At 47.6% G+C, this 48182-nt stretch carries 47 protein-coding genes; 35 read left to right on the forward strand and 12 right to left on the reverse strand.

Translation table 11 applies throughout. The annotated features are described in order from the left end of the window. Positions 1-197: 197 nt before the first annotated feature. Positions 198-926, forward strand: coding sequence for a complement resistance protein TraT (locus ORJ00_RS09220; protein ID WP_027671103.1), 729 nt, complete (start codon positions 198-200; stop codon positions 924-926). Continuing rightward, entirely contained in the window at positions 927-1745 is an 819-nt protein-coding gene (gene traT, locus ORJ00_RS09225) for a complement resistance protein TraT (RefSeq protein WP_306139642.1), read from the forward strand. 12 nt (positions 1746-1757) lie between these two features. Here traT and ORJ00_RS09230 read toward each other — a convergent pair whose 3' ends face one another. Further along, complete coding sequence (locus ORJ00_RS09230; protein ID WP_240474869.1) at positions 1758-2504, reverse strand: ferredoxin--NADP reductase; 747 nt, start codon at positions 2502-2504, stop codon at positions 1758-1760. Positions 2505-2654: 150 nt separating this feature from the next. On the opposite strand from ORJ00_RS09230, the gene ORJ00_RS09235 reads away from it, so the two are divergent. Next, the gene (locus tag ORJ00_RS09235; protein WP_306139643.1) at positions 2655-5903 is read left to right on the forward strand and encodes an nSTAND1 domain-containing NTPase; all 3249 of its coding nucleotides are present in this window, start codon (positions 2655-2657) and stop codon (positions 5901-5903) included. A 24-nt stretch (positions 5904-5927) separates the two neighbouring features. Beyond that, entirely contained in the window at positions 5928-6299 is a 372-nt protein-coding gene (locus ORJ00_RS09240) for a DP-EP family protein (protein WP_305975331.1), read from the forward strand. A gap of 132 nt (positions 6300-6431) precedes the next feature. Here the strand turns inward: ORJ00_RS09240 and ORJ00_RS09245 are convergent, their stop codons facing one another. Beyond that, entirely contained in the window at positions 6432-7106 is a 675-nt protein-coding gene (locus ORJ00_RS09245) for a transposase (RefSeq protein WP_306139644.1), read from the reverse strand. A 549-nt stretch (positions 7107-7655) separates the two neighbouring features. Here ORJ00_RS09245 and ORJ00_RS09250 point away from each other — a divergent pair. The 4 genes from ORJ00_RS09250 to ORJ00_RS09265 all read left to right on the forward strand — a co-directional run bounded on the left by ORJ00_RS09250 (position 7656) and on the right by ORJ00_RS09265 (position 10196). Then, positions 7656-8069 carry a DUF8788 domain-containing protein gene (locus ORJ00_RS09250; RefSeq protein ID WP_027671096.1) on the forward strand — a complete coding sequence of 138 codons (414 nt, stop codon included), beginning with the start codon at positions 7656-7658 and terminating at the stop codon, positions 8067-8069. A gap of 46 nt (positions 8070-8115) precedes the next feature. Next, entirely contained in the window at positions 8116-8586 is a 471-nt protein-coding gene (locus ORJ00_RS09255) for a DUF8788 domain-containing protein (RefSeq protein WP_305975325.1), read from the forward strand. A gap of 108 nt (positions 8587-8694) precedes the next feature. Continuing rightward, positions 8695-9045, forward strand: a complete 351-nt coding sequence (locus tag ORJ00_RS09260; RefSeq protein WP_027671094.1) for a hypothetical protein — start codon at positions 8695-8697, stop codon at positions 9043-9045. A gap of 176 nt (positions 9046-9221) precedes the next feature. Beyond that, positions 9222-10196 (forward strand): sensor domain-containing diguanylate cyclase, encoded by a 975-nt coding sequence (locus ORJ00_RS09265; RefSeq protein WP_305975323.1) that lies wholly within the window; start codon positions 9222-9224, stop codon positions 10194-10196. 70 nt (positions 10197-10266) lie between these two features. Here the strand turns inward: ORJ00_RS09265 and ORJ00_RS09270 are convergent, their stop codons facing one another. Then, the gene (locus tag ORJ00_RS09270; RefSeq protein WP_027671092.1) at positions 10267-11061 is read right to left on the reverse strand and encodes an acyl-CoA thioesterase; all 795 of its coding nucleotides are present in this window, start codon (positions 11059-11061) and stop codon (positions 10267-10269) included. Positions 11062-11188: 127 nt separating this feature from the next. Here ORJ00_RS09270 and ORJ00_RS09275 point away from each other — a divergent pair, with 127 nt between their 5' ends. After that, complete coding sequence (locus ORJ00_RS09275) at positions 11189-11671, forward strand: SixA phosphatase family protein (protein WP_027671091.1); 483 nt, start codon at positions 11189-11191, stop codon at positions 11669-11671. Positions 11672-11723: 52 nt separating this feature from the next. Here ORJ00_RS09275 and ORJ00_RS09280 read toward each other — a convergent pair whose 3' ends face one another. Further along, complete coding sequence (locus ORJ00_RS09280; RefSeq protein ID WP_305975319.1) at positions 11724-12299, reverse strand: outer membrane protein; 576 nt, start codon at positions 12297-12299, stop codon at positions 11724-11726. Between the two features lie 100 nt (positions 12300-12399). Between ORJ00_RS09280 and ORJ00_RS09285 the strand changes: the two genes are divergently transcribed. Beyond that, positions 12400-12804: a gamma-glutamylcyclotransferase family protein gene (locus tag ORJ00_RS09285; RefSeq protein ID WP_027671089.1), complete on the forward strand. Its 405-nt coding sequence runs from the start codon at positions 12400-12402 to the stop codon at positions 12802-12804. Further along, complete coding sequence (locus tag ORJ00_RS09290) at positions 12801-13151, forward strand: hypothetical protein (protein ID WP_306139645.1); 351 nt, start codon at positions 12801-12803, stop codon at positions 13149-13151. The genes ORJ00_RS09285 and ORJ00_RS09290 overlap by 4 nt, the downstream gene beginning before the upstream one ends. 61 nt (positions 13152-13212) lie before the next feature. Here the strand turns inward: ORJ00_RS09290 and purH are convergent, their stop codons facing one another. The 7 genes from purH to ORJ00_RS09325 all read right to left on the reverse strand — a co-directional run bounded on the left by purH (position 13213) and on the right by ORJ00_RS09325 (position 21855). Continuing rightward, on the reverse strand, positions 13213-14799 hold the full coding sequence (gene purH, locus ORJ00_RS09295) for a bifunctional phosphoribosylaminoimidazolecarboxamide formyltransferase/IMP cyclohydrolase (RefSeq protein WP_027671087.1): 1587 nt from the start codon (positions 14797-14799) through the stop codon (positions 13213-13215). A 309-nt stretch (positions 14800-15108) separates the two neighbouring features. Beyond that, positions 15109-15399: a DNA-binding transcriptional regulator Fis gene (fis, locus tag ORJ00_RS09300; RefSeq protein WP_027671086.1), complete on the reverse strand. Its 291-nt coding sequence runs from the start codon at positions 15397-15399 to the stop codon at positions 15109-15111. Positions 15400-15416: 17 nt separating this feature from the next. Continuing rightward, positions 15417-16391 carry a tRNA dihydrouridine synthase DusB gene (dusB, locus tag ORJ00_RS09305; RefSeq protein WP_440480647.1) on the reverse strand — a complete coding sequence of 325 codons (975 nt, stop codon included), beginning with the start codon at positions 16389-16391 and terminating at the stop codon, positions 15417-15419. 376 nt (positions 16392-16767) lie between these two features. Next, the gene (locus ORJ00_RS09310) at positions 16768-17664 is read right to left on the reverse strand and encodes a phosphoribulokinase (protein ID WP_306139647.1); all 897 of its coding nucleotides are present in this window, start codon (positions 17662-17664) and stop codon (positions 16768-16770) included. A 130-nt stretch (positions 17665-17794) separates the two neighbouring features. Further along, a complete protein-coding gene (locus ORJ00_RS09315) occupies positions 17795-19561 on the reverse strand; it encodes an ExeM/NucH family extracellular endonuclease (protein ID WP_306139648.1) in 1767 nt (588 codons plus the stop codon). A gap of 152 nt (positions 19562-19713) precedes the next feature. Continuing rightward, the gene (gene purD / locus ORJ00_RS09320; protein WP_306139650.1) at positions 19714-21000 is read right to left on the reverse strand and encodes a phosphoribosylamine--glycine ligase; all 1287 of its coding nucleotides are present in this window, start codon (positions 20998-21000) and stop codon (positions 19714-19716) included. A gap of 30 nt (positions 21001-21030) precedes the next feature. Next, entirely contained in the window at positions 21031-21855 is an 825-nt protein-coding gene (locus ORJ00_RS09325; RefSeq protein WP_305975310.1) for a class I SAM-dependent methyltransferase, read from the reverse strand. A 170-nt stretch (positions 21856-22025) separates the two neighbouring features. Between ORJ00_RS09325 and trmJ the strand changes: the two genes are divergently transcribed. From trmJ to ORJ00_RS09435, 22 genes are all read left to right on the forward strand, one after another. Beyond that, positions 22026-22766: a tRNA (cytosine(32)/uridine(32)-2'-O)-methyltransferase TrmJ gene (gene trmJ, locus ORJ00_RS09330; protein WP_306137243.1), complete on the forward strand. Its 741-nt coding sequence runs from the start codon at positions 22026-22028 to the stop codon at positions 22764-22766. Positions 22767-22769: 3 nt separating this feature from the next. Then, on the forward strand, positions 22770-23579 hold the full coding sequence (gene cysE, locus ORJ00_RS09335) for a serine O-acetyltransferase (protein WP_027671079.1): 810 nt from the start codon (positions 22770-22772) through the stop codon (positions 23577-23579). Positions 23580-23695: 116 nt separating this feature from the next. After that, entirely contained in the window at positions 23696-24178 is a 483-nt protein-coding gene (gene iscR, locus ORJ00_RS09340) for a Fe-S cluster assembly transcriptional regulator IscR (RefSeq protein WP_027671078.1), read from the forward strand. A 17-nt stretch (positions 24179-24195) separates the two neighbouring features. After that, positions 24196-25410 (forward strand): IscS subfamily cysteine desulfurase, encoded by a 1215-nt coding sequence (locus tag ORJ00_RS09345; RefSeq protein ID WP_306125670.1) that lies wholly within the window; start codon positions 24196-24198, stop codon positions 25408-25410. A gap of 29 nt (positions 25411-25439) precedes the next feature. Then, positions 25440-25823: a Fe-S cluster assembly scaffold IscU gene (iscU, locus tag ORJ00_RS09350; protein WP_305975304.1), complete on the forward strand. Its 384-nt coding sequence runs from the start codon at positions 25440-25442 to the stop codon at positions 25821-25823. 5 nt (positions 25824-25828) lie between these two features. Continuing rightward, positions 25829-26152: an iron-sulfur cluster assembly protein IscA gene (gene iscA / locus ORJ00_RS09355; RefSeq protein WP_305975302.1), complete on the forward strand. Its 324-nt coding sequence runs from the start codon at positions 25829-25831 to the stop codon at positions 26150-26152. 28 nt (positions 26153-26180) lie between these two features. Then, positions 26181-26705, forward strand: coding sequence for a co-chaperone HscB (gene hscB / locus ORJ00_RS09360; RefSeq protein ID WP_305975300.1), 525 nt, complete (start codon positions 26181-26183; stop codon positions 26703-26705). Positions 26706-26713: 8 nt separating this feature from the next. Beyond that, positions 26714-28561, forward strand: coding sequence for a Fe-S protein assembly chaperone HscA (gene hscA, locus ORJ00_RS09365; protein ID WP_306139651.1), 1848 nt, complete (start codon positions 26714-26716; stop codon positions 28559-28561). Positions 28562-28564: 3 nt separating this feature from the next. Continuing rightward, positions 28565-28903 (forward strand): ISC system 2Fe-2S type ferredoxin, encoded by a 339-nt coding sequence (fdx, locus tag ORJ00_RS09370; protein WP_027671072.1) that lies wholly within the window; start codon positions 28565-28567, stop codon positions 28901-28903. A 140-nt stretch (positions 28904-29043) separates the two neighbouring features. After that, positions 29044-30198, forward strand: coding sequence for a porin (locus ORJ00_RS09375; protein ID WP_306137410.1), 1155 nt, complete (start codon positions 29044-29046; stop codon positions 30196-30198). Positions 30199-30207: 9 nt separating this feature from the next. Then, positions 30208-30621, forward strand: coding sequence for a type 2 periplasmic-binding domain-containing protein (locus tag ORJ00_RS09380; RefSeq protein WP_306139652.1), 414 nt, complete (start codon positions 30208-30210; stop codon positions 30619-30621). 160 nt (positions 30622-30781) lie between these two features. Continuing rightward, positions 30782-31213, forward strand: coding sequence for a nucleoside-diphosphate kinase (ndk, locus tag ORJ00_RS09385; protein ID WP_027671069.1), 432 nt, complete (start codon positions 30782-30784; stop codon positions 31211-31213). 106 nt (positions 31214-31319) lie between these two features. Continuing rightward, on the forward strand, positions 31320-32447 hold the full coding sequence (gene rlmN / locus ORJ00_RS09390) for a dual-specificity RNA methyltransferase RlmN (RefSeq protein ID WP_027671068.1): 1128 nt from the start codon (positions 31320-31322) through the stop codon (positions 32445-32447). Between the two features lie 15 nt (positions 32448-32462). Beyond that, complete coding sequence (gene pilW / locus ORJ00_RS09395) at positions 32463-34475, forward strand: type IV pilus biogenesis/stability protein PilW (protein WP_306139654.1); 2013 nt, start codon at positions 32463-32465, stop codon at positions 34473-34475. Then, positions 34472-35296 carry a RodZ domain-containing protein gene (locus ORJ00_RS09400; RefSeq protein ID WP_027671066.1) on the forward strand — a complete coding sequence of 275 codons (825 nt, stop codon included), beginning with the start codon at positions 34472-34474 and terminating at the stop codon, positions 35294-35296. Before pilW ends, ORJ00_RS09400 begins: the two co-directional genes overlap by 4 nt. A 2-nt stretch (positions 35297-35298) precedes the next feature. Next, on the forward strand, positions 35299-36402 hold the full coding sequence (gene ispG / locus ORJ00_RS09405) for a flavodoxin-dependent (E)-4-hydroxy-3-methylbut-2-enyl-diphosphate synthase (RefSeq protein WP_027671065.1): 1104 nt from the start codon (positions 35299-35301) through the stop codon (positions 36400-36402). 75 nt (positions 36403-36477) lie between these two features. After that, entirely contained in the window at positions 36478-37743 is a 1266-nt protein-coding gene (hisS, locus tag ORJ00_RS09410; RefSeq protein ID WP_306139655.1) for a histidine--tRNA ligase, read from the forward strand. 39 nt (positions 37744-37782) lie between these two features. Beyond that, positions 37783-38418 (forward strand): YfgM family protein, encoded by a 636-nt coding sequence (locus ORJ00_RS09415; protein WP_027671063.1) that lies wholly within the window; start codon positions 37783-37785, stop codon positions 38416-38418. Between the two features lie 10 nt (positions 38419-38428). After that, positions 38429-39610, forward strand: a complete 1182-nt coding sequence (bamB, locus tag ORJ00_RS09420) for an outer membrane protein assembly factor BamB (protein WP_306139656.1) — start codon at positions 38429-38431, stop codon at positions 39608-39610. 72 nt (positions 39611-39682) lie between these two features. Beyond that, positions 39683-41161: a ribosome biogenesis GTPase Der gene (gene der, locus ORJ00_RS09425; protein ID WP_027671061.1), complete on the forward strand. Its 1479-nt coding sequence runs from the start codon at positions 39683-39685 to the stop codon at positions 41159-41161. Positions 41162-41172: 11 nt separating this feature from the next. Continuing rightward, a complete protein-coding gene (locus tag ORJ00_RS09430; protein WP_027671060.1) occupies positions 41173-43428 on the forward strand; it encodes an arginine/lysine/ornithine decarboxylase in 2256 nt (751 codons plus the stop codon). A gap of 370 nt (positions 43429-43798) precedes the next feature. Continuing rightward, a complete protein-coding gene (locus tag ORJ00_RS09435) occupies positions 43799-45904 on the forward strand; it encodes a TonB-dependent receptor (RefSeq protein WP_306139658.1) in 2106 nt (701 codons plus the stop codon). A gap of 97 nt (positions 45905-46001) precedes the next feature. On the opposite strand, the gene ORJ00_RS09440 is transcribed toward ORJ00_RS09435, so the two are convergent. Continuing rightward, the gene (locus ORJ00_RS09440; RefSeq protein ID WP_306139659.1) at positions 46002-46601 is read right to left on the reverse strand and encodes a gamma-glutamylcyclotransferase; all 600 of its coding nucleotides are present in this window, start codon (positions 46599-46601) and stop codon (positions 46002-46004) included. A 382-nt stretch (positions 46602-46983) separates the two neighbouring features. Between ORJ00_RS09440 and ORJ00_RS09445 the strand changes: the two genes are divergently transcribed. Together ORJ00_RS09445 and ORJ00_RS09450 are read left to right on the forward strand one after the other, a co-directional pair. Further along, positions 46984-47439, forward strand: coding sequence for a trypco2 family protein (locus ORJ00_RS09445; protein WP_306139660.1), 456 nt, complete (start codon positions 46984-46986; stop codon positions 47437-47439). 100 nt (positions 47440-47539) lie between these two features. Continuing rightward, entirely contained in the window at positions 47540-48061 is a 522-nt protein-coding gene (locus ORJ00_RS09450) for a GNAT family N-acetyltransferase (RefSeq protein ID WP_306139661.1), read from the forward strand. Positions 48062-48182 lie beyond the last annotated feature (121 nt).

The raw sequence follows: 48182 nt of genomic DNA on the forward strand, positions 1-48182 counted from the left end.
CGATTTATTGTAAAAAGTAAAGATAAAACCAGCCGCAGCGGCATTTTTGCCGCTGTTTATTTTTGCTTACAAAAGCGTACAGATAACCGCTTCTTTTTATTCTAAAATAAGGCCAATTATTCAGATGAAATTCAGCCAGACACGGCAAAGTAACTACTTAGCACATTGCCAGCCAATATCTCTTTAAAGGAATACCAATGAAAACCCTATTAATGTCTGCGATTGTTATCGCTACGCTAAGTTTAACCGGATGTGGGGCGCTACACACTGCTGTTGCCAAGCGTAACCTAGACGTGCAAACCAAGATGAGCAGTTCAATTTTTCTTGATCCGGTAGAACCAGAGCAGCGCACAATTTTTGTTGATATCCGTAATACCTCAGACAAGCCTGAATTTGATCTTAAACCTCAGGTTATTCAAAGCCTGCAAGCGCGTGGTTACCAGGTTATTGATAGCCCGAAACGCGCGAATTACTGGCTGCAGGCTAATGTGCTGCAAGTAGGCCGCAGCAATGCGCGTGACACCAACAGTGCGCTGGCGGCAGGCCCTGGTATAGCGGCAGGCGCGGTAAGCGGTTATGCCTTGCACCGTGCTACGGGTGGCAGCTCTGGCGGTGCGCTGGGCGCTGCAGTGGGGGGGGCTATTGTGGGTACTGTAGTGGATGCCATGGTAGAAGATGTGTACTACAGCGTGATTACCGATATTCAAATCATGGAGCGATTCGATGGTACGGTAAGCGAGCGCTCAAAACATGAACTTATTCAGGGTGATAGTGGTTCAACAACTTCCAGCTATGCCCGAGAAAGTGATATGCGTAAGTACCAAACCCGGGTGGCCAGCTTTGCCAATCAGGCTAATTTAAAGTGGCCAGAAGCCGAGCCTGACCTTACCCAAGGCATGGTGCGGGCACTGGCGGGATTATTCTAAATGCGTCTGGTTGTTCTAATTGCCACGGTATGGGCGCTAAGTGGTTGTACTGCGCTGCATACCTCAGTGGCTAAACACAAACTGGATGCGCAAACCCGGATGAGCGAAACGGTATACCTTGACCCGGTTGAACCCGAGCTACGCACCATTTTTCTGGATATTCGCAACACAACGGCAGAATACCAACTGCCGTTGGCAGACGATGTGCGCCATTTTATGCTTGAGCGGGGCTACTTGCTGGTTGACTCGCCAATGCGCGCACAATATTGGCTGCAAGTTAATGTGCGTACCGTGTTAAAAGAACGCCCCGACATAGTTCTGGCGCAAGAATACGGCATGACAGCAGATGAAACCCATGCCTTGCTGCATCCGGGGATGGCGCCACCGCCAGAGTCTGAAACGCCAGAGCAGCGTAGAGAGCGATACGGTCGTAATACGGCGGTATTTGTTGATACCTCTATAGGCGCCAATCTGGACGGCAAAGATATCGCCCGCGCCTTGGTGGTATTGGCCGTGTTTGCCGGTGCTGAATATATTGGTAATCAGTTGGTGAAGGATAAATTTTACACCATGCTAACCGATGTACAGATTGCTGAGCGTATTTCACCGGATTCAGAACAAAAAGTACAAGAGTATGCCGAGCATCAATTGCTGCAAGGCGACAGCGGTGCCTTTGAGCAGTTATGGCAGCGCGACACCGACATGCGTAAATATCAGCTTAAAGTGGTGAGCTTTGCCAATAAAGCCAACCTTAAATGGAAAGAGGCAGAACAACCACTACACCAAGGTTTATTACGCTCACTAGCGGGAATTTTCTAGGCCCGCTGTTGGCTATTTCCAATATTGCTCAACCGTAATATTGCCGGGATTACGCCTTAAATTTTTGCTTAACCCCAAGCTTTCAAGCGTGGCCTTGGTGTCGGTTATCATTTGTGGGTTACCACACAACATAACCTGCGATTGGCTGTTTAACGGCTGCTTACACACGTGTTGCAATTCGTTAGTCTGTATCAATTCAGGCAGGCGTTTATCCAAAGCACCGGCATGCGCTTCGCGGGTAACAATGGGTTGGTAATGCAGTTGTCCGTGGTACTGATGCTGCCAGCTTTGTATTAGTTCACGGTAAGCTAAATCGGCTATGGTACGTACCGTATGCACTAAAATAATATGACGGAACCGCTGCCAAATGAGGTGGGTGCCCAGCATCGACAAAAACGGGCCAATGCCGGTGCCACTGGATATTAGCCACAAGTTTTCGCCATCTGGTATTTCATCCAGAATAAAAAAACCGGACGCCGGCTGACTTATTGCTACTTCATCACCCATTTTTAGCTGTTGCAGTAAAGGCGATAGGGTACCGTCTGCCACGGTACTAACCAAAAATTCTTGCTCGGCGGCGCCTGGGCTATTTACCAGCGAATAGGCCCGCTGCACTTTGCCATCCGGGGTGTTCAATGCTAAACGCACAAACTGGCCGGCAATAAAATCAAACGGCGCTGTTTTCACCTTAAGACTGAATAAATTGGCATGCCAGTGATGATTACTGGTTACGCTGCCGCTAAGCCATTGTGCCATCATATGTTTCCTTTTTGCTGCTCTGGCTTTAGCCTAGCAAAGTTAGCTTGATACTCAAGCCTTTATCTGACAAACATCAGATGTTACCAAGGGGCTAAACTATTCTGCCGCAGCATGTTATGTTGTGCAGCAAATAATTAGATACAAGCCATTATGCGCGAAACATTTTTCTTCGGTGACTGGCAGGTAGAGCCTGCAGCAAATACATTGCGTCGGGGTAAACAGCTATGCCAGCTTGAACCTAAAGCGATGGATGTGCTGGTACTGTTATGCTTGCATGCAGGCGAGGTAGTTAGCGCCGATGACATTGTTAGCCAGTGCTGGCCCGGTACCGACACCGGTGACAACCCGCTGCATAAAACCATTACCCAATTACGTAAAGCATTGGGCGATAGCGCCACTAACCCCAGTTACATAGAAACCATCCGTAAACGCGGTTACCGTACCGTGGCAGAGGTGCGCTTTCCGCTGGGGCAAGATCAAAGTGTGCAAGCGCATAGCTGGCTGCAGGGCTCGCCGTTCCCGGGCTTGCAAGCCTATGACGAACGTTATGCCAGTGTGTTCTTTGGTCGTGGTGCCCAAATTGATACCTTATTGCAGCGCATCGCCCAGCAAATACAGTATGGCAGGGCGTTCTGCTTGTTACTTGGCCCCAGTGGCAGTGGTAAGTCGTCACTGATTAACGCCGGTGTTATGCCCAATTTAATGCAAAGCGGCGGTTACAACGGGGTGCAGGTGATGTCATACAGCAGTATGGACCTGGCCGATGTGGCACCAAACCAGCTATTTACCGATTTAGCCAGTGCCATGCTGGATTGGGACATTAACGACACGCCGGTGTTTGCCGGCGACAGCGCTCAAAGCCTGGCCGGGTTGCTTATCTCAACCCCAGAGCAGGTGATACAGCGCTGCGTACAACAATTGCCCAAAGGCGCTGGCAGTAAGCCGCGTTTTGCCTTGTTTGTTGACCGCTTAGAGGTACTGCTGTCGTCACCGATATTTAGCACAGACGAACGTAAGCAATTTACCCAGCTGTTAGAGCAATTGGCTACCAGCGGCGCTGTGCTGGTGCTTAGCGCTTGTCGTAACGAGTTTTACCCGCTATTGGTCGATTACCCCAGCTTAATTGCCGGCAAGGCAAAAGGTGCGCATTTTGACTTAGCTGCCCCCAGCCGGGCCGATTTACTACAAATGATACGCTTACCCGCGCTGGCTGCAGGCCTGATTTTCGATACCGACCCCGCCACGGCTACGCCGCTGGATGAAATACTCTGCAGTGAAGCGGCCAGCAACCCCGACGCCTTACCCATGCTGCAATACACCTTGCAGGAGCTGTATTTACAGCGCAGCAACGACAACCAGTTGTTAGTGTCGGTATACCAGGCGTTGGGCGGCATTGAAGGCGCCATAGGTAAAAATGCCGAGCAGGCCATTAGTGCGCTGGGGGCGGCAGAAAAAGCCAGCTTGCCCCGTGTGCTGTCAATGCTGGTAACGCTTAGGGAAGATGAAAAAAGCATAACCAGCCGCAGTGGCCGGGTGCAGCAGCTGCAAACCGACGCTGAACGTGCCTTGGTCTATGCCATGGTAGAACATCGCTTGTTTGTCTCCCACCTGCAAAATGGTGAGCCGTGTTTTAGCATCGCGCACGAGGCTTTGCTTCGGCGTTGGCCACGGGCAACGGCCTGGATCAGCGAGCACCACCACAGCCTTAGCGTAAAAAGCCGCTTGCTGCATTTAACGCAGCGCTGGCAGGCAGAACAGCAAAACAGCGCTTATTTACTCGCCGACGGTAAGCCACTACAAGAAGCGCAAACCTTGTTAAACAACAGTTTGTTTTTGCTCGACGCCGACGAGCTGCGCTTTATTCAGGTGTCAGCCAATAAAGCCCGCTTAAAGCGCTGGACCTGGTGCAGCACCATAGTGTTGTTGTGTGTACTCACTGTAACCGCTGTTACCATGAGTGTGCGTAGCTTTAACGCTGAACAGCAAGCCCAGCAAAAGCGCCTGGCAGCAGAGAACCTGCTGGGGTTTATGGTAGGTGACTTTGCCGACAAACTGCGCAGTATCGGCCGCATGGATTTACTTGACGGTATTAGCAACAAAGCCCTGGAATACTTTACCGATTACTCGGTAGACAATTCGGCATTAAGTACCCAAGCCCGCTTGCAACACGGCCAAACGCTGGAAGCCATGGGTGAAGTGGCCTATTCACGTGGTAAAACCGACGAAGCCACAGCGGCATTGCAAGCGGCCCGCGTGCAGCTAGAAGTGGTATTGATAGAGCAACCAAGTAATTTAGAGCTATTAAAAACCCTTGGTGCCAATGCCTTCTGGCTGGGTCAAATACACTACGACGCCAGCAACTGGCAAGCCACCCAACCGGAGTTTGAGCGCTATTACCAGTACAGCCAGCGTATGTATGAACTGGCACCGGATAATATCGATGCCATTATGGAGCTATCCTACGCCACCAACTCACAGGGTTCGCTGGCGATGAACTTGCAAGAATTTGCTGCAGCTGAAAAACATTTTGAAGAATCGTTGCGATTGAAATTATTGGCGCAAAAGCAACAGCCTGATAGTGGTCAACTGCTCGCTGATATAGCAGATACCCGCTCCTGGTTGGCTACTGCTGCAATTTCTTCCGGGGAATTAGTGTCTGCAATATCCATCCACAGGCAGTTACAGGAAGAGCTTGAAAACAAGGCTGTTATTCAGGAGCCCTATTTACTGCGCAGATTAGCGGCAAGCTATCAAATTCTGGCTGATCTAATGAGCTATCAAGGAAGGGGGGCTGAGGCGCTTGTAGTTACTGAATCAGGTTATGCTGCGTTGTCAAAAGCAATAGCGCAAGATCCCAAGAACAGTACTTGGCAAAGAAGAAAATATTATTACTTTTTTCAGAAATTTAAATTCTCAACCGATATAACGGTAAGCCAAATAGCGTCTAACCTCGCTGCGCTTTCTGACGCGATCCGCAAAGATAAAGACGTATTGTCAGCGGCTAATCAGAAAGAAAATCTCGCTAGGCATTGGCTTGCAGCGGGAGAGCACTTACAAAGGTTATCGCTGTTTAGCCAGAGCCAAGAAAATGCCGATCTGGCCTACGGTGCCTATCAAGAGTTGGTAGTACAATATCCGCAGGATAATGGCTACTTAGCATCGTTATCTGGAAGTCAGCTATTGCAAGCCAAGGCGTTCGCTGAAGCTGAACAGCACGATATCGTTGTAACATTATGCTTACAGGTAAAAAACCGTTTAGCCGATATCGTCGCTAGCAACAGCGACCCGAAATACAGCATCCCATTCGTTAAAGCGTTAGATTGCCTGGGACAGCTTGAAACACAGCCGGACCTTATTGCAATGCTGCAGCGAAACAGCGTAGTAAATTTTCATTTTTAATAACAACCATAAGGAAATAAAAAAATGCCAAACACCCAAGCCACAGAATTAGTAAAAGTTGTTGTTAGCCTGGTAAATGGCGAACCGGCTTTTAACTATTTAAACAGTGAAGGACAGCAATACGACGGTGATGTTACGGTGACACAAGCCGAAACCATAACGTACCAGTTAATTGATGATACAGGCAGAGGGCTGAAATTTGCCGGCGCCGGTTTCTTAACCCCCTTCGATGGCGTCATCGACAGCATTGAAGTTTCACCCGACGGCATGCAATTGCAGATGATTGACACTGATCAAACGCCAGGCACGACCAAATTTCAGTTCATTTTGACCAACAGCAGCAACAACTTATTTCTTATCAGCCCAGATCCACAAGTAGTTAATGAGCCCAAATAATTCTGAGCTTTGTTTCTAATAGGCTATTCAGAACGTAACACAAGCCCCGCGAGGGGCTTTTTTAACTGCGCTATTTGTTACGCTTTTAAGCACATCCTGTAATATATAGGGTCAGAACAAAATTAAGCGCAGTCAGGCCGGTTTACCCTGTCCTTTTGGCCTGCCTCGTTTTTCAGGGTGCTGCCGCCGCCCTGTTAAGTCGGCCACTTCTTGCTTAAAACGTTCCTTACCCAGCGCCATGCCACTTTTCGCTGCACTGCGAATATCAGCCAGCAGTGCTTCATCCATCTGATTGAACAAACCGCGGTAGGCTTGCTGTCGCTCAGCGTCGTTTTTCGCCAGCGCCAGGTAGCAGGAATGCGGCTTACACAATGCCGAAGTTTTGCCCAATGCATTGATAGCGTAACTTGACCAGCTGTAGTCTGCCGGCACTGGGTTCATTTCAATGTAGCGATACACTGCCAATAGGTAGCGCTCTTCCTGCACTAAACAAGATTTAAAGCGCCCCTCCCACAAGGTACCGCTACGCTGGTAACGCTGATTAAAGTAACGGACATATTGCCGCCCCATGCTTTGCATCATAAGGCTGATGCCAGAGCTATTTGAAGCGCTGCATAACAAATGCACGTGATTAGTCATAAACACCCAGGCATGCATATGCACCTGAAATTTGTTGGCGTACTCCTTTAACCAGTGGGCGTATGCCGCAAAATCTTCGTCACATGCAAAACAAAGCTGGCGGTTATTTCCGCGTTGAATAATGTGTTCCGGCACACCGGCTAAATGCACTCTGGGCAGTCTGGCCATAGCATAATTTTTCGTTATAAGAAGTGTGTTTAAGCTTAGACTATTTTATTTTGTTCTGACCCTAATTTGATGCTGGCTTCCATTACACCTGCGATGCCTGTTAAAAGGCCTTAATTAAGCCGTTAATGCCAACCCTGTTTTTATCCTCAAGCTGTAAAGCACAGCATTAGACGATATTCGATTGATAAATTATTTACATTCACATAAAAACAACAACTTATAACTCAAGGTTATCGGAAGGTTATTTCTATTGTGGGGGCTAGAGTTTGTAGCAGTCTAACCCGCTGTGCGAGATAACCTGACGGTAGCTACATATCACGCTTACCTCATTGTTTCTCTCAGCCAGGTAGCTGTTTTAAAACCACTGTTTCAAATTATCGGCGTTGGCTGCGCAGTTTTGGCTCCTTTGCTTAGGTTTGAGAAGACGCAGGCCAGTGGTATGCAAACCGCTTTACCGTTGTAGTGGATCATACACCACTGAAAAAATGGGCGATCTCCGAAAAGCCAAATGAGTAGGAAAGTCGTTATCAAACTTAAGTGAGGAATAATATGTCTATTGCACCTAATCAATGCACGGTATTCGTTCAAGTATGGGTAGATGTGAATGCGTTAGCGCAGGGCTCTACTCGCGGATGTTACGCCGTTTCTAACCGCTCGCAACAATCTTCTGGTGAAGGTAGCGCAAATCTCCATACCAACGTCATTACATCAAGCAATGTGTGTTGGACTGTCTTGCCTATCGATCCTCAATACACCGGCGATTTTTCTATTACGAATGTTGGCGCAGAGTCTGGCTGGGAGCAGCCGCCTGCACCAGTAGCCGGCATGCCCAACGTGTTTACTGGCAAGCTTACCCAATCAACGGTGGGGGGCAGTGTTAACTCGAACATTCAGTTCAGTTTTGACGGTGATAACCAAATCACGGTGACGTTGCCGGTAACCATTACGCCGGTTACACAGTAATTTTCGTCTTTAACATTGAGTATTAAATAATTAAGGAATATTACACATGAACAAATTAATGCGTCAATTTAGCGCACCTGCGGTAGTTCCCAGCCGAGTGATCAATATCGCCGTAGATACAGTTTACTTGTATAGCCAAACCAATGGTGCTTACGCTGGAACCGGCGTTTATATGATGGACAATAATGTTGCAGGCGGCAGCTCGGGCGAAGGTGGGCTAGAGCTTAGCACCCAATTAACTGCTGGCTTTGGTGTGGCTTTTAATGCCGTAGCCATCGACGCGATGGGGGCCCAAGGTGACCATGTAGAAATCATCGGCTTTGAAGTTTCAAATGGTACTAACATATTTGGCAACTTTGGTTTTCCGACTAAACAACCCGACACTTCTCCATACCAGTGGTTAGGTACCGCTATGTTGCAGGGCAACTGCACATATCAAATTAAAATTGGTGTTTCCGTGGGAGGTGCCCCAACTAAATATTTTTGGTGGGACCCGTTCTTAACTTGCACAGCATAGCACCGTAAGTATTAGCTTTACGGCCCCTTTAAGAAGCGACCCGGTTTTATTTAGCTTAAAAAAACATTTACGACAATCTGTCGTTAAGTAAATAAAGGAAATTTTATTATGACTAAGCATCCGTCTTTTTCAGATCAAGCAGTACAACAAGCCATCGAAGCAGCGAGCAATCACTACAATGCTCAAAACCTGCCGCAAGCGAATACCATCTCAGAAGATGATGGCCATCTTGCACTATTGGCTGAGTGCATCACTGTCACCATTGCAAATGGTAAAGCCTGCATAAACCTGCCATTAGGTATTGGAAGTAAGTGCATTCCTGTACCTATTTCATTTGATGGTAAAGTGGCACAGGCATGTTTAACTATTTGCACCCACTGGGGTATTCCAATGGGTGTGAAAGTAAGCGTAAGCGTTGCCGGTATTGTTGTTGTGTCAAAATCTTTTGGTAAATGCTGAGCTTATATTTTTGTAAAAGGATAATTTCATCCTGAAATAAAACAACAAAAAGCCCCGAGGTGGGCTTTTTGTTGTTTAAAAATCAATAGCTTAAATGAGAAGGTTGTCGGAAGGTTCCTGCGCGTAGTAAAGACTAAAGTTTGCAGCAGTTGAGCTAACGATAGTGAGATAACCCGATGACAACACCGCAGAGTAAACGCCAAGTACTGCCTGAAGCCTTAAACGATGACGCGCTTTGGGGCGACACCATCGACATTGACTCACCAGCCGGGATGGATGTTGGTGGCTTTATTCAATACCTGGCAGAAGCGGTGTTAGTGGTTAGCCCGGATGGGGTGATTGAGTGCGCTAATGCAAAAGCGGCACTGTTACTCAACTGCGTTGCCAGGCCCTTAATTGGCCGTAAATGGCCGGAGTTTTTAGTCAGCCGCTGCCACCAGCAATATAACGGCCTGGTAAATATTGTGGCAAAACGTATTTTATCGTTGCAGGCCGGGCCTACTGAAATGGCATTGCGCTGCGCAGATGGTGAAGTAAAAGACATTGAGCTGTCGGTATCGTTTTTACCCGAGCCAGAACCGCGCTTAGTGTTAGTAATGCGGGATTTAACCCGCTATAAAGCGGAATGCAATAAACTGCGCGAGCTGGCGGCTACTGACGCGCTAACCGGCCTTGCTAACCGTCGTGCCTTCGATGAACAGCTGGAAAACCACTGGCAAAAATGTACAGAAGCCAGAAGGCCGCTCAGTGTAGTTATTATTGATATTGACTATTTTAAGCAGTTTAACGATAACTATGGCCATATTCAGGGCGATGCCTGCTTGCGCAAAGTGGCGGGCGCGATAATACAGGCGATGCCGTTAGACGCTAAACTAGCCGCGCGCTATGGTGGCGAAGAGTTTGCCCTTATTTTGCCAAACCATAACGAGATTAACGCGCTACAAGTTGCCCGCGATGTTCAGTTTGCGGTGCGTGAACTAAGCTTTGTTGATGCCGGTTTACCGGCAACACTAAGTGTGTCGGTTAGCCAGGGTATTGCCACCGAAATTAATGGCCAATACCGAACCAGTACGGCACTAATGTGTGCTGCCGATACGGCATTGTACCGGGCCAAGGCCGACGGCCGCGACTGCATTAATACCAGCTGCTAGACGCTATAGACATAGGCGCTAAGCGAGCCTGCATTAAACAAGCAGGCTCTAAGCTAACTGGCGCCAAGTACTACGCAAATACTGTAACCGTTTGCCGGCTTATGGCCGCTAATTTGCCATCCGGCTGCCATAATTTTGCAGAAATGTGGTGGTAACCCTCTGCACCAAATTCAATTTCAGCCAGATAACGCCACCAATCGGTGTTAGTAAACGGCAAATCATGCGCTATAAACTCGATAGTCCAGGTAAGCGAACTGGCCGGTGCAGGCTGATTTAGCAAAGTTAGGCTAACCGGTGGCCAGGCATCAACTAACGCTAACAGTTCCAGTATACCGGCTTGGCTGCTCTCACTGCCTGCCATACGAATATCGCCACCCAACTGGCGCAGTGGGCTGGCGCTAAATGGTAGTTGGCCATGGCTAATGCGGTAATCAAAATGGGTGGTAAATTCCGGTACCTGGCCTTGTTTGGGTAAGGTGTGTACTTTTTCTGTTTGCCACTGCGGTGCAGTATCTGCAACCAACTGATGTTGTGATTGTCGCGGCGCACCAAAGCTGGCTAAAAGTACCAGCGCAATTTGACCGTCTTGTTCAATTTCGGCCTGCGCCTGAATAACCGACTTACCCTGGCGCAGAATACGCCGGCGCACCGTTGCAGCCCCGGCATTTAATGGCGCGACAAAAGACACCGACACGGAACGAAGCGGCATACCCGCGGGAATAACGGGTAGCAGATGCGCCATAGCAAGTGCAGCTGCCATACCGCCAAATACCGCACGCCCCTGTCCCCAATGCGGCGGTACATCAATACCATGTTCGTCGCTGTTTTCTGCGTTGAACTGCTGTATAACCTGATAAAAATGCATTTAAATGTCCCTAAATATGGCCAAGTTGCGGCATGCTAACATATTTTTATGAATAACTTCTTGGCCAGTCAGTTGATGATTGTTGTGTCATAATTATGTCTTAATAGCATGCTATAACTGCGCCGCTATGGATAAATACTTATATTTTTTACGACACGCTACCGCAGAGGTTATTCGGCCAAACCAGCTGGATATAGACCGCTGCCTGATAGAAAAAGGTCGGTTGCAAGCACGCCGTGTCGCAGCTTTTATGCAGCGTAATGCTATTGTGCCAGAAGCGGTGTTTAGCAGCCCGTATCCGCGCGCGGCACAAACCGCCGCCATAGTGCGTAAAGAAGCGGGTTTGCCTGCTGTGCAGGAACTAGAATGGTTGGCACTTACAACAGACAGTCAGTTTGCATATCAACAGCTACAACAGTTGCTAGCAGAACTGCCCACACACGCCTTATTGGTAGGCCACGAACCAGACTTATCGTTGCTTATCGGTAGCTTACTCGGCAGCGAAAACATGGCATTTAAGATTAAAAAAGCGTCTTTAACCTGCTTGTGTTATCAGGCTGACCAAAACAGCTTTCAACTCGAATGGTCAATACCAGCCAAATTTATGTAGTGTAACCAGTGTGGATTGAACCAAGCTTAAACTAAGCCTGGTTCAAATGGGATTAGAAATAGTAATTTACGCCAAGCGATAGATTATTAGATTCTAATTTAAATGAGTATGAACCGTCGCGGAAAGTTTTATCTGGCAACATGACATACTCCAGGTTAACTGCGACGTTATTGGAAAATTTGAATTCCGCACCAATACCGAGCGCTAGGCCATTTAATGAGTCAGTTTCTGAAAAAGAGTAACCAGGCTCAGACTCTTCGTATTTGAAATCTGTTTTGCTGTAACCAGCAACTGCAAATACTGAAAATTCATTGGACAAGTTATAGCTTGCTTTGGCAACCAACATAGTTTGCATATCTACGCCAAAGCTTTCTTTATAGCCGTCTTCGTTTGATGACTTATCTTTTACTCCAGTACCAAAGCGAGCTTCTACAGCAAGGTAATCATTAAATTTGTAGCCTGCTAAAGCAGTAATGCTGCCAAAATCAACAGAACCAGAAAACCCACTTTCATTTTCTTCTAACGTAGTCTTATTGTATTGACCACCAACATAAAAGTTCTGAACCTCTGCTTGTGCAGCGAAACTACCAATTACTGCAGCAACTAACACCATTTTTTTAAACAACATAAAACATCCTATTTTATTTAACTGCAAAATGCGGCTGAAGTTATATATGAAACGAAAATGTTGGTAAAGTGTTTTATTCGATATTGATCAATGACTAAAAATGCAGAATTATTTGTTTGTCTACGGCACCTTACGCCGCTCTGCCAGACACCCTATGCATAAGTTGCTAGCAACCGGTAGCTGCTTTATTGGTAGGGCGCATTATCAGGGCCGGTTGTATCAGATTGCCCATTATCCGGGGGTTGTGGCATCGTTAAATCCGGCCGATTTGGTCGTAGGTGAGTTATACCAGTTGCTGCAGCCAGATCTTATGCTCGCTGAACTCGACCATTATGAGGCTTGCAGTGCGGCGTTTGCGAAACCGCAGGAATACCGGCGCGAACTGCAGCAGGTGAAGCTTGAGAACGGTGATAACATAACCTGCTGGGTGTATTTGTATAACCTTAACGTTGACGGCATGGCATGCATTCTGTCTGGCGATTTTCTGAATCAGGGTATTGAATGAGCATTTTCAGGCAGTTACTTCGCTGGCAAAAAGGCCGTCAGCTTTCCGGATATGACAAAATGTTGCTGGCTGGCGCATATTGGCCAATTAAGTTTGACTGTTATTTACTGCGTTTTCCGCAAGGCTGCGAAGTACCGCCGCATAAAGATATGCTAAGCAGTGGCAAACATTACCGGCTGAACATTGTGTTAAAGCAGGCTAAAAAAGGCGGTGACTTTATCTGCGCTACGCCAATTTATCAAAGCAGCCGCATTAAATTTTTCCGGCCCGATCTGTGCGAACTTGCCGTTAGCAAAGTAGAGCAGGGCAGCCGTTATTTGCTGAGTATTGGCTGGGTAAAGCAATAAATTAAAAAGGCCGCAAAGCGACCTTTTTATAACTAAAGCAAATGCTTAATAGCGCATGTTATTAATGGCGGAAATGACGTACGCCGGTAAATACCATTGCCATGCCGTGCTCATCTGCGGCGGCGATAACTTCAGCGTCGCGCATTGAGCCACCTGGCTGGATCACTGCGGTAATGCCTGCAGCGGCTGCAGCATCGATACCGTCACGGAACGGGAAAAAGGCGTCAGAAGCCATTACGGACCCTTTTACTTCTAAGTTCTCGTCGGCAGCCTTAATACCAGCAATTTTCGCGCTGTACACACGGCTCATTTGGCCGGCGCCAACACCAATGGTCATGCTGTCTTTTACGTAAACAATAGCGTTTGATTTAACAAACTTGGCCACTTTCCAGCAAAACAGTAAGTCTTTAAGCTCTTGCTCGGTTGGCTGGCGCTGGGTAACCACTTTTAAATCATCAGCGGTGATTTTGGCCTGGTCGCGGTCTTGCAACAACATGCCACCGTTTACTTGTTTAACATCTAGTGCCGGTGCAGCTGCGCTAAACTCGCCACACACTAATAAACGCACGTTTGGTTTGCTAGCCACTACCGCTACGGCAGCGTCTGTTGCAGAAGGCGCAATAATCACTTCAACAAACTGACGGCTGACAATTTCTTTGGCAGTGGTTTCATCCAGCTCACGGTTGAAGGCGATAATGCCGCCAAAGGCCGAAGTTGGATCAGTTTTATAGGCACGGTTGTAGGCATCAAGAATTGAATCGCCAATAGCCACGCCACAAGGGTTAGCGTGTTTAACAATAACGCAGGCCGGTTCATTGAATTCTTTTACGCATTCCAGTGCAGCGTCAGTGTCGGCGATGTTGTTGTAAGACAACGCCTTACCTTGCAACTGAGTGGCCGTAGACACAGAGGCTTCGCTAGCGCCCTCTTGCACATAAAACGCCGCACTTTGGTGGCTGTTTTCGCCGTAACGTAAATCTTGTTTTTTTACGAACTGGCTATTGAAGGTGCGCGGGAACTTGGTTGCAGGTTCCAATGGTGTATCGTAGGCCGGTAACATGGCGCCAAAGTAGTTGGCAATCATGCCATCATATTGCGCTGTGTGTTCAAACGCACTTATTGCCAGGCTAAAGCGGGTAGCGTGGGTAGTGGCACCGCCGTTGGCTTGCATTTCTGCTACAACGATATCGTAGTCTTTAGCGTTAACAATAATGGTAACGTCTTTGTGGTTTTTCGCTGCTGCTCGCACCATAGTGGGGCCGCCGATGTCGATATTTTCAATGGCATCTTCCAGCGTACAACCGGCTTTAGCAACAGTGCTGGCAAACGGATACAAGTTAACCACCACTAAATCGATTGGGCCAATGTTGTTGTCAGCCATGACGGCTTCATCCGTGCCGCGACGCGCTAAAATGCCGCCATGAATTTTCGGATGTAGGGTTTTAACCCGGCCGTCCATAATTTCCGGGTGACCGGTGTAATCCGATACTTCAATTACCTTGATGCCTTGTTCGGCCAGTAATTTTGCGGTACCACCGGTAGAGAGAATTTCAACCTGTTGCGCGGCCAGGGCGCGAGCAAATTCTACGATACCGGTTTTGTCGGACACACTTAATAGTGCGCGGCGGATAGGTCTTAATGTCGTCATGCTTAGACTCTCATTTAGCTTGCAGAAATCGGGTTACACTAATTACAGCGAGTTTAGTGCATCGCAGCTGCCGGCTTGCTCTAAGCCAACCGTTGAAGCCCCGGATGGGCGGAAACGAGCCCCCATGGATGGGTTTACGGCGTGTTGGCGTGAGCAAGGTGGCAGCTGCCACAATCTTAGTTCGATATCTATGTTGTCTGTGCCTGAGTACCGGGGTTAATGCGGAATCTAATGCGTAAAATTCCTCAGGCGCAGCCAATAAAAAAGCACCCGAAGGTGCTTAGTAGCGGGGCTAACCCCGCGTGGGCATTAGCTCATGCCGTATTGCTTTAACTTCTTACGGAGCGTACCGCGGTTGATGCCCATCAGGTTGGCTGCGCGGGTTTGATTACCGCGGGTATATTTCATCACTTCTTCCAGTAAAGGACGCTCTAATTCAGATAATACCAGTTCATATAAATCGTCAACGTCCTGTCCGTTTAATTGCTGCAGGTAGTTAGCGACTGCTTTTTGCGCGGCAGTGCTTAAAGCTTGTGGCTTTTCCTGCGTTTGTACGTGGGCGTTAGTAATAAATGGCGAAGTAACGTTCGAATTAAACATTGCTTTTCTCTTTTACGTTAGGTTGCTGCTAGTTGATGAAAATAGTCATTTAAGGCGTTGAGCTGAACATCTGCCTGCTCAATGCCATTGAATTCACTACGAAACACACCGAGCTTGTCATGCTCGGCTAAATACCAGCCCACATGTTTGCGGGCAATGCGAGAACCGGCGAGCTCACCATAAAGCTGGTGTAAACCCTGCACATGTTCCAGCATAATCTGGCGCACTTCCGAAATACACGGCGGCGCCAGTTTGTCGCCAGTGGCCAGGTAATGCACCACTTCGCGGAAAATCCATGGCCGACCTTGTGCCGCACGACCAATCATTATGGCGTCGGCTCCGGTGTAATCCAGCACATAGCGTGCTTTTTCCGGCCCGGTAATATCGCCATTGGCAATTACCGGTATCGTTACACTTTGTTTTATGGTGCGGATGGTGTCATATTCCGCTTCACCTTTATACATGCAGGCTTTCGTTCTGCCATGTACTGCCAGTGCCTGTATGCCATTATCTTGGGCAATACGGGCAATCTGAATGCCGTTTCTGTTGTCAGGGTCCCAGCCGGTGCGAATTTTCAAGGTAACCGGTACCTTTACCGCATCGACCACTGCGCGAACAATTTGCTCCACTAAGTCTGGGTACTGCAACAAGGCAGAACCCGCCAGTTTCTTGTTCACCTTTTTTGCCGGACAACCCATATTGATGTCGATAATATCGGCACCAATCTCAACATTGTACTGGGCGGCGTCCGCCATCTGCTGGTGATCTGCTCCGGCAATTTGCACGGAACGAATACCCGACTCCTGACGATGGCCCATGCGATTTTGTGATTTTTCGCTTTGCCAGACCAGCGGATTGCTCGACAGCATTTCCGACACAGCTAACGCTGCACCAAAACGCCGGCAAAGCTCACGAAAAGTGTGATCAGTCACTCCAGCCATCGGAGCACAAATTACCTTGTTCGCTAACTGATATGGACCTATGCGCACCACTGAATCCAAGGCTCTACCCTTAAGGGGCGCCAAGTTTACGGATTTTTTCCGCCAAAGCAAAGGTTATTATTTAAACAAAAGTATAAATTTATTGGCCTTTGCGGTCTTGACATTCGCTAAACGGCTGAAAATTGGTGTTTTGTAAAGCAGAAGCAACGGTATGATGGGTGCTAGCGGAAATGAAAATTGTAGTGCTGTTGGTTTTGTAACCAGTATTTTGGCGCTATGACGGATGCTGAAAGAACAAACCTGGTTGCCCTAAATCAACCGTTGAAGCCCTGGACGGGCGTAAACGAGCCTACAGGGAAGTATTTACGGCGTGTTGGTATGGGTAATCCGGTTTGTGACGCTCAAACAAGGATTAGGGTCTTCTTGTTTAGGTACCCAACCAATCGACCTGACCGCGAGCCTGGCGCCGTTTAATCATCAGCTCTTCTACCAGCGGTGTTAATATCAGCTCCATTGCCAGGCCCATTTTGCCGCCTGGCACCACCAGCGTATTCACCCGCGACATAAAAGAGCCATTAATCATGCGCAGATAATACGGGAAATCTACATGCTTGATACCGCGAAAACGGATCACGACAAAACTTTCATCTAGTGACGGAATGTCTTTGGCACTAAACGGGTTAGAAGTATCAACGGTAGGCACACGTTGAAAGTTGATATGCGTGCGTGAAAACTGCGGCGTAATATGGTTGATGTAGTCGTCCATACTGCGCACTATGCTAGCTTGTACCGCTTCGCGTGAGTGGCCACGTTCTGAGGTATCGCGAATTATTTTTTGGATCCATTCTAAGTTAACAATAGGTACCATACCAATAAGTAAGTCGACATGTTTGGCTACATCATGCTCGTCAGTTACCGCACCGCCATGCAAACCCTCATAAAATAATAAGTCGGTGTTGGCGCGTATATCTTGCCAGGGCGTAAACGTGCCCGGTAACTGGTTGTAGGGCACGGCTTCGTCAAAGGTATGTAAATAGTGGCGTATTTTACCACCGCCGGTGTCACCGTAGCTGGCAAAAAAGTTTTCCAGGGCACCAAAATCATTGGCTTCTGCGCCAAAGTAGCTAATGTAACGGCCTTGTTCTTTGGCTTTGCGTATAGCAACTTCCATTTCTGGTCGGCTAAAACGGTGGAAGCAGTCTCCTTCAACAAAAGCTGCGTTAATGTCTAGTGTGCGGAAAATATGCTGAAACGCCGTTGTTGTTGTTGTTGTACCGGCACCTGACGAGCCGGTGATGGCAATAATAGGATTTTTGTGTGACATATAAACCGCTCGCTGCTTTAACTGAACCTCACCTTAAAGCAACAGGCAAATAGCGTGCAACTGTTTATTGCAAATATGCTTGAGGTGTCAGGGGCAAACAGTGTTAGCTGTTTACCCGAGAACAGAGTAACTAGAAGTGAAAGGTTGCCAGTAGCGGGTCATGATCTGATGAGCGATAAGGTGTTGGGGCGTGCAGTTGCTGCTGCAAGTTATCACTTTTAAACTCAACGTTATAATCCAGTAACGTTGGTTCATCGGCGTTAATAGACCAGTGCTGAAACTGAACCAGTTGTTTTGCTAAGGCGGTGCTTGCCAGCGCATGATCAAGCGAGCCGGTGCGACCGCGATAAACATAAGAGTACTGCCCGCCATCTTTTGAGGTTAAATACTGCCAATCTTGTTGCTCAAGCGTGACGACAGGGTCTTCCATCCGGTAGGCATTTAAGTCACCCAAAATAATCTGTTTGTCAGTCTCTATGCCGGTTGGGTTAGTGTGCAACCAGTCACTTAATGCTTTAGCCGACGTAGTTCTAAGGGCATTCCAGCAGCCTTGTCCATCCTGTTGCTCAGCGTCTTTTGACGTGTCTTTTGGACAACTGCCTTTTGATTTAAAGTGGTTAATACTTACCGTTATCAGCTCGTTGCTGGCTAAATGACGAAAGCTTTGTGCCAGCGGCGGCCTGCTGCCCCAATTAAAGGGGGCTGACAACAACATAGCCGCGTTTCCTTCGATACTCACATTGGCAGGCCGATATAACATGGCAACTTTAATGTCATCGGTACCAGGTTGCTCCATGGTCGTAATAAAGCGATAGGGGGTTTTACTGACAGCATTTAGCGCATTTGTCAGGCTAGCCAGCGCGCTTTGTGCGCCATAACCATTATTTTCGACTTCTAATAACCCAATAATATCGGCATCAAGAGCAGCCAGTGCGCTAATCGTTTTTTCCTGCTGGCGCTGAAATTCCATTAAAGAGTGGGCGCCGCGGCGCGTTGGGAACGCCGGTGTTTGATCTGAGCCGTTAAAGTAATTAAGTACATTAAAACTGGCAATGCGTAACGCTTTTTCCGGCTTAGCTTCAGGATTTGCTGGGCGCGGGTTTTGCGCATGATATTGGGGCTGCTGGGTCGGGAACAAGAAATAACCACGTTCGTTTTGTAGAATAACGCCTGTTACTTGTGTCACCGTATCGCCAACCCGCACCGTTGTCTGTGCCGTTAATATATTGCTGCCAAACCGCACCGGGTCGGGGTTCTGCTTTATACTGCCATCGTCTAATACCAGCGTATGACGCTCTTGTTGCTCAGCCAGTGCCATAGCCTCTTTGCCCGGACGCATAATGTCGGTGGGGACCAAAAGGCGTTTATCAGCCAACATGAGTTCGCCATAGCGTCCCAGGCTGTAGGTGTCGTTAACGGTTAGTGTTTGCGAAAAGCTAACCAGCTCACCTTCTAGTTGTTCCCACTGTTGTAATGTGGCAACCGGAAGTTGTACGTTTACCGGGGTAATGACGTGCTGACCATCACACAGTTTAATATCGTTGATATTTGCCAGACGGGTAAGCTGATTTACCTCTGTTACGGTACCGGTTACTTGTAATTGCTGGCCTGGCTTATACTGAGCGGCAGCGTTGCTGTCGGCAATAAATAAGCTGTTTGCTGCAGCGCTATTGTCGGGTGCGATAGCACGCAACACGATTCCTGCCGCCTTGGTGCCAGGATACACAATTGCGGTTACGACACCGCGTGTACTCAGTTGTTTTGCCAGCAGCGGGCTGGTCTCAGCAGTGCCTTGAATGGTGTTGATGCTGGTGAACGAGCTATCACACTGCGCCAAAACGTGATGACTAAGCAACAAAACACTTAATGCTGAGAGCCGGATAAGGTGTTTACGCATAATGCTGACATTCCAGATAAAAAAGACAGGATAGGCTGCTAGTGTTACCACAAGATAACAACGCAAATTCGGTTGAATTAGCATAGGCTGCGGTAGATTACCGCGGCTTATGCGAATGACCGCGGCTATCTGCCGCGGTGTTTTGATTAAACTTATTTTTGCTCGCGGGCAATGGCGCGGTAACCAATATCAGTGCGGCAGAACATGCCATCCCAACTAATTTTGTCTACCAGCTGATATGCCGCTTGCTGTGCAGCAGTAACATTCTGGCCTAATGCGGTAGCGCAAAGCACCCGACCACCGTTGGTAAACACCTTATTGTCTTTAAGCTCAGTGCCAGCATGAAATACTTTTGCCGCTACACTATCCGCACCGTCAAGACCACTTATTACCTTACCTTTGGCATAGCTATCAGGATAACCGCCAGCCGCTAACACAACGCCTACTGCAGCCTGTTCAGTAAAGTTAATCTGCTGTTGGGCCAGGGTAGTTTTCGTTGCGGCTAAGCACAGTTCCACTAAATCAGACTGTAAACGCATCATAATAGGTTGCGTTTCAGGGTCGCCAAACCGGCAGTTAAACTCCAGTACTTTGGCACTGCCATCGGGTGAAATCATCAAACCGGCATACAAGAAGCCAGTAAACACGGTGCCTTCTGCTGCCATACCGTTTACAGTAGGGTAAATAACATGCTGCATTACCCAGTCATGTACTGCTGGCGTCACCACCGGGGCGGGTGAGTAGGCCCCCATACCACCGGTGTTTGGCCCTTTGTCACCATTATCACGGGCTTTATGATCCTGTGACGATGCAAAAGGTAGCGCAGTTTTACCATCTACCATAACAATAAACGACGCTTCTTCACCGGTTAGAAACTCTTCCACAACAACCCGACTACCAGCGTCACCAAACTTGTTGCCTGATAACATGTCGTCGATTGCGGCATCAGCTTCTTGCTGGCTCTGCGCAATAATCACGCCTTTACCTGCCGCTAAGCCATCGGCTTTTATTACCACTGGTGTGCCTAATGTGTGAGCAAAAGCCTTAGCCGGAGCAATTTCCGTGAAAGTCTGATAAGCGGCGGTCGGAATACTGTGGCGGGCTAAAAAGTCTTTGGCAAAGGCTTTTGAGCTTTCCAGTTGTGCAGCTGCCTGTGTCGGGCCAAAAATGGCTAAACCGGCAGCGTTAAACGCATCAACCACGCCTTTAGCGAGCGGCGCTTCGGGCCCAACAATGGTTAGGCCAATCTGCTCTTGCTGGGCAAAAGCCAGCAGTTCAGCCACGTTATCTGCGGCAATAGCAACATTGGTCAGGTTTGCTTCCCGTGCTGTGCCAGCATTACCTGGCGCCACAAACACCTGTGTAGCTAAAGGCGACTGCGCCGTTTTCCATGCCAGAGCATGTTCGCGGCCACCGCCGCCAATTACCAGTACTTTCATTGCGCTTTCCGTTAATAACTAAATAAAAAATTATTTTGCTGCAGGTTTAACAAATTTTAAGGTCATGCGGTCACTTTCGCCGATGGCCATATACTTGTCTTTGTCCTGATCTTTTAACCGAAACGACGGTGGCAATGTCCAAACGCCGCCAGCATAGTCTGCGGTATCTTTCGCATTAGCGTTCACTTCGCTGCTGGCTTGAAACTCAAAACCTGCTTGTTCAGCCGCTTTTACCGTTAATGCCTGAGGGAAGTAACCGCTTTTAATCCACTCGCCAACCATCTTGTCTGCCGGTAAACGGTGTTCTACCACACCTAATACGCCACCGGGTTTTAATGCCGCGTAAAATTGCTTGAAGCTATTAACCAGTGCTTCATCGCCACCTTGGTTATACCAGTTGTGCAGGTTTCTAAAAGTAAGCACAACGTCGGCGCTGCCTTCTGGTGCGATGGTATTGCTGCCTGTTGGCGAGAATTCAGTGAGTTGTACCCGGTTGTATATTGGGTTGCTGGCCAGTTTCTCAACAAAAGCGGCTCGGCTACGTTTGTAATAATCAGATTCAGTTTCAGCAGGAAAGTGAGCGGCATAGTAGGTGCCATGTGCCGCTAACAGCGGAGCCAGAATTTCGGTATACCAACCACCACCAGGGGAGATTTCAACAACGGTGCTGTTGGGTGTCACATTAAAAAAAGCTAAGGTTTCAGCGGGATTACGGAACGGGTCGCGCACAACATTAGCTGGAGTACGGCTTTGATGTTCAACAGCTAACTGCAAAGCATCAGTAGAGGCATCGGCCATCGTTAGTGAACTAAACAGAACAGCAGACAGTGCCGCAGCAAGTTTTATTGTTTTCATCTTCGTGGTTCCCTGTGGTGAAAGTGGCGGTAGTGTAGCAAAACAAAGTAAAAAAAGCAGGTTAGCGCGGCGCATTAATCAGTATAATTTAGATGGCCAGACTGCTATTTTCTCATCAACAATTATTCCAGGCTGTGCTAGAATATCAGCCCTTTTACGCGGGAAGCCTTATGTTAGACCAAATCCGAATTATTCTAGTGGGTACAACCCATACCGGCAATATTGGCTCGGTAGCCCGGGCAATGAAAACCATGGGCTTGTCACAGCTGTGTTTGGTAGCGCCGAAAGAGCTACCCGATGGCCAGGCATATGCACTGTCGGCCGGTGCCAGCGATATTCTGGCAAACGCCCGGGTGTTTGACAGTTTAAAAGAGGCCATTACCGATTGTGGCTTAGTGGTTGGCAGTAGCGCCCGTTCGCGCACATTAAGCTGGCCGATGCTGGAACCTCGTGATTGTGCTGCGCTGGCAGTGAAAGAGGCAGCAACACATCCGGTTGCGTTAGTGTTTGGCAGAGAAAGCAGTGGCTTAACTAACGAAGAGTTACAACTGTGCAATTACCATGTGTGTATACCGGCCAATCCGGATTACAGCTCGCTCAATTTAGCCATGGCAGTACAAATTGTCACGTATGAAGTGCGCATGGCCATGTTGCAACAGGCTGAGCAAACTGCTGTGGTGGATGATGTCGCCTATCCAACCAGTGAGCAGATGAACAGTTTTTATCAGCATTTAGAAGATACGTTAAACGATACGGGTTTTATTATTAAACAGCATCCGGGTGTTGTTATGACAAAATTAAAACGTTTGTTTACCCGTGCCCGGCCGGAAGAAGCCGAATACAATATTTTGCGCGGTATATTAACCTCAGTACAGCGTTTTGGTCGCAATACTATGGGTGATAAGGAGTAACGCATGTTTGCGGGTATCAAAGAAGATATCAAAAGTGTGTTTGAACGCGATCCTGCGGCGCGCAGTAGTTTTGAAGTATTAACAAACTATCCGGGCTTGCATGCTATTTGGTGGCATCGGGTAAGTCATAAACTCTGGCGTGCTAACTGGAAGGGGTTGGCGCGTTTTTTAAGTACACTGTCACGCTGGTTTACTGGTGTGGAGATTCATCCAGGTGCGAAAATTGGACGACGCTTTTTTATCGATCATGGTATGGGCGTTGTTATTGGCGAAACGGCTGAAATTGGTGATGATGTTACCCTGTATCATGGTGTAACACTGGGTGGTACCAGCTGGAATCCGGGTAAGCGTCATCCAACCCTGGCTAACGGTGTTGTTATTGGTGCCGGTGCTAAAGTACTGGGCCCGCTGATGGTGGGTGAAAACGCCCGCATAGGTTCAAATGCGGTGGTAGTTAAAGATGTACCTGCAGGAGCCACCGTTATTGGTATCCCGGGACGTATTGTGGCCAAAGCGGACGCTATTGTCAGTGCAGAGCGCAAGCAATTGGCACAGAAGTTTGGTTTTGATGCCTACGCGGTAGCGGCCGATAACCCGGATCCGGTTGCGAATGCCATTGGCCGGATGCTGGATCACATACAGCTGCTGGATCGTAAAGTGGGTGAATTGTGTCATAGCGTTAATCAGCTCGGTGGCAATGTTTGTGATCAAGTGCCCACTGTTGATATTGAAGAAGAAGACTTTAAATTGGCAGAAAAACGTGCCGCAGACGCTCGTAAACGTGACGTAGAAGCCTTTGACCCGAATATCTGATTATTGCTAGTTCGGAACTTAGTGGCCTGAATACTTGACTAACTTACTAGGTTATTAATACTTGACTAAAATAGTCGGGAATGTACAATGGCGCCATTGTTTTCAGGGAGCAAAGCATGAGATTAACGTCCAAAGGCCGCTATGCGGTAACGGCTATGTTAGATGTAGCCTTACACACAGCAACGGGCCCGGTGCCACTGGCTGACATTTCCGAGCGTCAGGGTATTTCGTTGTCTTATCTTGAACAATTGTTCGCCCGGTTACGTAAACACGGTTTAGTTAGCAGCGTGCGAGGCCCGGGTGGCGGTTATCAGCTGGGGCGTGAAGCCACAACCATTTCAGTTTCTGATGTGATCAGCGCTGTCGATGAGTCAGTTGATGCCACTCGCTGTCAGGGCAAGTCTGATTGTCATGGCGGAACCCGTTGTTTAACGCATACCTTGTGGAGCGATCTAAGCCATCGCATTGAAGATTTTCTTACCAGTATTACGCTGGGAGAGCTGGTTAACCAGCAGGATGTACAGACTCAGGCAAAACGGCCAAACAGCCGTATTGTAAAGAACCCGGCAACTGATATCGAAGTTAGCTGCCAGCTGTAGGCAACACGGAGCAAATAATGAAGCTACCTATTTATCTGGATTACGCTGCAACTACGCCGGTTGATACCCGTGTAGCAGAGAAAATGATGCAGTTTTTAACAATGGACGGCGAGTTTGGTAACCCGGCATCACGTTCGCATCGTTTTGGCTGGCAAGCTGAAGAAGCGGTAGAAATTGCCCGCAGCCAGATTGCTGAGCTGATTAACGCTGATCCACGCGAAATTGTATTTACTTCTGGCGCAACAGAATCAAATAACCTGGCGATTAAAGGCGCGGCTGATTTTTACCATAAAAAGGGTAAGCACCTGATTACGGTTAAAACTGAGCATAAAGCCACGCTGGATACCATGCGTCAGCTTGAACGCGAAGGTTATGAAGTCACCTACATGGAACCGCAAACCGACGGTTTGGTGACGGTAGCGATGTTAGAAGCGGCTATTCGTCCTGATACCAGCGTGATCAGTGTGATGTTTGTCAATAATGAAATTGGCGTAGTGCAAGACATCGCAGCCATAGGCGAGATGTGTCGCAGCAAAGGTATTATTTTTCACGTTGACGCTGCTCAGGCTGCTGGCAAAGTAGACATTGATCTGCAAGCACTTAAAGTCGATTTAATGTCATTTTCAGCGCATAAAGCCTATGGCCCTAAAGGCATTGGCGCGTTGTTTGTTCGTCGCAAACCACGTATTCGCTTAGAAGCACAAATGCACGGCGGTGGGCATGAACGTGGAATGCGTTCAGGCACGTTGCCAACCCATCAGATTGTTGGCATGGGCGAAGCGTTCCGTATTGCTAAGCTGGAAATGCAAGCTGAAATTAGCCGTATTACTGTACTGCGTGATCGCCTGCTTAACGGCGTTAAAGACTTAGAACAAGTATTTTTAAACGGTAATCGCGAGCAGCGAGTGCCGCATATCACCAACATCAGCTTTAACTATGTTGAAGGTGAGTCGCTGATCATGGCGTTGAAAGATATTGCTGTGTCATCAGGTTCAGCCTGTACATCGGCCAGTTTGGAACCGTCTTACGTACTGCGTGCACTGGGTATGAGTGATGAGCTGGCACACAGTTCTATTCGTTTTAGTATCGGCCGTTTTACCACGGAAGAACAAGTTGACCATACGATTAAAATAGTACACCAGGCGATTGATAAGCTACGTGCAATGTCACCGTTGTGGGATATGTTCAAAGATGGCGTCGATTTAAACACTGTGGCCTGGGTTGCGCACTAAGCGTTCCGGCTGCACAAGAGGTAATTATCATGGCATACAGTAATAAAGTAATCGATCACTACGAAAATCCACGTAACGTCGGCTCGTTCGACAAAGACGACGCCAGTGTTGCCACCGGTATGGTGGGTGCACCTGCGTGCGGTGACGTAATGAAGCTACAAATAAAAGTGAGCCCGGAAGGCATTATCGAAGACGCTAAGTTTAAAACTTACGGCTGTGGTAGTGCTATTGCTTCAAGCTCATTGGTAACTGAATGGGTTAAAGGTAAAAGCCTGGACGAAGCGCAGCAGATAAAAAACACTGACATCGCGCAGGAACTGGCATTACCACCAGTGAAAATTCACTGTTCAATTTTGGCCGAAGACGCCATCAAAGCGGCTATTGCTGACTATAAGCAAAAGCACGGAGGCTGAGTGTAATGGCCATTTCGATGACAACTGCCGCTGCTGATCGGGTGCGTAGCTTTTTGCAAAACCGGGGTAAAGGTATAGGGCTGCGGGTAGGTATTAAAACCACCGGCTGCTCTGGCTTGGCATATGTACTGGAATTTGTTGACACACTGAACGACGACGACGAAGTGTTTGAACAGGATGACCTGAAGCTGATAGTTGACGGTAAAAGTCTGGTATATATCGACGGTACGCAGCTGGACTTTGTTAAAGAAGGCTTAAATGAAGGCTTTCAGTTTAACAATCCTAACGTCAATGGCGAATGTGGTTGTGGCGAAAGTTTCACAGTTTAAGCACTTAATTTAGGTATCTAGGGGCCGGATGAATTATTTTCAGCTGTTTAATCTGCCGGCGTCGTTCGACCTTGATCTTACGGAATTGGGGTCGCGTTATTTGCAACTACAGCGGCGTTTTCATCCTGATCAGCACAGTGCGGGTTCAGAGCGTGATAAACTGCTGGCAGTGCAGCAGACCGCCAACATTAATGATGCGTATCACAGTTTAAAGCACCCGCTACTGCGTGCCGAGCACTTGCTGGCGTTACGTGGTTTAAAGATCAGCAATGAGCAACGCAGCTTTACTGATCCAATGTTTTTAATGCAGCAAATGGAACTACGCGAGCAAATTGCTGAAATTGAGCAAAGCGCCGATCCAGATTCTGTCATTGATATGATAGAGCGCCAACTACAGCAGCAAAAAAGAACACTGCTTCAGCAGTTGGCCGCTGCGCTGGACGCGGAAAATACAGCACAGGATCAACTCGCTGCTGATGTGATCCGTAAACTAAAATTCTTCTTTAAGCTGCAGCAAGAGCTGGAGCTGATAGAACAGCAACTACAAGACTAAACGACACTATGCTATTACAGATCGCAGAGCCCGGACAAAGCGCTGCGCCGCATCAGCACAAGCTAGCGGCCGGTATTGACCTTGGTACCACCAACTCTCTGGTTGCAACGGTGCGCAGTGGTGAGGCTAAAACGCTGGTTAATCAGCAAGGTCGAGACATGCTACCGTCCGTAGTACGTTACACCGCAGATAATGTTATTGTTGGCGATGATGCTATGGCCGCCGCCGCTACCGATGCCGATAATACTATCGTGTCGGTAAAGCGATTAATGGGCAAAGGCTATAGCGAAACGCTGGCGCTTAAAGACAAAGTTCCCTATCAGCTTGTTGACCAACAAGGGTTAGTCGCCATTGATACCGCACAAGGCGTGAAGAACCCGGTTGAAATATCCGCTGAAATTCTGGCTACCCTGGCCAATACGGCCAGCGAAACCTTAGGTGGCGAATTAAACGGTGTAGTGATTACCGTGCCGGCCTATTTTGACGATGCCCAACGCCAAGCGACGAAAGATGCCGCTAAATTAGCCGGTTTAAACGTGATGCGACTATTGAATGAACCTACGGCTGCTGCGCTAGCCTATGGTTTAGATTCTGGCCAGGAAGGTGTTATCGCCGTATATGACTTAGGCGGCGGTACCTTTGACATCTCTATTTTGCGTTTACGTCGGGGAGTGTTTGAAGTACTGGCGACGGGTGGTGACTCTGCTTTAGGCGGTGATGACTTTGACTATGCCATTGTTAGTCATCTGCAACAACTCAGTGGTCAAAGTAGCTTGTCTCATCAGGCCATGAGGCACTATTTAACCTTAGCCCGTCATGTTAAAGAGCAATTAACTGATAACGAAGTAACGCATTTTACGTTGCCTGGTGCTGCAGACAGCATGCAACTGTCACGGGCAGATATTGAGCAATTGATTGCGCCGCTGGTAAAGAAAACCATTCGCGCCTGTCGTCAGGTATTGCGCGATGCTGATTTAACCGTTGAAGACGTTGTTAAAGTGGTTATGGTAGGTGGGTCTACCCGGGTGCCATTAGTGCGACAGGACGTAGCCCGCTTTTTTGGCAATGAACCCCTTACCTCTATTGACCCAGACAAAGTGGTTGCCTTAGGTGCTGCTATTCAGGCTAATGTATTGGTGGGTAATAAAGCCGATAGTGATACGCTGCTGCTGGACGTTATTCCATTGTCATTGGGACTTGAGACGATGGGTGGCCTGACAGAAAAAATTATCCCACGTAACACGGTAATACCCGTTGCCCGGGCGCAGGAATTTACCACTTTCAAAGATGGTCAGACTGCCATGGCGCTGCATGTGGTGCAGGGTGAACGTGAACTGGTGGATGACTGCCGCTCACTGGCGCGCTTTGAATTAAGAGGCATACCACCTATGCCTGCAGGTGGCGCGCACATTCGTGTTACTTTTCAAGTAGATGCCGATGGCTTGCTGAGCGTTACTGCGCAAGAGAAATCGAGCGGCGTACAAGCGAATATTCAGGTTAAACCGTCTTATGGTTTAAGTGACGAGCAAGTTACCACTATGCTGAAAAGCTCAATGCAATTTGCGCGGCAGGATATGCAGCTCCGTTTGTTACGTGAGCAGCAAGTTGAAGCCGAGCGTGTACTTGAAGCGGTGTCACAGGCGCTTAATACCGACGTATCATTGCTTGATGAAAAGGAAGTCGCCGATATTACCCAGGCGCTTGCTCGCTTAGCACAGGTGAAACAGGGTGATGATACTGCAGCGATTAAAGCGGCTATTGAACACACCAATACTTTAACAGATGATTTTGCCGCTCGACGCATGGATCAGTCTATCCGAACTGCGCTCAAAGGCCACAACGTGGACGAGGTATAACTAATGCCACAAATCGTATTTTTACCCCATGCAGAACTGTGCCCAGACGGTGCAGCCCTGGATGCTAATACTGGTGAAACGGTGCTAGATGTTGCACTTCGCAACGGTATATCCATTGAACACGCATGCGAGAAATCGTGTGCTTGCACTACCTGCCATGTCATCGTTCGAGAGGGGTTTTACTCACTCAATGAGAGTGATGAACTCGAGGACGACATGTTAGATAAAGCCTGGGGCTTAGAGCCGGAATCGCGTTTGGGCTGTCAAGCGCGAATAGCGGATGAAGACTTAGTGGTGGAGATACCAAAATATACGGTAAATATGGTCAGCGAAGGCCACTAATCCTCACAATGTTAAAAGGCCTGCAAGGGCCTTTTTTTACGTCTATTCTAAGACTTATAATAATAATAAATACTACACACAGGGCAGATTAGCGCATTGTGAGCTAGTCTGTTTATGAAAACGATAATGACGGAGCAACTATGCTTAAAAAATCTCTTATTGCCCTAGCCGTGTCAGGCTTGCTTTTCACGTCAGCTCACGCTGAAGTAAAGGTAAACGGTTTTGCATCGATAAAAGCGGGTATCGCTTTAGACAGTGACGATACCTTATATGGCTATAACGACAGTCTGGATTTTAAAAACGAAAGTTTGTTTGCTGTGCAGTTAATGTCTGATTTAGGCGAAAAACTGTCAGTAACTGCTCAGCTTGTAGGGCGAGGAGCAGAAGACTTTGATGTTGGTTTTGAGTGGGCTTTTTTAAGTTACCAGGCAACAGAAGAGCTGCGTATTAATGCTGGTCGTTTACGTACGCCGTTTTACAAATACTCAGACTATCGTGACGTCGGCTACGCTTATGACTGGTTACGTGTACCTCAGGGCGTATATGGTTTAGGCTTTGATAATATTGAAGGTATATCGTTTTATCACACAACGCAGCTAGGCAATTTTGACTCTAGTTTACAAATTGTTGCAGGCGCGTATAACGGCGATGCGCAAATCAGCGGCGTGGCTGTAAACGCGAAAATTGATAATATTGTTGGCGCAACGTGGGAGATGAGCCAGGATTGGTATAGCCTGCGCGCGGCCTATCTGATTGGTAAAGTAAGTGTTGAAGCCGAAGTTGTTCAGCTACAACCAGACGTTACTTTTGGTGATTTTTTTACTAGCTTGTCAGGTTTAGGTCTTACTGGTCTGGTTGATGAAATTGATATCAAAGAAGAAGACGGCAGTTTTTTTGGCATAGGATTTACTGCAGATAAAAACAATTGGTTGCTCGTTGCTGAATATACGCTGGTTAAGGTAGATAACAGCTTTATTGCCGACCAGAAGAACTTTTATGTCTCAGTGGGGCACCGTTTTGATGTTATAACACCTTACGTTTCCTATGAAAAAGAGGACAACGAAGCGAAAACGGATATTTATGCTCCTTATGCCACCACATTACCTACGCAACTGCTTATTCCGGTTACTGGTATAGTGCAAAGCCAGGCTCGCGAAGCAACAACCTATAACTTGGGTTTGCGCTACGATTTCCACCCTTCTGCGGCATTTAAAGTACAATACAGCTCTGAAGATAACGAGATTGCCGACGTACGTCAGGATGTTATTGCCTTTGGTGTAGATTTAGTTTTTTAAGGAGATATCATGCGTATTGTTAAAATGTCGTTATTGCTAAGCGCATTGTTATCTGTCAGCGCTATGGCTGATATAGCCGTTGTGGTTAATCCCGCTAACGGCAATGCTGTTTCCACCGATGACCTGAACCGATTATTCTTGGGCCGCACGTCAACTTTTGCTGATGGTTCAAAAGCCACGCCGCTCAATTTGCCTGAAGGGCAAGCTGCAAGAGATGAATTTGATAGCAAAGTATTAAATCGTTCATCTGCTCAGTTAAAAGCTTACTGGTCAAAGCTGGTGTTTACCGGTAAGGGCACGCCGCCGAAAGAAATGGCAGATGATGCTGCAGTTAAGGCCGCTGTAGCCGCTGATCCTAATGCCATTGGTTATATAAGCAGTGGTAGCGTCGACGGCACGGTTAAAATGGTTACAACGTTCTAATCGCTGGCAACAGTGTAAAACTACTGTCATTAAAAGCCGCAACACTATGTTGCGGCTTTTTTATCAGCAAAAATAGGTTTTTTTTTACAACTAGCGTATAATTTGCCGCCTTAAAATTTAATCACTCAGTTTATAAACATACTTAATCAGGGAGCCTGTTATGGCGTTAGAACGTACTTTTTCAATTATCAAGCCAGATGCTGTAGCTAAAAATGTTATCGGTGCAATTTACAACCGTTTCGAATCAGCCGGTTTACGTATCGTTGCTGCCAAAATGCTACACTTAAGCCAAGAACAAGCTGAAGGTTTCTACGCTGAGCACAAAGAGCGTCCTTTCTTTGGCGCTTTAGTGTCTTTTATGACGTCTGGCCCGGTAATGGTTCAGGTATTAGAAGGTGAAGACGCGGTACGTAAAAACCGTGAAATCATGGGTGCAACTAACCCTAAAGATGCGACAGCGGGCACGTTACGTGCTGATTACGCTGCAAGCATCGATGAAAATGCTGTGCACGGTTCAGACGCTGCGGCATCAGCTGCACGTGAAATTGCTTACTTCTTCACAGAAGCTGAGCTGTGTGCCCGTACCCGTTAAGCGTTAATCGCCTGCGGTAACGGACTAAGGGGGCAGCAGCCCCCTTAGTGCATGTTGGTACAGTGTTTTATGGCTATTGTTTATTGTGGTAAGGAGTGTTCAGCAAATGACTGAGCAACAAAGCAAAATTAATTTACTTGATCTTACGCGTGCGCAAATGCAGGCGTTTTTTGTCGATATGGGCGAAAAACCATTCCGTGCCGATCAGGTAATGAAATGGATTTACCACTTCTGTATCGATGACTTCGATAAGATGAGCAATATCAATAAAGTATTGCGGGAAAAACTGAAAACGCGCTGTGTTATTGAAGCCCCCGTTGTGGTTACCCGGCAGGACAGCAGTGACGGTACCATTAAGTTTGTTATGGGCTTAAGCGGTGGCCAGGAAGTTGAGACTGTCTGGATCCCAGAAAAAGACCGCCGCACGTTATGTGTGTCATCTCAGGTTGGCTGTGCATTAGATTGTTCGTTCTGTTCAACCGCGCAGCAAGGTTTTAACCGCAACCTAAGCGTGTCAGAAATTATTGGCCAGGTATGGCGCGTGGCTCAAATTATTGGCAGCTACGGTGATACTGGCGATAAGCCTGTTACCAATGTTGTGATGATGGGGATGGGAGAACCGCTACTTAACCTTAATAACGTGGTGCCAGCGATGGAGCTGATGCTGGAAGATTTCGGCTTTGGTTTATCTAAGCGTCGCGTCACGCTAAGTACCTCTGGTGTGGTACCCGCATTGGACTTATTGCGTGACAAAATCGACGTTGCGTTGGCTATTTCATTGCATGCGCCAAATAATGAATTACGTAACGAATTGGTACCGGTAAACCGTAAATACCCGATGGAAGAGTTTTTAGCGGCTTCAAGGCGTTATGTGGCGAACTCTAAGGCCAATGATAAGGTCACAGTAGAGTACGTCATGCTTGACGGTGTTAACGACAGCATGGAACAGGCGCATGAACTGGCGCATGCGCTTAAAGATACTCCGTCAAAAATCAACTTGATCCCGTTTAATCCGTATCCAGGCTCGCCGTACAAGCGTTCGAGCAACTCACGGATTGACAGATTTAACAAAGTCTTACAAGAATACGGCTTTACTGTTATTGTACGGAAAACCCGTGGTGATGACATTGATGCTGCTTGTGGTCAATTGGTAGGCGATGTTATCGACAGAACAAAAAGGCTGATTAAAAAGCAGCAAAAAGGTCAGCCAATAGACATAAAAATGCTGCAATAAATCAAGGAAGTGGGTGTGGTGAAGCAAAAAGTTCTCATTGGTATTTCACTCTGTAGTTTGCTGGTGTTATCAGGTTGCGTATCGGAACAAACGTATGTCGGCAGTGATAAGCCGGTATCAGACCGTAGCTTTGATAATATTGAAGCGGCTCGCACCCGTATTTCGCTGGGGTTGAACTATTTACGTCGTGGCGACACCTCACAGGCAAAATATAACCTGGAACGGGCGCGCAGTTTTGCTCCCAATTCCGCAGAGGTTTATAGCGCCTTAGCCTACTATTATCAAAGCGTTGATGAATTAAAGCAGGCAGAAGAGTACTTTCGGCTGTCTATTTCCAAAGACAGCAATTATGCGGATGCTTACAATAACTTTGGTGCTTTCCTGTGTCAGTTAAATCGCTATGAAGAGTCAGAAGAGTTACTGCTTAAAGCGATTAGCCGACCTGGCTATATTCGTGTTGCTGAGAGCTACGAAAACCTAGCGCTATGTCAGTTACAACAAAACAACTTTGTAAAAGCGAACCGTTTTCTGGATTCTTCTATTAGCCATAACTCTACTAGAATTAGCTCCCTCACTATGTTAGCTGCGGTATCTTATGCGATGGGGGATAACCGCCAGGCTAAAACGCAATTAGATCGAATTCAGCGCTTAGGAAGGGTTTCTGCTACAACCGTGCTGCTTAGTTACCTTATAGCAGATAAAAATGGTGACCGTGAAACCTTACGTAACGCCGAACAATTGCTACTGACACTCTACAGCGATACACCTGAAGCCAGGCTGTTATTGCAAGGTAAGTTGCAAGACAGTGAGTTTGAGCGACTACGTGAAAGGTACAAAGACAGCCTGATGGCAAACATTGTATTGCCTGAAGATGATGCAGTAAAAGCAGAAGTACCAGAAGCCCCTGTGGCTAATCCCAAGTTAAAGATAGTGCGGCGTAAAAATGATAGTGGTCAAACCGACAACGTTGCTGTTGCTCAAGCGACACCAAGGTCGCAGCCTGCCAAAGCCGGCGCAGAACCCGCAGCGTTGAAAAACGCCACCAGCGACATTGCTAATAGTTTAGGTGGTGTTACGCAAACTGCCGTTGCAGAACTGGCGAATGTCGATGTTTTGCCTGATGAGAAAGTAAACGTTGATAACACCTACGACAAGCAAATTGTTGATGCGCAGCAAGCGGAGCAAGAGGCTGCAGCATTATTAGTGTTGCAAGAGCAGCAACGTGAGCAAGCGGAGCAAGACGCCGCAGTATTAGCGCTGCAAGAACAGCAACGCCTGCAAGCAGAGCAAGACGCGGCAGTATTAGCGCTGCAAGAACAGCAACGCCTGCAAGCAGAGCAAGACGCGGCAGTATTAGCGGTGCAAGAAGAGCAACGCCTGCAAGCCGAACAAGACGCTACAGCATTGGCCGTGACAGAAAAAGACAATCTGCAAACTGAACCCTTGCAAACCCAACCTCTGCAAACTGTGCCAGATGTTTTAGCGCAAACCGAACAGAGCGATACCACAGCGGACACCGAGCCTATGCCGTCGGTTGATGCGTCAATCAGTGAAGATTTAGAAAGTGCGACAGCGAAGTCGCAGACCCAGATGCAGGAAGATGAACGTGCCACTGTGCCAGATTCAGAGCAGGCTGTTGCAACAGAGGTATTAGATTTACCCAATTATCATATTGTGCAAAGCGCTGAGTCGCTGTATGCGATATCTGTACAGCATAATATTCGCCTGCAGCGTTTAATGGATTGGAATAAGCTTACGCCTGACTCCGTTATTAAAACGGGGCAAAAAATATGGTTGGGCCCTGTAAGCGAAGAGCAACTGAATGAACAGCCCGCAACAGCCAGAGTTCAAATTGTCGCCTCTGAACCTATGCACATCGTTGCTGAGGGTGAAACCATGTTTGGTATTTCTTATCGCTACAATGTCCGGTTAAGTAGTTTCTTAAGCTGGAATAACCTTAGCGAAAACAGTAAATTACAGGTTGGTCAGCAAGTATATGTTATTGACCCGGAAAGTGTTAATCAATGACAACCGAAGATCAGGTATCTGCCAGTGCCGGCCAGATGTTACTGCAAGGCAGAGAACAGCGCCAGCTTAGCGTACAGCAGGTTGCGTTACAGCTTAATTTAAAACCGGAACAAGTTATTAAGCTAGAGCAAGATCAGTTTGATAACATGCCTGAAACCTTTGCCCGTGGTTACGTTAGGGCATATGGGCGCTTGCTTAAACTACCTGAATCACCCTTGATGGCGGCTTACGCTCAGCAAAGCGGTCGTGAGCAAAGCATTACTAAGCCAATGCGGACGTTTTCTAATCGTACTGCAAAGCAGGCAACGGAAAACCGCTTTATGTGGCTAACTTACGGCATTATTTTGCTGCTAGTCGTATTGTTGTTTATTTGGTGGTGGCAAACCGCCAGAGTCACGGTATCCAATGCCGAACAGCCTGTACCTGAGCCTGAAGTGGTAATATCCGCAACGGTAACTGACGTTATAGCTGAACCGCCGCAACCCACACCGGAACAGTTCAGCGAGATGTTAGAACTATTAGTACCTGCAGAGGAAAATACCGCCGAATCTGCAGCAATTGAGCTTGTACCTGTTGTTGATCTGTTAGAAATGCGTTTTAGTGAAAATTGCTGGGTTGACGTTTTGGATGCCGATGGCAACCGGGTTGCATTTGGTACCAAACAAGCAGGTTACATTATGCAGCTAAGTGGCAAGGCGCCGTTTACTGTTACCCTGGGAAACCCTAGTGTCGTGAAGATTAATTTCAATCAGCAGGCTGTTGATATGTCAGCATTAGCGGCTGGTAGAGTGGCTAAATTTACAATTCCTGAGTCAGATTAAGCATGTTTGCAGAAAACCCTATAAAACGTCGCATAAGTACGCAAATTCGTGTTGGCAATGTATTGATTGGTGGCGATGCCCCCATTGCGGTGCAATCTATGACGAATACGCTTACCACTGATGTGGCCGCTACCGTGGCACAAATTAAAGCAATTGCTAAAGCCGGTGCCGATTTGGTGCGGGTGTCAGTGCCAACGATGGACGCGGCAGAAGCCTTCAAGTTGATAAAGCAGCAATCCCCGGTTCCTCTGGTTGCTGATATTCATTTCGACTACCGCATTGCATTGAAAGTGGCAGAATATGGCGTAGATTGTTTGCGGATTAATCCGGGCAATATTGGCCGGGAAGACCGCATCCGTGCAGTAGTCGATTGCGCACGCGATCATAATATCCCCATTCGTATTGGCGTAAATGGTGGCTCGTTAGAGGCAGATATTCAGCAAAAGTATGGTGAACCAACGCCTGAGGCGCTGGTTGAATCGGCTATGCGACATGTTGATATTTTAGACCGGCTTAACTTTGATCAGTTTAAAGTGAGTGTTAAAGCTTCAGACGTATTTTTGGCGGTAGGGGCTTATCGTTTGCTGGCAAAGCAAATTAAGCAACCGTTGCATTTGGGTATTACTGAAGCCGGCGGCGCGCGTGCAGGGGCAGTGAAATCTGCCATAGGTTTGGGCATGTTACTGGCTGAGGGTATTGGAGACACATTACGCATTTCGCTTGCCGCTGATCCGGTGGAAGAAGTGAAAGTCGCATTCGATATTCTTAAATCGTTACGAATTCGCTCCCGTGGCATAAACTTTATTGCTTGCCCTAGCTGTTCGCGGCAAGAATTTGATGTGATTAAAACCATGAATCAATTGGAAGAGCGGTTAGAGGATATCACGGATCCCCTCACTGTATCGGTAATTGGTTGTGTGGTGAACGGACCGGGCGAGGCATTAGTGTCTGATTTGGGAGTCGCTGGCGCCAGTAAAAAAAGCGGGTTTTATATCAATGGTCAGCGCCAAAAGTTAAGGCTGGACAACGAGCGAGTTGCCGATCTGCTAGAGCAACAGGTGCGTGAGTACCTGCAACAGAAAATTACCGTGCGACAGGTTGAATAAGCCGAGCTTGGTGTTTGGTTCCGTTGCGCCTATAATCGCAGCTGTTTTTTAATTTAAACCGATGGAAATGTAATTTTGTCGAAGCAAATTCAGGCCATTCGCGGCATGAACGATTGTCTGCCGCAGGATACGCCGGCATGGCAACATGTTGAACAGGTATTGCGCCAAACGGCGGCTAGCTATGGTTATAGCGAAATTCGCTTTCCTATAGTGGAAATGACCGATCTGTTTAAGCGCTCAATTGGTGAAGTTACCGATATTGTCGAAAAAGAAATGTACACCTTTGCCGACCGCAACGGTGACAGCTTAACGCTGCGCCCTGAAGGTACGGCATGCTGTGTGCGTGCAGGTAATGAGCACGGGTTGCTGTACAATCAAGAACAACGGTTGTGGTATACCGGGCCAATGTTTCGCCATGAGCGACCGCAAAAAGGCCGTTACCGGCAGTTTCACCAGTTTGGTCTTGAAGCCTTTGGTATTGCCAGTGCAGATATTGATGCTGAAGTGATCATGCTCAGTGCCCGTTTGTGGCAACAACTCGGCCTTACGCCCTATGTGAAGCTGGAATTGAATTCTTTAGGTTCAGCCCAAGCCCGTACTGCATACCGTGATGCTTTAGTTGCGTATCTGGAACAGCACAAGGCGGCGCTGGATGAAGACAGCCTCAGACGCATGTACAGTAATCCGCTGCGGGTATTAGACAGCAAAAACCCGGCACTGGCAGACATACTAGCCGCAGCGCCTAAGCTGGCTGATTATCTTGATGAGGATTCCGCAACACACTTTGCCCGCTTGAAACAATTACTGACACTGGCAGGCATTGAGTTTAGCGTGAATCCGCGCCTGGTCCGTGGCTTGGATTACTACAACAAGACGGTATTTGAATGGGTCACCACTGAGCTAGGTTCCCAGGGGACTGTGTGTGCCGGTGGCCGTTATGATGGTTTGGTTGAGCAACTAGGTGGCAAAGCCACCCCTGCCGTTGGTTTTGCCCTGGGGCTTGAGCGGTTAGTGCTGTTGTTACAAACCTTAGAACTGTTACCTCAGCTGCCGGCCAGCGCCGATATCTATCTGATGGCACTTGGTGAAAAAGCGGAACTTGCTGCACTTTCTGTTGCCGAACGGCTGCGAGCAGATTTGCCACGTAAACGCGTTATGGTGCATTGCGGTGGTGGCAATTTAAAGAAACAAATAAAGCGCGCAGATAAATCTGGTGCAGCTATTGGCCTTATCATCGGTGAAGATGAGCTGGCACGCGGGGAAATTAGCGTTAAGTGGCTACGTGAAGACAAACCACAACAAACCTTATTATTAACTGAACTGGCAAAAGCGCTGGCATAGAAAGCTTAACCGGCCTTTGACGTACAACGGAGTAACGCAGTGGAAATTTACAGCAGTGAAGAACAACAAGTAGAAGCGATTAAACGCTTTTGGCAAGAGTACGGTAAAGCTATTTTGGGTGGCGTAGTGCTGGGGCTTGCGGCGTTGTATGGCTTTCGTTTTTATCAAGCGGAACAACGTGGTGCTGCAGAACAGGCATCAACTAAATATAACCAACTGATCATACAGCGTGATGCTGCAGCAGCGAGTGAAGACTGGCTTGCAAAGGCTCAAGGCTTTATTGCCGCGGCAAAAGACGATAACTATGCCGTGTTGGTGGCGTTGTTAGCGGCTAAAGACGCAGTAACATTACAACAGTTTGATAAGGCCGAAGCCCAACTTAACTGGGTGATGACGCATGCTAAATCAGCTGAAGTACTGGCAGTCACTCAGTTACGTTTGGCGCGTTTGCAACGTGAACAAGGTAATGTGGATGCGGCGTTGGTAACAATAAACAAGCCGATGCCAGAGAGCTTTGCTGCACTACAAGCTGAATTAAAAGGCGATATTTTGCTGCAAGCTGATAAAGCAGCAGAAGCAAAAGCCGCTTATGAAGTGGCGTTAAGCACTGCCGGAAGCAATAAGCAGCTACTACAAGTTAAGCTAGATGAATTGGCACACATCACTGCAGTGTAAAGAGGTAAGTGTGAAATTACAGGTTAAACAGGTATTACTGCTGGCTACCTTGGTACTGGCGGGCTGTTCCAGTAAAGACGAGCTTGTATTACCGCCGGTGACAAACATCATTGACCCTGCCTTAGTGTGGGATCACGATGTAGGTTCTGGGGTGATGCATTACGAATCCAGCTTAACGCCAATTATTGTTAAAAACAGGGTTTATGCTGCTAGCCGAGAAGGCCTGGTTATAGCGTATGACCTGGAAACGGGAGATCGCAAGTGGCAATTTGATTTGCGCAAACCAGCGGGTAACTCTTTCTGGCAAGGGATCAGCGATGTTTGGTCTGGCGATAATGCGCGTATTTCCGGCGGCTTAAGTTTTGGCTACGACAAACTGTATTTTGGTACAGAAAACGGTGATGTTGTTGCTTTGTCTGCCGATGGCGAGCTGGTTTGGCGCGTTGATGTTAAAGGCGAAGTATTGGTAAAACCAGCTATCGGCGATGGCCTAGTTGTTGTAGCAACGGGTGCCGGCACTTTGATAGCACTGCACCCTGACACCGGCGAGCAACGCTGGCAGTTTGAAAACGAGCAACCCGCACTAACACTGCGTGGTGTCAGTGAGCCAGTTATTGAAGCCGGTGGCGTTATTTACGGCTCTGGCAACGGCAAATTAGGTGTACTTATTGCTGAGCGTGGATACCAGGCGTGGGAAGAAGCCATCGCGATTCCTACGGGTACTACCGACTTGTCGCGGTTAGCTGATGTTGATGCTAAGCCTGTGGTAGTAGGGGGCACCGTATTTAGTATTGGTTTTAATGGTGCTTTAATTGCGATGGAGTTACGCACAGGCCGACAACTGTGGAAGCGTGATTATGCCAGTTTCCGCAATATGGCGGTTGCCGGTGATATTTTATATGTCGTCGATGCTGTTGGCCGAATTTATGCCCTTGACACTAGAAATGGTACTGAGAAGTGGTCGCAGTTTGGTTTGAATAATCATTACCTTACTGCACCAACCGTATACAAAACTTATTTAGTGGTAGGCGATAATCAAGGTAACTTGCATTGGATTAATCGTGAAACGGGTGATTTTGTTGCCCGCCAAAGCATGGACAGTTCAGGCTTTTATGCCGAAGCCGTAACGGATGGCAGTTATCTGCTGGTACAAAGCCGCAACGGTGAGCTAGTCTTATTACAAACGCCTTAAACCGGGCTTAGCGGTTGAAGTTTTTAGACAGGCCTAACCCAGGCCTGTTTTGTTATTTTTGAGGTTCACATAATGTTGCCTGTCGTTGCCCTTGTAGGGCGAGCCAATGTCGGAAAATCGACACTTTTTAACCGTCTAACCCGTACACGCGATGCACTGGTTGCAGACTTCCCCGGCTTGACACGAGACCGTAAATACGGCTCTGTGAATTTTGATGGCCTGGAATTTATTGTTGTAGATACCGGTGGTATCGACGGCAACGAGCAGGGCATTGAAGTTGAAATGGCTGAGCAATCGCTAAAGGCCATTGATGAAGCTGATGTAGTGCTGTTTATGGTCGATGCCCGCGTTGGCGCGACGGTAGGCGACGAAGCGATAGCGGCACATATTCGCAAAGTAGAAAAGAAAGTATTTGTTGTTGCCAATAAAACCGATGGATTAGATGCCGACACCGCCATAGCTGATTTTTACAGTTTAGGACTGGGTGATGTGTATGCTATTGCTGCGGCGCATGGCCGTGGTGTGTCGTCCTTGTTAAACCACGCGTTAATACCGCTGTTAACCGAAGAGCAGCAAAAAGTATTAGCCGGTGAAGTTGTGGTTGAGGACGGCCCGGCGCTTGAAACCCTGACCGAAGAAGAGGCGGATGCCGAAGCGGCAAGGCTGCGCAGTGAACATATTAAACTGGCGATAGTTGGCCGGCCGAATGTGGGAAAATCTACGTTAACTAACCGCATTTTAGGTGAAGAGCGCGTAGTGGTATTCGATATGCCCGGCACCACGCGTGATTCTGTCTATATTCCCATGCAGCGTAACGACCGTGACTACACGTTAATTGACACCGCAGGCGTACGGCGTCGCGGCAAAATTGATGACATGGTAGAAAAGTTCTCGGTGGTTAAAACCCTGCAGGCTATTGAAGATGCCAACGTGGTTATTTTGGTTGTGGATGCCCGTTTGGGTATTTCTGATCAGGATTTAAGTATTTTAGGCTTTGTACTGAACGCTGGCCGCTCGCTGGTTATTGCGGTAAACAAATGGGACGGCCTGAACGATTCTGTTAAAGATGAAATAAAACGCGAGCTGGACCGCCGTTTAGGTTTTATCGACTTTGCCCGCTTACATTTTATCTCTGCATTGCATGGCTCTGGTGTTGGTAACTTGTTTGAATCGGTAGAAGAGGCCTTTGATTCAGCTACCAAGCGCCACAGTACGGCACTACTAACCCGCATTATGAAGATGGCGCAGGAAGATCACCAGCCGCCATTGGTTCATGGTCGCCGGGTAAAATTAAAGTATGCGCATGCCGGTGGTTACAACCCGCCATTAATTGTTATTCACGGTAACCAGGTGGATGACCTGCCAGATTCTTATAAGCGTTATCTGATGAATTATTATCGTAAAGCGCTGCAAATGATGGGGACACCAATACGGGTTGAATTCCGTGAAGGTGAAAACCCGTTTGCGCCAACGAAAAAGAACACGGAAACGCCGCTGCAAAAATACAAGCGCGAGCGTTTAATGAAAGCGCGTAAGAAGATGGACCAATAAGGACCAATCGCATGAATTTTCGTTTTCCGGTAATTGTTATTGATGAAGACTTTCGCTCAGAGAACATCTCGGGCTCGGGTATTCGTGACTTAGCACAAGCCATAAGCAGCCACGGCTTTGAAGTCGTGGGTTACACAAGTTATGTTGACTTAAGCGCCTTTGCCCAGCAAGCCAGCCGCGCGTCGTGCTTTATTTTATCTATTGATGATGAAGAATTCGGTACCGGCACGCCGGAGGAAGTTGCTAAGGCGTTAGGTGAGCTGCGTACCTTTATTAAAGAAGTACGCAAGCGTAATGCTGATATTCCAATATTCTTGTATGGTGAAACCCGCACCACGCGCCACGTACCAAACGACGTACTGCGTGAGCTGCACGGCTTTATTCATATGTTTGAAGACACGCCAGAATTTGTGGCTAAGCATATTATTCGTGAAGCGAAAAAGTACCTTGATGCGTTAGCGCCTCCGTTCTTTAATGCCTTAATGGATTACGCTTCAGACGGATCATATTCCTGGCATTGCCCTGGTCACTCCGGTGGCGTTGCCTTTTTAAAAAGTCCGGTAGGGCAGATGTTTCACCAGTTTTTTGGTGAAAACATGCTACGCGCTGATGTCTGCAACGCGGTAGATGAGCTGGGTCAGTTACTCGATCACACCGGCCCGGTTGCCGAGAGTGAAGCTAACGCCGCACGTATTTTTAGCTGCGACCACTTATTCTTTGTTACCAACGGCACTTCTACATCAAATAAAATGGTGTGGCATTCTGTTGTTGCGCCGGGTGACATCGTCGTAGTAGACCGCAATTGCCATAAGTCGATTTTACACTCGATTATTATGACTGGCGCTATTCCGGTGTTTTTAATGCCTACACGCAACCATTACGGCATTATTGGCCCTATCCCGAAAAGCGAGTTTTCACCCGAAGCTATCGCGAAGAAGATTGAAGCGAATCCTTTTGCCCGCAATGCCAAGAACAAAAAGCCACGTATTTTAACCATTACGCAAAGTACTTACGACGGTATTTTGTATAACGTAGAAGAAATAAAACAAGAGCTGGGGTCAACCATCGACACCTTGCATTTTGACGAAGCCTGGCTGCCACACGCCAGCTTCCATGACTTCTATAAAAATATGCACGCCATAGGCAAAGACCGGCCGCGCTCAGCAGATACGCTGGTATTTGCAACCCAGTCTACCCACAAGTTACTCGCTGGCTTGTCACAGGCCTCGCAAATTCTGGTGCAAAACGCGCAGAATCGTAACCTTGATACGCACCGGTTTAACGAGTCGTATCTGATGCACAGCTCAACCAGCCCGCAATATGCCATTATTGCCAGCTGTGATGTTGCCGCGGCTATGATGGAAGCGCCGGGCGGTACCGCGTTGGTGGAAGAGTCACTGCTAGAAGCGATAGATTTTCGTCGTGCTATGCGTAAAGTGGATGCCGAGTTTGGTGATGATGACTGGTGGTTCCGTGTATGGGGCCCGGATGAATTACCGGAAGAGGGCTTGGGCACGCGCGATAACTGGACACTGCATGCTAAAGACAGCTGGCATGGCTTTGGCGCGATAGAATCAGGTTTTAATATCCTTGACCCTATTAAAGCCACCATTATTACCCCGGGCTTAAACCTGCATGGCCAGTTTGACGAACAGGGTATACCTGCCGCTATTGTCAGCAAGTACCTGGCAGAGCACGGTATTATCATTGAAAAAACCGGCCTGTACTCGTTCTTTATTATGTTTACTATCGGCATAACGAAAGGCCGCTGGAACTCAATGGTAACCGAGTTGCAGCAGTTTAAAGACGACTATGATCAAAACCAGCCAATGTGGCGCATTATGCCGGAATTCGCTAAAAAGCATCCGCGCTATGAAAAAGTGGGCCTGCGCGACCTGTGCCAGCAAATTCATAATATGTACCGCAAGTATGACGTGGCCAAAGTCACCACTGAAATGTATCTGTCGCATATTGAAACCGCTATTACACCGGCAGACGCCTGGGCCAAGATGGCGCACCGTGATATTGAGCGGGTATCTATTGATGAAATAGAAGGCCGTGTTACCGCCATGTTAGTAACACCGTATCCGCCTGGCATACCGCTAATGGTGCCGGGTGAGCGCTTTAATAAAATTATTATTAGTTACCTGCAATTTACCCGTGCCTTTAACAGTGCGTTCCCGGGATTTGAAACCGACGTGCACGGCTTAGTGCGCGAAATGGTAAACGGCGAGCTGAAGTACTTTATTGATGTAGTAAAAGAGTAAGCGCTTGGTGCTAAGTTTTTAGTCCTTATGGCTGGGTAACCAGCCGCGTTTTGCATTAAGACCGGGATGGTATAACCCTATACCATCCCGGTCTTTTATTATTCACAGTTAGGAGCTTGCACAGTTAGAAGCATGAACACAGTGCCGTGGAAATATCTTAAGCGTATAAATTCTAATACAAACCTCTCCTGTCATTTATTAATTCTAATGAAGAATAAACGTGCAACTGATAACTATTCGCAATATAATTTGTTTTATTGTGATGTAACGCTTGTTGCTGCACGCCGTCGTCCGCTAATTAGTGGCGGTATGGGCATAGTGTATTAACGATGACAGCAACAGGCACTTCAATAAAATGGAGAGGGTTAAATTGAAATTCCGACTAACAAGTATCGCAGCAGCCGTTCTGTTAAGTAACACCGTTGTGGCTCAGAATATTGATAACGCCGACAGCGTTGAGCGCATTGTGGTTGAAGGCAAATACTTGTCTGTAAACCAATCAAACTCAGTTAAAACGCCAACCCCAATTATTGATGTGCCGCAAAGCTTATCTATTGTCACTGCGGAACAGATCACTGAGCGTGGTTTTAACAGTATTGGCGACATTATCGACTATACCCCGGGGGTGAATACCTCTCAGGGTGAAGGGCATCGTGATTCCGTGGTATTTCGGGGCGTGCGCTCAACGGCTGACTTTTACATTGATGGTAACCGTGATGATGTCCAATATTACCGCGCGTTATATAACATAGAGCAAGTAGAGATTTTACGCGGCCCGAACGCGTTATTATTTGGTCGTGGAGGTACGGGCGGTATCTTAAACCGGGTAAGCAAAAAGGCCCAGCTGGACGATAATTTTGCCGGTTATAAACTGGGCTTAAACAGCTTTGGCGGCGTGAGCGGCGAGCTGGATACTAACGTGGTTACGACAGATAATTCGGCAATACGTATTAACGCCATGGTTGAGCATCTGGAAGGTCACCGTGATTATTATGACGGCGATCGGGTAGGCTTTAATCCAACGGCACGGCTTAAATTATCTGACGAAACTCTGCTGGACCTGTCTTATGAATACGTTAATCACGAGCGTTTTATAGACCGCGGTATTCCAACGGGTGCCGATGGCCGCCCGGTTACCGCGCTAAAAGACGTTGTGTTTGCCGATGCAGAAAATAACGTCCATGAACTGGAAGCACACGTATTTCGTGCTGCGCTGGAGCATCGTTTCAGCGACGTAATTAAGGGTAACTTTACTGCCCAGTATGGTGATTTTGACAAGGTGTACACTAATTTTTATGCCAACAGCTTTAATCAGGCAGAAAATACCGTTGAACTGGATGGCTATGTCGACAACACCTGGCGCGATAACCTGACGTTGTCTGCCAACCTGATTGCCGAGTTTGACACCGGTACTATTGCGCATACCGTGATCTTAGGTTCAGAGTTTAGCCAAACCGACTCTGATCAAAACCGTTTTAACCCGGTATTTGACTCTACCTTAACTGACCGCGAAATCTTCAGCATTGAACGGCCACTGAACTTCCATAACTTAACTGGTGTCAATGCTAACGGTGACACCGTTACAGCAAGCTTTAGCGATTTAAATGACGACACCCGCGTTGACCTGAATGTATTTTCATTTTATCTGCAGGACGAAATTAAACTCACCGACCAGCTTAACTTAGTGCTGGGTGCCCGTTTCGACCGTTTTGATATCGACGTGTTTAACGCCATGCCTGAGGTATTGGAAACCCGCAGCCGCACCGACGAAGAAATTTCGCCACGTGCCGGCCTTATTTATAAGCCAAAGGATAATATCTCGTTGTACGCCAGCTACAGTGAAACTTTTCTACCACGCAGCGGCGAGCAATACACTGATATTAACGGTAGCAATAACCAATTAGACCCAGACACTTACAGCAACCGTGAGGTTGGCATCAAATGGGATTTTGCCCAAGGTTTAAGTTTTACTGCTGCCGTGTTTGAAAATGAGCAAAGCTCACCTCAGGTTGCCGACAGCGACCCATCAACGCTGGATGTGATTGATTCTGATATTTCTGGCTTCGAGCTGCAGTTAAGTGGCCAGATAAGCCAGGATTGGTCGGTATCAGCCAACTACAGCAACATGAGTGGCGAAATTGTCAGCCGTACTGGCCCAACCGGCAAAACACCGGCTGAATTACCGGAGAATACTTTCTCGGTGTGGACCCGTTATCAGGTAAATGATGTGTTTGGTTTCGGTGTTGGTGCAACATACCAGGACAAGAGCTTTATCAACAGCGGCAATACCGCGGTATTACCCTCGTATACCCGTATTGATGTGTCGGCTTACTACGATATCTCTGAAGACTTACGTATTCAGCTGAACGTAGAAAACCTCACCGATGAGCTGTATTTCCCTAATGCACACTCAACGCATCAGGCATCAGTAGGCGCACCACTGCATGCCGCACTGACTCTGGTTGGCTCGTTTTAATCGCATTTTGTTAATGTACTAAGAAAAAGGCCGGTAAATACTACCGGTCTTTTTTGTGGCAATATCCGCCCGTTTTAATCACTCACTTTTCAACCACTCAGGGCATAAGTAACAGCAACTGCCGTTCAATAGCAAACACATGCTCATCGTGTTCGTTCATGTCACGTAGTGCCTGCGCCAGTTTTAGCAGGTATTCGCTATTAGGGCCGCTTGGACCACGGCTTTTGGCAATATGGGCGGCAATTTCAGCGTCACTGGCAGGGCCTAAATAAGCCTCGTTATCGGCGCTGGCTAAATACACCACGCCTTCCGTTTCATCGTGCCCGCTGTTGCCGGACTCGCTGTTATCAGAGCTGGGCAGCCAATGTAATGGCGTAAATACACGCAGATAACCGTTTTTTTCACGATGGTCTAAATGCTCAAAAGTATCTGGTGTAACCTGATACGCCATACCCGCACAGCGCGCGCCGGGTGTTTCAACTAGCGTTAACACCCTTCCTGGTGCCTCTGGCGTACCACGATGATCATGCGAGCCCTGCCAAAACCGCCGCTGCCAGCCATAAATACAGGCAGGCTTTGCATCTAAATAGGCAAAGTCGGTTTTATATATCAGTGAGCCATAACCAAACAACCACACCGAATCGAGGTGGTTCAACGGCTGGCGCTGCTTGTTCAGGGCAATGGTGTTATGCGACATAAAGTTATGTTTAGCTAAATTATGCCAACAGTGTAATAGGCTTTTGTCCGGCAAGGAATGCGTATTCTGGCAGTGGCCCAATCGCAAACCCTGGCATACAGATACGGCAAAGGCATTAAATACCGATATCGAATATGTTCTAGGTATTTAAAGCTAAAAATCAGTGTGTTTGCATACCTGTATTATCAAAGCGTTCCTGCTTTGTTAGACGGGTTAACCCGTATTTGTCGCCTGCATAAGTACCAGCTGTACCTATAAGTAATTGTAGTTTTAAAAGATGCAGTGTAATGTTCTGTACATTAAATTTACAAGTACGGGTTAACCCGTGTTTAAGTGCGGGTCGACCCGTCGAATAAGCGTTATGCATTACAAGGAGTTAAGTGTGAAGGGAAATATCAGCATCAAGGACTTCATTAAGTCAGTAAAGCAAGAAATACTTGAATCAATAGATAATGAAAGCCCGTTGTTTGAGCTTGGTAGTATAGAATTGGAAATAGCATTTCAAGTTGAAGCCACAGCTGGGGCTGGTTTCAATCTCTACGTATTTGAGCTAAATGGTGAATCAAAGGCTACTCAAACACACAAAGTAAAAATTTCACTTAACCCTTTGGCTCAAACTGAGTCAGTGTCGCAGTCTACTGACGTGAGGCGTGCAAGAGTTGAAACTAGAGGTGCACAAATTCACCGAAGAAATTCGCGAACCAAAGGAACCTCACCGAAAATGAGCGTTGAAAGAGAGCCTTCGATCATTAAACAGCCACCTCGCCTTCAGCACACCATCGGCAAAGCGCGAAGAAAAGAACGGTTAGGTAAGAAGGATCCCAGTAACAATGCATAACAATCAAATTTTATCGCCATCAAACAGCGCTGGCTGCGACGTCAACCCGCTGCGCGGCTTTCCGCGCTAAATTTGGGCGTTATACCTTTAGGAGAATTTTTTGATCAAAGGTGTGTTGGTAAGAATCCGAAATGTAAAAGCAGCTGATTTAGATGAGTTCTACAGCTTGTCCTCGAATTATGAAGATCCAGGTGATTTCATGCCGCTGAGTTTTGTCTCTGAGGTTGCTTTCAAGACTGAATTTGCCGATACCGGCTTCTGGAAAGATCATTGTGGAAAGTTGCTCGTTGAAGATTCTTCCGGCCAAATTGTCGGAGAAGCAGGATTCTTCAAAACTGCACACTATATTGACGGCAGAGAAATATATTACAGAATTTTCAGTGGTCATCGAGGCAAAGGATACGCGAGTGAGACCTTGGCTCTTTTGGCCCAATTTTTCTTTGAATCATCTTCCATGAATCGAATTCAAGCAGTTACAGTTCAAGGTAACGACGTATCAGAGCATATGCTAAAGAAATCTGGATTTGTATTCGAAGGAACAATGCGACAAGCACGTTATTTTAAAGGGCGACTTGTCGATCTTAATTTGTTCTCGCGTGTTCGCTCAGAACGTCAGGTATAACAAGTTGCTTAATTTCGTTCCGGCCACAAAAAGCGTGGCCTCCAGAAACCTCCCCCAATAAAGTAGACGCCTATCAAAACGATGAGGTAGGCAAAAAATGGCTAAGATACTCAGTGATCAG

It is taken from the genome of Rheinheimera baltica (assembly GCF_030731985.1).
Lineage (GTDB): Bacteria > Pseudomonadota > Gammaproteobacteria > Enterobacterales > Alteromonadaceae > Alishewanella > Alishewanella baltica.

Excerpts from the sequence above, each read along its gene's own strand:
- ORJ00_RS09240 (WP_305975331.1), top strand. The coding sequence starts at position 5,928 with ATGCCAAACACCCAAGCCACAGAATTAGTAAAAGTTGTTGTTAGCCTG.
- ispG (WP_027671065.1), top strand. The coding sequence starts at position 35,299 with ATGTTTGCAGAAAACCCTATAAAACGTCGCATAAGTACGCAAATTCGT.
- ORJ00_RS09245 (WP_306139644.1), bottom strand. The coding sequence starts at position 7,106 with ATGGCCAGACTGCCCAGAGTGCATTTAGCCGGTGTGCCGGAACACATT.
- ORJ00_RS09430 (WP_027671060.1), top strand. The coding sequence starts at position 41,173 with ATGAATTTTCGTTTTCCGGTAATTGTTATTGATGAAGACTTTCGCTCA.
- ndk (WP_027671069.1), top strand. The coding sequence starts at position 30,782 with ATGGCGTTAGAACGTACTTTTTCAATTATCAAGCCAGATGCTGTAGCT.
- iscU (WP_305975304.1), top strand. The coding sequence starts at position 25,440 with ATGGCATACAGTAATAAAGTAATCGATCACTACGAAAATCCACGTAAC.
- traT (WP_306139642.1), top strand. The coding sequence starts at position 927 with ATGCGTCTGGTTGTTCTAATTGCCACGGTATGGGCGCTAAGTGGTTGT.
- ORJ00_RS09440 (WP_306139659.1), bottom strand. The coding sequence starts at position 46,601 with ATGTCGCATAACACCATTGCCCTGAACAAGCAGCGCCAGCCGTTGAAC.
- iscR (WP_027671078.1), top strand. The coding sequence starts at position 23,696 with ATGAGATTAACGTCCAAAGGCCGCTATGCGGTAACGGCTATGTTAGAT.
- iscA (WP_305975302.1), top strand. The coding sequence starts at position 25,829 with ATGGCCATTTCGATGACAACTGCCGCTGCTGATCGGGTGCGTAGCTTT.
- ORJ00_RS09345 (WP_306125670.1), top strand. The coding sequence starts at position 24,196 with ATGAAGCTACCTATTTATCTGGATTACGCTGCAACTACGCCGGTTGAT.
- trmJ (WP_306137243.1), top strand. The coding sequence starts at position 22,026 with ATGTTAGACCAAATCCGAATTATTCTAGTGGGTACAACCCATACCGGC.
- der (WP_027671061.1), top strand. The coding sequence starts at position 39,683 with ATGTTGCCTGTCGTTGCCCTTGTAGGGCGAGCCAATGTCGGAAAATCG.
- ORJ00_RS09375 (WP_306137410.1), top strand. The coding sequence starts at position 29,044 with ATGCTTAAAAAATCTCTTATTGCCCTAGCCGTGTCAGGCTTGCTTTTC.
- ORJ00_RS09275 (WP_027671091.1), top strand. The coding sequence starts at position 11,189 with ATGGATAAATACTTATATTTTTTACGACACGCTACCGCAGAGGTTATT.
- ORJ00_RS09310 (WP_306139647.1), bottom strand. The coding sequence starts at position 17,664 with ATGTCACACAAAAATCCTATTATTGCCATCACCGGCTCGTCAGGTGCC.
- purH (WP_027671087.1), bottom strand. The coding sequence starts at position 14,799 with ATGACGACATTAAGACCTATCCGCCGCGCACTATTAAGTGTGTCCGAC.
- hscB (WP_305975300.1), top strand. The coding sequence starts at position 26,181 with ATGAATTATTTTCAGCTGTTTAATCTGCCGGCGTCGTTCGACCTTGAT.
- ORJ00_RS09270 (WP_027671092.1), bottom strand. The coding sequence starts at position 11,061 with ATGCATTTTTATCAGGTTATACAGCAGTTCAACGCAGAAAACAGCGAC.
- ORJ00_RS09260 (WP_027671094.1), top strand. The coding sequence starts at position 8,695 with ATGACTAAGCATCCGTCTTTTTCAGATCAAGCAGTACAACAAGCCATC.
- ORJ00_RS09325 (WP_305975310.1), bottom strand. The coding sequence starts at position 21,855 with ATGAAAACAATAAAACTTGCTGCGGCACTGTCTGCTGTTCTGTTTAGT.
- ORJ00_RS09265 (WP_305975323.1), top strand. The coding sequence starts at position 9,222 with ATGACAACACCGCAGAGTAAACGCCAAGTACTGCCTGAAGCCTTAAAC.
- ORJ00_RS09230 (WP_240474869.1), bottom strand. The coding sequence starts at position 2,504 with ATGATGGCACAATGGCTTAGCGGCAGCGTAACCAGTAATCATCACTGG.
- cysE (WP_027671079.1), top strand. The coding sequence starts at position 22,770 with ATGTTTGCGGGTATCAAAGAAGATATCAAAAGTGTGTTTGAACGCGAT.
- purD (WP_306139650.1), bottom strand. The coding sequence starts at position 21,000 with ATGAAAGTACTGGTAATTGGCGGCGGTGGCCGCGAACATGCTCTGGCA.
- ORJ00_RS09255 (WP_305975325.1), top strand. The coding sequence starts at position 8,116 with ATGAACAAATTAATGCGTCAATTTAGCGCACCTGCGGTAGTTCCCAGC.
- ORJ00_RS09290 (WP_306139645.1), top strand. The coding sequence starts at position 12,801 with ATGAGCATTTTCAGGCAGTTACTTCGCTGGCAAAAAGGCCGTCAGCTT.
- ORJ00_RS09250 (WP_027671096.1), top strand. The coding sequence starts at position 7,656 with ATGTCTATTGCACCTAATCAATGCACGGTATTCGTTCAAGTATGGGTA.
- ORJ00_RS09380 (WP_306139652.1), top strand. The coding sequence starts at position 30,208 with ATGCGTATTGTTAAAATGTCGTTATTGCTAAGCGCATTGTTATCTGTC.
- rlmN (WP_027671068.1), top strand. The coding sequence starts at position 31,320 with ATGACTGAGCAACAAAGCAAAATTAATTTACTTGATCTTACGCGTGCG.
- ORJ00_RS09400 (WP_027671066.1), top strand. The coding sequence starts at position 34,472 with ATGACAACCGAAGATCAGGTATCTGCCAGTGCCGGCCAGATGTTACTG.
- ORJ00_RS09280 (WP_305975319.1), bottom strand. The coding sequence starts at position 12,299 with ATGTTGTTTAAAAAAATGGTGTTAGTTGCTGCAGTAATTGGTAGTTTC.
- fis (WP_027671086.1), bottom strand. The coding sequence starts at position 15,399 with ATGTTTAATTCGAACGTTACTTCGCCATTTATTACTAACGCCCACGTA.
- ORJ00_RS09235 (WP_306139643.1), top strand. The coding sequence starts at position 2,655 with ATGCGCGAAACATTTTTCTTCGGTGACTGGCAGGTAGAGCCTGCAGCA.
- ORJ00_RS09315 (WP_306139648.1), bottom strand. The coding sequence starts at position 19,561 with ATGCGTAAACACCTTATCCGGCTCTCAGCATTAAGTGTTTTGTTGCTT.
- ORJ00_RS09285 (WP_027671089.1), top strand. The coding sequence starts at position 12,400 with ATGCAGAATTATTTGTTTGTCTACGGCACCTTACGCCGCTCTGCCAGA.
- ORJ00_RS09220 (WP_027671103.1), top strand. The coding sequence starts at position 198 with ATGAAAACCCTATTAATGTCTGCGATTGTTATCGCTACGCTAAGTTTA.
- fdx (WP_027671072.1), top strand. The coding sequence starts at position 28,565 with ATGCCACAAATCGTATTTTTACCCCATGCAGAACTGTGCCCAGACGGT.
- hscA (WP_306139651.1), top strand. The coding sequence starts at position 26,714 with ATGCTATTACAGATCGCAGAGCCCGGACAAAGCGCTGCGCCGCATCAG.